The following is a 55,206-nucleotide window of genomic DNA, read 5'->3' on the forward strand; positions in this document are numbered from 1 at the left end:
GATCGCGTTTTGCACCGACGCCATGACACGCATAACGTCATGTGTTTTTTGCATGATTTAACCCCCTGTCCGACAGACAAATCGGGGGCGTCTTCATAAAATCGTCACCCCAGCCGACCTGTGCAGGGGTGCCACCGCGGTACCCCCGTTTCGCCAGCCGACTGAGTCCCAGCGGTTTTTTCAAAGGCAGCGCGCAGATCGGTTCAGCGCGGGCCTGTGCGTCGTGACCCGGTTCGCTTCCTTTGAAAAGACTGTTTTTCAACTTCAAAGAAGCCTTCCCGATGAACGCACCCACCATGCCCGTCCTGGACATTCAGGCGCCCGCATACGTCAAGAACGCCAAGCTGATCGCCTGGGTGGCCGAAATGGCCGCGCTGTGCAAGCCCGCCCGCATCCACTGGTGCGACGGTTCGCAGCAGGAGTACGAGCAGTTGTGTCAGCAACTGGTGGATGCCGGCACGTTCAAGAAGCTGAACCCCGCCAAGCGCCCGGGCAGCTACTTGGCGTGGTCCGACCCGTCGGACGTCGCGCGCGTGGAAGACCGCACCTACATCTGCTCGGAGAAAAAGGAAGACGCCGGCCCGACCAACAACTGGATGGCCCCGGCCGAGATGCGCGCCACGCTGCAGCCGCTGTTTGACGGTTGCATGGCCGGCCGCACCATGTACGTGGTGCCCTTCTCCATGGGGCCTCTGGGCTCGCACATCGCCCACATTGGCATCGAACTGACCGACAGCGCCTACGTGGCCGTGAACCAGAAGCTGATGACCCGCATGGGCAAGGCCGTCTATGACGTGCTCGGCACCGACGGCGAGTTCGTGCCCTGCATGCACACCGTGGGCGCCCCGCTGGCCGCAGGCCAGAAGGACACCACGTCCTGGCCCTGCAACCCCCAGGTCAAGTACATCGTCCACTACCCCGAGACCCGCGAGATCTGGTCGTACGGCTCGGGCTACGGCGGCAACGCACTGCTGGGCAAGAAGTGCCTGGCGCTGCGCATTGCCTCGACCATGGGCCGCGACCAGGGCTGGCTGGCCGAGCACATGCTGATCCTGGGCGTGACCAACCCCGAGGGCAAGAAGTACCACGTGGCCGCCGCTTTCCCCAGCGCCTGCGGCAAGACCAACTTCTCCATGCTGGTGCCGCCGGAAGCCGGCTTCGCCGGCTGGAAGGTCACGACCATCGGTGACGACATTGCCTGGATCAAGCCCCATGCCGACGGCAAGATGTACGCCATCAACCCCGAAGCCGGTTACTTCGGCGTGGCCCCCGGCACCAACATGCACACCAACCCGAACTGCATGCGTTCGCTGGACAAGGACGTGATCTTCACCAACGTCGCCCTCACCGACGATGGCGATGTGTGGTGGGAAGGCATGGAGAAGGACACCGGCAAGCTCCCGGACCACCTCATCGACTGGCAGGGCAAGGACTGGACACCGCAGATCGCCAAGGAAACCGGCGCCAAGGCCGCGCACCCCAATTCGCGCTTCACGGTGGCCGCCACCAACAACCCGGCCCTGGACCCCGAGTGGGACAACCCCGCCGGCGTGGCCATCGACGCCTTCATCTTCGGCGGCCGCCGCTCCACCACCGTGCCGCTGGTGACCGAGGCCCGCAGCTGGATGGAAGGCGTTTACATGGCCGCGACCATGGGCTCCGAGACCACCGCCGCCGCCTTTGGTGCGCAGGGCGTCGTGCGCCGCGACCCGTTCGCCATGCTGCCGTTCTGCGGCTACAACATGAGCGACTACTTCCAGCACTGGCTCGACATGGAACACAAGCTGGAGGAGTCCGGCCACCAGCTGCCCAAGATCTTCTGCGTCAACTGGTTCCGCAAGGGCGAGGACGGCAAGTTCGTCTGGCCCGGCTATGGCGACAACATGCGCGTGCTCAAGTGGATGCTGGACCGCATCGAGGGCACGGCGCAAGGCGAGCCGACCATGTTCGGCATTGCTCCGCTGTACGCCGAGATCAACTGGACCGGCCTGGACTTCAGCACCGAGCAGTTCAAGACGGTGACCAGCATCGACAAGGCTGCCTGGGTCGAAGAACTGAAGCTGCACACCGAGCATTTCGACAAGCTGGCCTACCACCTGCCTCAGGAACTGCTGGCTATCAAGGCCGCGCTGGAGAAGCGTCTGGCGGCCTGACCACCCTGCCTCGGCTCGGCGCGTGTAATTCAGCCGGGCCTACACACACAACCCCGCGACCACATCTGTGGCGCGGGGTTTTTTCATGAATGCGCCCCATAGGAAGCTGCCGCGCACATAGCACAAAGGGCACCCGAAGGTGCCCTGTTGTCGGTTGGCGCGGTGTCGCCGCGCGGCCGTTCAGCGGTAACGGCGCAGGTCGTCCACCGCGATCCCGTTCATCGCACGGCTCAGGTCGGCCATGATGCGGGCGTCGCGCAGTGCGGCATTCCAGGTGCGCTCGTCCTCTGCCGCACGCCGGTGCGCGTCCGACCAAGCCTTGACAGCGGCACGCAGGCCCAGCACCGCGCTGCGCGCAGGTGCCGCCAGCAACGCCATTCCTGCGAAAGCGATCACCCACATCACCATCCAGCCGGCCAGCATGTGGCCATCGTTCCAGGTGTCCATGACCTGGTTGGCCACGACAAGCAGCGCGGCGACCAGCGCCGCCAGCAGCAGCGACGTTGCGCCGCGGGTGCCGGCAAAGCGGGCAGCGGTTTGCTTCAGATGGCTTGCGGCCTCTTCAATGCGTGCAATGCCGTGGTGCTGGACAGGAACGTCGATGTGTACAAACTTCGTCATGATGCGACTCGTACGCCACTGTTGGCGAAATTGCCGGGCGGTGCAGCAATACTAGGGTTTACCCTGGTTTGTGTCTAATTTATATGTTGAATCACCCATATTCATCCGTGTGATGATTGCGGCATGCAGCCATTGAACTTTCGCACGCTGGATCTCAATCTGCTGCGCGTCTTTGACGAGGTCATGGCCGAGCGCAACCTGACCCGCGCCGCCGAGAAACTGGCCATCACACAGCCCGCCGTGAGCAACGCACTGCGCCGGTTGCGCGAGGTGCTGGGCGACGAGCTGGTCACGCGGCGCGGCCACGGCGTGGAGCCCACGCCGCGGGCACTGGCCCTGTGGCCCGCCGTACGGCACGCATTGGCACAGTTGCAGGAGACACTTTCCCCCGGGCGCTTTGACCCGGCGTCCGCTTGTATCTTTAAACCAGACCAGCGCGGTAGAGTCTGAACGCCGTTGAGGCGGCCAGACCGGCCCGTGCAGTTTGGTAGGCGCTGGGGTGATAGAGCCCGTGACTGAGTACAGAACGCATGGCCGCCGCGCTGGTCTTCGTGAAGCCCGAACGGTTACGCGCGCCTTGATTGAGCGCGCATGCACAAGCAAGGGATCTGAAGATCATGTCTGTTACCTCTGTGACGGTGGGCATCGACGTGGCCAAGGCGCACGTGGATGTCTGTGTGCTGGGTGCCAAGAGCAGCGCCCAGCGGTTTGACAACGATGCCGAAGGCCACTCGGCGCTGGCGGCTGCCCTGCAGCCCCTGGACGTGGGTCTGGTGGTGATGGAGGCCACCGGCGGCTACGAGGCCGCGTTAGCGTGTGCCCTGCAGGCCACAGGCCTGCCCGTGGCGGTCATCAACCCGCGCCAGGCGCGCGACTTCGCCAAATCCATGGGACGCCTGGCCAAGACCGACGCGGTGGATGCGCGCACGCTGGCCGAGCTGGCAGCGGTGCTGCTGCGCCGCGACGATCTGCAGCGCTTCTTGCGCCCCCTGGCCGATGAGCGCCAGCAGTGGCTCGCGGCCCTGGTCACGCGCAGGCGCCAGTTGCTGACCATGCTCCATTCGGAGCGCCAACGGCTGCAGATCACGCCCAAGAAGCTGCACGCCAGCATCGAGGCCATCGAGGCGGCGATCAAGGCGCAGCTCGATGAGATCGAAGAGCAGATGGTCACGCATGTGCGCGAGCACTTTGGGGAGCTCGACACGCTGCTGCAGTCGGCTGCGGGAGTCGGCCCGGTGGCCAGTGCCACGATGATTGCCGAGCTGCCAGAGCTGGGCCGGCTGAACCGGCGCGAGATCGCTGCATTGGTGGGCGTGGCGCCCATGGCCAATGACTCCGGCGGCAGCAAGGGCAGGCGGCGCGTACAAGGCGGGCGCTTCGAGATCCGCCGCGTGCTGTACATGGCAACGCTCACGGCCACCCGCTACAACCCGGCCATCAAGGCCTTCTACGAGCGTCTGAAGGCCGCTGGCAAGTTGCCCAAGGTCGCCCTGGTCGCTTGCATGCGCAAGTTGCTCACCACGCTCAACGCCATGGTGCGCACTGGAAAACCTTGGGACAAGTCGCTTCATTGCGCTTGACTTCGAAGACGGTTACTCAGACGACCTTCGTTCTGGCGATGGCCGACGCCACGGGTGCCACGCTGATCCCGCCACTCATCGAGATCGTGGAACGCGAGGCCCCCGGCGTCTCGCTGCGCGTGGTGCCGCTGACCACGCGCGACCCGCGCCGCCTGCTGGACGACGAGAGCGCCGACATGGCCGTGGGCTACTTCCCCGCCGTGCTGGCCGACCTCACGGCGCGGGCGCAGTCGGACAACGTGGTGGCGCACGAAAGCACCCGCCTCTACGATGGCCAGTACGTGTGCGTGATGCGCGCGGACCACCCGCTGGCCGCCGTGCCGATGACGCTGGACCTGTACTGCGCCGCGCGCCACCTGCTGGTGAGCTTCTCGGGCAAGCCCTTCGGCTTCATCGACGGGGCATTGGCCGCGTTGGGACGTGAACGCCGCATCGTGCTTACCGTGAACCAGTTCTTCACCGCGGGACGGGTGGTGGCCACCACGGACCTGCTCACCGTGCTGCCGCGCCACTTCGTCGGCGTGGCCAGCGTGCGCGACGAACTGGTGTGGCGCCCGCTGCCCATGACGCTGCCGCCCGTGCACGTGGACGCACTGTGGCACCGCCGGCGCAACCACGACCCCGCCCACCGCTGGCTGCGCGAGGCGATTGCGCGCGCCGCGCGCAACACGCCCGCCCCCATCCACCGCCAGGATTGACCCCACCCACTCACCCATGAAGCTGCAACTGCTGTCCGACCTGCACCTGGAAGCCCACCCGCATTTCACCCCCAGCCCCGCCGTTGGCGCCGATGTCCTGGTGTTGGCCGGCGACATCGGCTCTTACCAGGCCGGCTCGCTGCTGTCGGACGACGACTTCGGCCTGGCGCGCTTCTCCCCTCTGCCGCAGTACGCCGGATGGCCCACGCCAGTGGTCTTCGTCCCTGGCAACCATGAATACGACATGCAGGACTTCGACGCCGCGCATGCGCGCCTGCGGCGCAGCTGCGACCGGCTGGGGCTGATCTGGCTGGAGCGTGAGAGCATGGTGCTGCAGGGGGTCCGCTTCGTTGGAACGACGCTGTGGAGCGACTTCGACGCGCTGGCCGACCACGCGGCGATCACCGACCCGGGCCAGCGACTGCAGCGGCGCGAGAAGGCGTTCCGCGCGGCCAACTTCTATCTCTCCAAGACTGGCAGCACCCGCCAGGGTGTGCCCTTCCTGGCCGCCGAGGTGCGCGAACAGGCCCTGGTTTGCCAGGCCTGGCTACGCAACGCGCTCGCACAGCCCTTTGCGGGCACGACGGTGGCCGTCACGCACTTCGCGCCCAGCCTGCTCAGCGCCGACCCGCGCTACGGCCTGGTGCCGGGCACGGCGGGGTTTTGCAATGCGCTGGACGACTGCCTGCCCCACGCCCAGCTGTGGCTGCACGGCCATCTGCATGCGCCCAGCGACTACCTGGTGCGCGGGGCCCGCGCGGACGGCGCGCCCTGGAGCTGCCGCATAGTGGCCAACCCGCTGGGCTATGCCCGCAAGGGGGAGCAGGCAACCTTTCAGCCGCACTGCGTGCTCACCGTATGATGCGTGCGGGCCCTGCGCCCGCCACCGCGCACCGCATCAAAAATATGACTGAAGTCAAGACAACAGACGCCAGCGCGGATTAGTCTGATTTCTCGTTTCCGGAGCACTTCGAATGAACATCCTGCTTGCTGTCGACGGCAGCATCTACACCAAGAAAATGCTGGCCTACCTGGCCGCTCACGACGAGATGCTGGGCAGCTCGCACACCTACACGGCCATCACCGTGCAGCCCCAGTTGCCTCCCCGCGCGCGCGCCGCGCTCGGCAAGGAAGTCGTGGACAAGTACCACGCTGAGGAAGGCGAAAAGGTGCTGTCGCCCGTCGTGAAGTTCATGGCGCGTCATGGCGTGCAGCTCAAGACCATGACCAAGGTGGGCCCGGCGGGCGAGACCATCGCCAAGGTGGCCGAGTCCGGCAAGTACGACCTGATCGTCATGGGCACGCACGGCCACGGCTCGCTGGGCAAGCTGGTGATGGGCTCGGTCAGCACGCAGGTGCTGGCCAACTGCCAGGTGCCGGTACTGCTGGTGCGCTGATCAGGCCACCCGCATGGCGGGGCCGCTCGCCAGGCCACTCAGGCAGGTGTCCGCGGCCCAGTCGATGATGCACTCGTCCGCATAACCGCGGTCGCGCAGCATGCCGAGCATGGGATCGGCATTGCGCGCCAGCAGCGCACACAAGATCACATCGGGCGGCAACTCGCGCCGCAGCTGTCCCTGGGCCTGCGCCTCGACGATCCAGCCGAGGATGCAGGCATGCACCTCCTGCATCGATGCCCGGTAGGCGTCGCAGGCGCGCAGCGCCTGGGCCAGCGCGGAGTTGCGGCTGGGCAGCAGCGGCACCTCGTCGGCCAGTTGCAACTGCAGCGTCCAGCACAGCAGCGCGTGCAGGCGCTGCATGGCGCCAAGTTCGGCCGGCAGCGCCGCCAGAAAGCGCTGCAGGCGCTCCACCACATGCACCATGGCGGCCGAGCACAGGTCGTCCTTGCCGGCAAAGTGTTTGTACAGGCTGGCCTTGGCAATGCCCACGGCCGCGGCGACCTCGTCCACGGTCATGGTCTCGAAGCCTTTTTCGCCCAGCAGGCGGCTCGCGGCCTCCACGATGGCATCCTCGCGCGCCCGGAGCATCTGCTCCTTGAAGGACGGACGGGGCGGCTGCAACGTGTTCATGCGGGCGATGTTAGCGAGCCTTCACCCCGCGCAGGCCGATAACCCTAAAGACCCCCATCCGCGTGTGCCGTCAGGCCGACAGGTACTGCGCCGCCGCGCTGGTGAGCGCATCGGCCAGCGCATCCAGCACTTCCGACTCCAGGTTCCATGAGTGCCAGTACAGCTGGATGGGCAGCGTATGGCCCGGCGCCAGGTCCACCAGCCGGCCTTGCTGCAGCCAGGGGCGCGCGAGCAGCTCGGGCACCACGCTCACGCCCCAGCCCGCGGCCACGGCGCGCACCTGGCCCTCCGAGCTGGGCACGAACACGCGGCTGAGAGACACGCGTTTCAGGCCAAAGGTGCGCGTGACGAACTCGGCCTGCATATCGTCCTTGCGGTTGAACGAGACGAAAGGCACGTCGCGGAAGTTGTGCGCCGTGAGCCCTTGCGGCAGTTGTCGGCGCGCCAGCTCTGGCGCGGCCACGGCGACGTACTGCATCGCGCCCAGGGGCACCATGCGACAGCCGCGCAGCGCGCTCTTCAACGTCGTCACGCAGCCCATGACCTGGCCCGAGCGCAGCCACTCCTGCGTGAAGTCCTGGTCGTCGGCAATGATCTCCAGTGGCAACCGCTGGCGCACCAGATCGCCGAGCGCGTCCACCGCCCAGGTGGCGATGCTGTCGGCGTTGATGGCGATGGCGATGCGCTCTTCCTCGCGGCCGCCGCCGCGCCCGCTGGGCATGAGGTCCTGCAGATCGCGCTCCAGGTCGGCGCGCAGCAGGCGCAACTGCTTGGTGTGCTTGAGCAACAACTGCCCGGCCGAGGTGGGCTTGAGCGGCCGGCTGCGCACGATGAGCACCGAGCCCACCTGCGCCTCCAGCGCACGCAGGCGCTGCGACACGGCGGACTGGGTGATGTTCAGGCGGCGCGCGGCGCGCTCGAAACCGCCCTCTTCGACGATGGCGGCCAGGCATTCCAATGCGGCGGGGTCAAATGTGCTCACGGTCGGTATCCATTAGTCATTCTGATGAATTCCGAAGAAGTTTAATCACGCTTTTGTTTTTCATTGGGCCGCAGCACACTGCGCGCCATGAAAACCATCGTCCTGGGCGCCGGCATCATCGGCATTAGCACCGCCTGGCATCTGCGCGAGCGCGGGCATGAAGTCACTGTGGTCGACCGCCAGCCCGACGCGGCGCTGGAGACCAGTTTTGCCAACGCGGCGCAGATCTCGGTGAGCTACTGTGAGCCCTGGGCCAACCGCGAGGCGCCATGGAAGGCCCTCAAGTGGATGTTCGACAAGGAAGCGCCGCTGCTGTTTCGCCCCCAGCTCGACTGGGAGCAATGGCGCTGGTGCCTGAAGTTCCTGGCGCAGTGCAACGACACGGCCTTCGCACGCAACGTGCAGCAGATCGTGGCGCTGGGCGCTTACAGCCATGCCGCACTCAAAGAGCTGGTGCGCGTCACAGGCATCGAGTACCACCGGCTGGAACGCGGCATCGCGCACTTCTACACCGACCAGAAGTCCTTTGACGACGCGGCCCACGCCGTGGAACTGATGCGCCGCTTCGGCGTGCAGCGGCGCGTGGTCAGTCGCGACGAGCTGCTCGCCATCGAGCCGGCCTTCCGCGCTTACGGCGACCGCATCACCGGCGGCACCTACACCAGCACCGACGAGAGCGGCGACGCGCGCGTATTCACCCAGGCGCTGGCCCGCCGCTGCGCCGAGCGTGGCGTGCAGTTCCTCTACGGTCACGACGTGCTGCGCCTGAACCGCTCCGGCAACGCTATTGAATCAATAGCTATTCGCGCTCGCCAGGAAAGCGCTACAGGCCAAAAAGACCAAATACTGAAAGCCGATGCCGTGGTCGTTGCATGCGGCAGCTACAGCGCACCGCTGCTGCGGGGCGTGGGCGTGCACCTGCCCATCTACCCCGGCAAGGGCTACAGCGCCACGTTCCCGCTGCTCAAACCGGAGGGCGCGCCCATGGTTTCCACCATCGACGACGGCAAGAAGATCGCCATGAGCCGCCTGGGCAACGTGCTGCGCGTGGCCGGCACCATCGAGCTGGGCGGCTACGACCTGTCGCTGGACAGCCCTGTGGCGCGCGCGCGCTGCCACATGCTGTCGCGCCGCATTGAGACCATCCTGCCCGGCGTGTGCGACACGCGCACGCCCGAGGAAGGCGGAGATCCGCAGTACTGGACCGGCCTGCGCCCCGCCACGCCCACCAACATCCCGTTCATCGGCCGTACGCCGCTGCACGGCCTGTGGGTGAACGCCGGCCACGGCACGCTGGGCTGGACGCATGGCGCTGGCTCGGGCAAGGCGATGGCCGAGCTGCTGAGCGGCGAGCGGCCAGCCATGGACTTCGCCTTTCTGGGCGACGACACGCCCGCTGCCGCCTACGGGGCGCCGCGCCTGGCCTGAGCGGCTCGCACCTCAGCGTTTGCGCTGCACCAGCAGGTTGCGCTTGGCATCCTCGGGGTAGGCGAAGGTCACCGCGCCGGCCTGCACCTTGCCCATCACCAGCATGTTGGGGGTGATGGCTTCTTTCTCCTCGGCCGAGAAGGGCCGCTCGTAGGTCGCCACCACGCCGTAATACACGCGCTGCAGGTTCTCCAGCGAATGCTTGAGGGCCGTGCCGTTGACCTGCCCGTCGCGGATGCCCAGCAGTGCATACATCAGCAGGTAGGCCGCGTCGTACCCTTGCGCCGCCGCCATCGGCACGGCCGGGCGGCCTTTGAAGGCGCGCGCGTAGGTGCTCAGGAACGAGGCGCGGCGTTCGTTGCTGGGCTCGGCGATGAAGGTCTGCGCCGTCAGCGCTCCCTCGGCGGCGTCCTTGCCGCCCTGGATGAAGAACGGGAACGACAGCGTCCAGCCGCCGACCTGCGGCACCTTCCAGCCCAGCTCCTTGCGGCCTTGGGCAATGACGGCGTTCTCCGGCCCTACGGTGTAGCTGAAGATGACCTGTGCGCCCGCATCGCGCGCGGCCTGCAACTGGGGCGCCAGGCTCTTCACGCCCAGAGGGAAGTTGGTCGCGTACACGGGCGTGAGCTGGTGCGCGGCGAGCGCCGCTTCCACGTCCTTGCGCCCGGCTTGGCCGTAGCCCGTGTCGTCGGCAAAGAGGGCCACGCGCGTCCAGCCGCGGCGCAGGATGTCCTCCACCACGAAGGGCGCCTGGATGTTGTCGGGGGCCGAGGTGCGGAAGATGAAGCTCTGCGCCGCCGGATAGGTGCGTGTCACGGGGGTGCCCGTGGCGCACGGCACGATCAAGGGCAGCTTCGCCTGCTGGAACACGTCCAGCGATTTCATCGCCACGCCGGTGTTGCAAAAGCCCAGGGCAGCCACCACGCCTTCTCTGGCCAGTTCCTGCGAGCGTTGACGGCCGGTGTCGGGCGAGCCCTGGTCGTCCTTGACCACCAGCTCCACAGGCCGGCCCAGGTAGCCGCCCACGGCGTTGAACTGCTCCACCGCGAGCTGGATGCCCTGCAGCATGGGCGTGCCGAAGTCCGACGACGGCCCCGAAAAGGGGCCGATGACCCCCACCTTCACGGGCTGGGCGCCCGCCATGCCCGCCAACGCCCACAGCGCCAGCGCCCCTGCCCAGTGTCTGGGTCTCATGGCCATCATCGCGTCTCCGCAATGTTGTGAAAAACACTCCAGCCTAACCAAAAGCGCGGGCGCGCGATGTGGTTTATTGCGCAGCGGTGCGCGGTCGCGGTCAGGGGCGGGTAAGCGATTTGCGGTGAGGGACCGCGCACGCGTTCAGTGCAGCACTGGCGCCGGGCCGGCCAGGAAGTCCAGCAGCGCCGCCTCGAAACCCTCGGGGTCTTCAAGCTGCGGCCAGTGGCCCACGCCGGGCAGCAGCACGGCGCGCGCATCGGGCAGCACATGGGCCAGGGCGAGCAGTGCCTCGGGCGGAGTGCAGCGGTCGTGCTCACCCCCGACGAGCAGCGCGGGCACCTGCAGGCGCACAAGTTCCGGCGCACGCCGCGCGAAAGCCGTCAGGGCCTCCAACGCACGGCGGTAGGTGGCGGGCGGCACGCGGCCCATGGCGTGCCGTGCAAGCTGCAGCCCCTCGGGCAGCGCGCCGGGGCCGGCGTCGCGCGCCACGGTAGGGTCGGCCAGCCGGGCCATGTCCCGTCCATCGTCCAGGCCCGCAAGGCGCGGCGCCACCCACACGGCGGTGGCGGCCTCGTCCAGCGCCGGGCCGCCGGCACACAGCACCAGCCGCCGCACGCGCAGCGGTGCCCGAACGGCGATCTCCAGCGCCAGCATCGCCCCCAGGCCGTGGCCGACCAGCACCACCTGCTCGCACCGCAGGGCATCGAGCAACAGCAGCGCACGCTGGGCCAGGCCCTTGAAGTTGTAGGGCTCCACCGGCGCACTGCCGCCATAGCCCGGCATGTCCCATGCCACGGCGCGGTAGCCCGCGGCGGCCAGGGTTTCCAGCGTCGGGGCAAAGCCCAGGTGATCGCCATCGGCATCGTGCAGCAGCAACACGGTAGGGCCGGAGCCGAGCAGGGAAAAGCGTGGAAGAAGAGACATCGCAGGGTCCAGGGCCGCAGGGCATGCGCGCTGCAGGCGCGCAGGTGCAGACTGATAATAGCCCTCCCATTGCCCTACGCGGCGCGCCCAGGGCGCCGCCCCCCTTCGTGAACAGCCGCCTGCCCCACCCGCCCTCCAGCCAACCTCCCGTCTTCACGCCACGCGAGTTCCGCGACGCGCTGGGCATGTTCGCCACAGGCGTGACCATCGTCACGGCGCGCGGGGAAGGCGGCGCGCTGATCGGCATGACGGCAAACTCGTTCAACTCGGTGTCGCTGGAGCCGCCGCTGGTGCTGTGGAGCCTGGGGCACAAGACGTCGTCGCTGCCCGCTTTTTCCCGTGCCACGCACTACGCCATCAATGTGCTGACGGTGGAACAGCGCGCCCTGGCCGAGCAGTTCGCCACGCGCGGCATCGACCGCTTCGCCGGCGTGGCCTACCGCCTGGGACGGAGCGGCGTGCCGGTGCTGGACGGCGCGGCGGCCGTGTTCGAGTGCTTCAACCGCAGCCAGTACGTGGAGGGCGACCACACGATCTTCGTCGGCCAGGTGGAGCGCTGCAGCCACCGGGAAGGCGCCTCGCCCCTGCTGTACCACGGGGGGGTGTTCTATACGGAGCATCCGCTGGGAAGCCTTTCGGCCACCGTAGCCCGCCCGATGGAGAAATAGCCGCCCCGGCTTGCGCCGGAGCGCGGGCACGCCCGGCCGCTTCGGGGCTGGGCGGAGCGGGCCGGATATCTGCCCGTTACTTGGCTGTCGCCTCGGGCAGTTCGATCTTCACTTCCAGCACTTCCAGGTCGTCCTGGCGCTCGAAGTGGACCTTCAGGTCGTCGGCGTTGATCTTCACGTACTTGGAGATCACCGCCACCAGCTCGCGCTGCAGCGCGGGCAGATAGTCGGGCTGGCCGGCGCTGCGGCCGCTGCGCTCATGCGCCAGGATGATCTGCAGGCGCTCCTTGGCCACCGAGGCCGTCTTTTTCTTCTCGCCGAGCAGGAAGGACAGCAGGGACATCTCGCTTACCTCCCGCCGAAGATGCGCTTGAAGAAGCCGGGCTTGGCCGCCTCGATGAAACGCAGGGGCTTGTCCTCGCCCAGGAAGCGCGCAACCACGTCCTTGTAGGCCTCGGACACATCGGTGCCCGACAGGTGGATGGCGGGCAGGCCCTGGTTGGAGGCCTGCAGCACGCTCTCGGACTCGGGGATCACGCCGATGAGCTTGATGCGCAGGATGTCCTGGATGTCCTCCAGGCTCAGCATCTGGCCGTCTTCCACTCGGTGGGGGTTGTAGCGCGTGATCAGCAGGTGTTCCTTGACGGGCTCGCCGCCTTCGATGGCGCGCTTGGTCTTGCTGCTGAGCATGCCCAGGATGCGGTCGGAGTCGCGCACGCTGGAGACTTCGGGGTTGGTGACCAGCAGCGCCTCGTCGGCGAAGTGCATGGCCATCAGCGCACCGCTTTCGATGCCGGCGGGCGAGTCGCAGACGATGTAGTCAAAGCCCATGTCGGCGAGGTCCTTGAGCACCTTGCCCACGCCGTCCTGCGTGAGCGCGTCCTTGTCGCGCGTCTGGCTGGCGGCCAGCACGAACAGGTTCTCGCACTGCTTGTCCTTGATGAGGGCCTGGTTCAGGTTGGCCTCGCCCTGGATCACGTTGATCAGGTCATACACCACGCGGCGCTCGCAGCCCATGATGAGGTCCAGGTTGCGCAGGCCGACGTCAAAGTCGATGACGGCGGTCTTGTGGCCGGCGAGCGCCAGGCCCGATGCGAAGGCGGCACTGGTGGTGGTCTTGCCCACGCCCCCCTTGCCGGAGGTCACGACGACGATTTTGGCCATGTTCTGAGAGGTCCTTGCGTTGCGGTCTGTGGAGTAAGAAAAGGGGGGGACGGTCACAGCGGCTCGATGAGCAGCTTCTCACCGTCCAGCCGCACCTGGGCCGGCTTGCCGCGCACGTTGTCGGGCAGCTCGGTCTCGGTGGTGCGGTAGATGCCTGCCACGGAGACCAGTTGCGGCTCCATGCAGGTGCTGAAAATCCGGGCGCTGGTGTCGCCGCGCGCGCCGGCGATGGCCCGCCCGCGCAGCGGTGCGTACACGTGGATGTTGCCGTCGGCGATCACCTCGGCGCCAAAGCTGACCACGGCCATCACCACCAGGTCCGAGCCGCGGGCATACACCTGCTGGCCCGAGCGCAGCGGCTTGTCCACCACCACGGTCCCCGGCGCCGGCGCGGGCACGGGGACCTCGCGCACGACCTCCACCTCGCGGATGACCTCGTGGACCACCTCGCGGGGAGTGTTCTCACGCGGCGCCTGCATGCGGGGGGGCGGCGCGTCGGGGGCGGCAATCAGGCCCGCGTCGTGCGCGTCCTGCCTCTGCGCGCTGCTGCCGCCGCGCACGGCCACGGGCTGCGTGCGGTGGCTGCGCAGCGTCTTGACCAGCGCGGCGAAGTCGATGGGCTGCGGCTCGTCCTGCACGGCCGAGAGGTCGATCAGCACCGGGTCGTTGTCGAAAAATTCGGGGTCGTCGGCCCTGCGGGCGGCCAGCTCGGCGGCGATGCTGGCCACGTCGGTGGTCTTGAGCACCATGGCCACCACGGGCAGCTGGGCACTCTTGAGGTCTAGGTGGGTGCGGGCCTGGCCCGCCGTATCAACGGCCATGAAGCGGTTCGGATGGGAAAAAAGACGCCGCGCACGGGCGCCGCCTCGAAGCCGCAAAGTGTACCTGCGCTGCGCCGCTGCCACCGTATCAGGACGTGCGGCGAACCCAGGCGCACCCCAGGCCTGGGCCGCCGCGGATCTGGCTTCGCCAGTCCACCGGCTGCGCCCCCCTTCCCGCCGCGCAGCGCGGCGAGAGAAGGGGAAAGGCGCGCCAGCGCCGCGGGGGGATGCTCAGAACTTCGGAATGCGGATGCGGCTGATCATCAGCGAGCCCGACAGCGCGAACAGCAGCACCAGCGGGTGCAGCGTGAAGCCGCCGATCGTCACCGACCCCAGCCACAGCTGGCCGCGCACCGCGCCCACGCTGGCGGCCACGGCCATCAGGCCCACGAGCACGATGGAGGTGGGGATCGGCGTGCCCTCGAAGTACTTGACCTTGCCCGACGGGCCCTCGGCCAGCGTTTCGGCCGTGATGTTGAAGCGCGCCAGGCGCGACACGCCGCAGGCCACGAAAAAGGCCAGCACCACGCGGTCGTACAGCCCCTGCATCCCGCAGGCGTAGGCGATGATGGCGGGCGCCACGCCAAAGGAGATCACGTCGGCCAGCGAATCCAGCTCGCGCCCCATGGCCGAGCTTTTCTGCCGCCAGCGCGCGATGCGCCCGTCCAGCACGTCAAACACCAGCGCCGCCAGCACCAGCGCACAGGCGAAGTACACATGGCGCACGTCCGACGTTTCCAGATAGGTCATGGACGAGAACAGCGCCCCGACGCCGCACACCGCGTTGCCCAGCGTGAACCAGTCCGCGAGGTGGAACTCGCGGATCATCGAAAAGCGTTTGTGGGGAGAAGCCATGGCGGCATTATCGAACGGCCGCCGGGCCTTTCCTTGTCCGCCGATGGCTGATTCGGTCTACTGGAAACGCGGGGCGCGCTTCTCGATGAAGGCGGTGACCGCCTCGCGGTGGTCGGCCGTCTTGTGGGCGATGGCCTGGTAGCCGGCGGAGATCTCCAGCAGCGAGGCCAGCGAGGCGTGCTCGCCCTCGCGCAGCAGCCGCTTGGTCATGCGCATCACGGCACCGGGGTTGGCGGCGATCTTCTCGGCCAGCGCGCGCGCGGTGGGCAGGAGCTGGTCGGCCGGCACCACGCGGCTCACCAGGCCGCAGGCCAGGGCCTCCTGGGCGCTGATGGCCTCGCCGGTGAAAGCCATCTCGGACGCCTTGGCCATGCCCACGGCCCGCGGCAGCAGCCAGGCACCGCCGTCGCCGGGCACGATGCCCACGCGCACGAAGCTCTCGGCGAAGGTGGCGTTATCGGCCGCGATGCGGATGTCGCACATGCAGGTCAGGTCCAGCCCCGCGCCGATGGCCGGACCGTTGACGGCGCAGATCACCGGCACGTCGAGCTGGTACAGCGCGTTGGGGATCTGCTGGATGCCCTGGCGGTATTCCTCGCGGATCAGGTCGGGCGTGAGCGCATCGTCAAAGAAGCGCTGCATGTCCTTGACGTTGCCGCCCGAGCTGAAGATGGGGCCTGCGCCGGTGAGGATCAGCACCTTCACGCTGGCGTCCTTGCGCACGGTGTCGCACAGCTGCACGAACTCCTGCACGGCCGTGTTGCCGGTGAGCGCATTGCGCGTCTCGGGCTGGTTCATGGTGGCGGTCAGGATGCCGCCGTCGCGTTCAATGGTCAGGAAGGCCATGGTGTCTCTCCGTAGTCGAAAGTAGGAGCTGCCAGCGCACATCACCGCTTGATTTCAATATGAAAACACATTGAACGCCTTGGTTGGCATGCGCAAACAGCTATGATTTTCAAAGCGTCATTTCCACGTCGGTGATGCGGCGCACGAGGTCCAGCGTCAGCCCGCCGTGCGCCAGCAGCGCCTCGCCGGCCACGCCGTGCCAGTAAGACTCGCTGCCGGCCGTCTGGCGCCAGGCGTGCAGGCGGCGGGTGAACAGCTGCAGGTCGTATTCCGCGGTGAAGCCGATGGCGCCGTGGATGGCGTGGGCGAACTCGGCCACGGCCAATGCGGCCTCGCTGCAGCGCGCCTTGGCAGTGGCCACACGCAGCCGGTCGGGCAGCACACCGGCGCCGTTGCAGCCCAGCTGCGCAGCCATGCGCGCGGCGAACACGTGCTCGCTCATCACCGCCAGCTGGTGCTGGATGGCCTGGAACTTGCCGATGGGGCGGCCGAACTGCTGGCGCTCGTTGGCGTACTGCAGGGTGCGCCGGAACACGTCGCCCAACGCGCCGGCCATCTGCGGGGCCACCACGGCGGCCTGCAGGGTGCGGGCGTCCTGCGCGGCATCCACCGGCACCCCGGGCGCGGCCTCCACCTGGGCAGCAGTCCAGGCCAGGGCGGCATCCAGCGCCAGCGCCTGGGGCGCAGCCTGCGCATCGGCCGTGGCCAGCAGGTGCCAGGCGCTGCCGGCCTGCACCAGCACATGATCGGCCACCTGGCCGCCGCGCACGAGGGCAGAGCGCAGGCCGCCATCGGGCAGCCGCTCGCCACGCGCCAGCGTGATGCTGCCGGCGGGGCGCGCTACGCCAGCCTGGGCCAGCAGCGCGCGCGCCACCATGGTCTCGCCCAGCGGCAGCGGCAGCGCATGCGCGCCGCATTGCTCCAGCACGCCGAACACCTGGGTCAGCCCCAGCCCGGCGCCGCCGTCGTCCTCGGGCAGCAGCGCATCGGCGAGGCCCGTGGCCTCCAGCTGCGCCCACAGCAGCTGCGTCGCGGGCGCGGCGCGCCCGCCGGATTCAATGGCGCGCACCACCGGGGGGGTGCACTGGTCGGCCAGCACCTGGCGGGCCGCGTCGGCAAACAGATCGTTGTCTTGGCTCATGTCGTGGCTCCGTTTCAGCGCAGGCCCAGGCCCCGGGCGATCATCCCGCGCAGGATGTCGCGCGTGCCGCCGCGCAAAGAGAACGAGGGCGAGGCCTCGGTCACGTACTTGAGCGTCATCAGCAGCTCCACAGGCACGTCTTCCGCCTCGCGCGCAAACAGGTCGTCGGCGATGGCGGCGGGAATCATCTGCTCCAGCGTGGTGCCCAGCTCCTTGACCAGGGCGGCCTCCACGACGGGGCTGGCGCCCTGCACCAGCTTTTCCTGCACGGCCACCGACATGGCGCGCAGCGGTGCCAGCTGCGTGAGGACCTTGCCCGCCAGGCGCACCGCCGATTCGCTGCGGCCCTGGGGCGTGCGCACGTAGTCGAGCCACTGGTCGAACAGCACGATGGAGGAGAACAGGCGCTCGGGGCCGCTGCGCTCGAAGGCGAGTTCGGCCGTGACCTGCTCCCAGCCCTGGCCCTCGGCGCCGATGAGGGCATCCGGGCCCAACTGCACGTTGTCGAAGAACACCTCGCAGAAGTGGCTGTCACCCGAGAGGTCTTCGATGGGGCGCACGGTCACGCCGGGCAGCGACAGGTCGACGATCACCTGCGACAGGCCCTTGTGGCGGTCTTCCGCCGTGCCCGAGGTGCGTACCAGCGCGATCATGTACTGGCAGTGATGGGCGTTGGTGGTCCAGATCTTCTGGCCGTTGAGCACAAAGCCCTGGTCATTGGGCGTGGCGCGCGTCCTCACGCTGGCCAGGTCCGAGCCCGAGCCCGGCTCGCTCATGCCGATGCAAAAGAAGGCCTCGCCGCGGCACACCTTGGGGATGTAGAACTGCTTTTGCGCCTCGGTGCCGTACTTCAGGATCAGCGGCGCGCTCTGGCGGTCGGCAATCCAGTGCGAGCCCACGGGGGCGCCGCAGTTCAGGTATTCCTCGACCAGCACGTAGCGCGCGAACGCGCTGCGCCCGCCGCCGCCGTATTCGCGCGGCAGCGTGATGCCGATCCAACCGCGCTCGCCCAGCCGGCGGCTCAGCTGTGTGCTGTAGCCGCCCCACGAACGTGCCCGCACATGCGCGGGCAGGTCGCGCACCGCCTCTGCGAGGAAGGCGCGCACTTCGGCGCGCAGCGCCTCATCTTCCGGCGGAATGCGCGTGAGCGCGAGTGAATCCAGAACCGACATGGCCTATGCCCTTTTTCCTTGCTTAATCCAGCGATACGCCGGTGCTCTTGACCACTGACGCCCAGCGCGCCAGCTCCTTTTCGATATATGCGCCGTACTCGGCCGGCGTGGATCCCAGCGGCTCGGTGCCCTGGATGCGCAGCTTTTCCAGCACCGTGGGGTTCTTGAGCGCCTGCAGAAAGGCCTGGTTCAAGCGCTCGATGATGGGCGCGGGCGTGCCGGCCGGCACCATCACGCCCTGCCACGCGCCGGCCTCGAAGCCGTTCATGCCGCTTTCGGCCAGCGTGGGCGCTTCAGGGAAGTTGGGCAAGCGCTTGGCCGTGGAGACGGCCAGCAGGCGCAGCTTGCCGTCCTTGATGAAGGGGGCGATGGAGTTGATCGTGTCCGTCATGAAATGGATCTGCCCGGCCACCAGGTCGACGTCGGCCGGAGCGCTGCCCTTGTAGGGCACATGCGTGGCCTCGATGCCGTAGTGCTGCGTGACCTGGAAGGCCGTGAGGTGCGTGACGTTGCCGTTGCCCGCCGAGCCGTACGACAGCTTGCCGGGGTTCTTCTTGGCATAGTCCACGAGCTCGGCCACAGTCTTCACAGGCAGCTGCGGGTTGACCACCAGGCCCAGGGGCACCACGGCGGTGAGCGCGACAGGCGCGAGGTCCTTGCGCGGGTCGTAGCTCATCTTCTTGTAGAGCGCGGGGCTGAGCGCGAGGGACGAGGTGTTGTAGAGCACCGTGTAGCCGTCGGGCGCGGCCTTGGCGACGAAGGCGTTGCCGATGTTGCCATTGGCGCCGGGCTTGTTGTCCACCACAACCGACTGACCGAGCTGCTCGCCCACGGCCTGCGCCAGCACGCGCGCCACCATGTCGGTGGGCCCGCCGGGCGGGAACGGCACGACGAGCGTGATGGGCTTGTCCGGCCAGGCGGCGTGCGCGGCGCGCCGGCCAGAAGGGCTGCGCCGGCCAGTACGGCCAGGCGGCGGGTGATGCGAGCAGTCATGGGTGTCTCCTTCTTTGTGGTGAAAATCGGCTCTAGCCCTTGCGCAGCAAGCGCAAGCAGCTATGTTTTATGTAGCTTCACGGCCGGCGAGCAGGCGCGTGGCCGTGTACTCCATCACCGGCTCGCCGCGCTGGTTGGTCACCGTGATGAGCGAGGTGACCACGGCGCGGTTGTTCTTGGAGGTGGGCCGGATGTCGGTCACTTCGACCACGGCGCCAATGCTGTCGCCCACGACGACGGGCGCGAGGATCTTCTGGTGCAGCTCCAGCATGGCCAGGCCCGTTCCCTGGATCATGCTTTGCAGGATGAAGCCTTCGATGAAGGTGTAGGTCAGCGCGCCCGGCACCGGGCGGCCCTGGATGGCGCCGCCCTCGTAGCCTTCCTCGATGAAGATGGCCTCCAGCATGCCGGTGGTGCTGATGAAGTTCACCAGGTCGGCCTCGGTGATGGTGCGGCGGAAGGTGCGCCAGCGCAGGCCCACCTTGAGGTCTTGCCAGTACAGGCCCTGGCCCATGCGGGGAATGTCTTGGTTCATGCGGTGCTCGGTTCGGAAGGTTGCAGGGCAGCAAGCTGGGCGTCGTCCAGGCCGGCGGCGCGCAGCAGCTCCTCGGTGTGCTGGCCCAGGCGCGGCGGCATGCCGATGGGCACCTGCGCACCGTCGAAGCGCACGGACGAGCGCGGAAAGCGCACCTCGCCCATGGCCGGGTCGTGCACGGTGGCAAAGAACCCCGTGGCCACCAGGTGCGGGTCCTGCGGCAGCTCGTCCATGCGCGCCACGGGCGCGGCGGGAATCTCCAGCTGCGCGCAGGTGCGCAGCCAGTGCTGCGTGTCGTGCCGGGCCACATGCTCGCTCAGGATCTCCAGCAGCTCGGCGATGTGGCGCGTGCGGCTGGCCTGGTTGGCAAAGCGCGGATCGTCGGCCAGCTGCGGCTGCCCCACGGCGCTGAAAAAGCGGCGCCAGTGCGCGTCGGTGTAAGGCATCATGCAGACATGCCCATCCAGCGTCCTGTAGGGCTTGCGCCAGGGCGCCATCACGCGCGGGTAGCCTGCGCCGCTGAGCTTCGGCGTGAAGTGCATGCCGTAGAAATGCTCGACCAGGTTGAAGCCCACCATGGTCTCGAACATGGGAATTTCCACAAAGCTACCCTGTCCCGTGCGCTCGCGCGCGAACAGCGCCGCCAGGATGGCGTGTGCCGCCACCAGCGCGCAGGTCTTGTCCGCGGCGATGGTGGGCAGGTAGCGCGATTCGCCCGTCTGGCGCTGCATGAGATCGGCCAGGCCGCTCATGCCCTGGATCACGTCGTCGTAGGCCGGCAGGCCGGCGTAGGGGCCGTCCTCGGCAAAGCCGTGCAGCCCGGCGAACACCAGGCGCGGGTAGCGCGCGCGCAGCTGCTCGGGCGCCAGCCCCAGCTTGCCGAGCTTTTGCGGGCGCATGCTGTGCATGAACACGTCGGCCGTGGCCAGCAGCGCGTGCAGGGCCTGCTGCGCGGCAGGCTGCTTCAGGTCCAGCACCACGCTTTTCTTGCTGCGGTTGCAGCCCATGAACACGGCCGCCATGCCGGGCTCCACGGCGGGACCGGTGTAGCGCGTGGAGTCGCCCGCGGGCGGCTCGATCTTGATGACCTCGGCGCCGTAGTCGGCCAACACCTGGCTCGCCAGCGGGCCGAACACCACGCTGGAGAGGTCGAGCACGCGCACGCCGGCCAGCGGTCCTTGGAAGCCGCTCATGCCACCACCCCCTGCGCGCGCAGCGCATCGATGGCCTCGGGCGCCAGGCCCAAGTGTTCGCGCAGCACGGTGTCGGTGTGCTGGCCGAGCTGCGGCGGGGTGTGGCGATAGGTGACCGGCGTGTCCGACAGGCGCATGGGACTGGCCACCAGCGGCACGGCGCCGGCGCGCGGATGCTCCATGCGGATCTGCAAGCCACGCGCGCGCACCTGCGGGTCTTCAAAGACCTCGCGCACGGTGTTGATGGGCCCGCACGGCACGGCGTGCTGCTCCAGCAGCGCGATCCAGTCGCGCGTCGTGCGCGTCGCCGTCACTTCGCGGATCAGCGGAATCAGCGCATCGCGGTGCGCGATGCGCGCGGCGTTGGTGGCAAAGCGCGAGTCGCTCGCCCACTCGGGGCGCCCGGCCACATGGCAGAAGCGCTCGAACTGGCCGTCGTTGCCCACGGCCAGGATCATGTGGCCGTCCTGCGTGGGGAAGTCCTGATACGGCACGGTGTTGGGGTGGGCGTTGCCCATGCGCTGCGGCACCTTGCCGCCGTACAGGTAGTTCATGCCCTGGTTGGCCAGGCACGCCACGCCCACGTCCAGCAGCGCCAGGTCGATGTGCTGGCCGCGGCCGGTGTGCTCGCGCGCCTGCAGCGCGGCCAGGATGGCGGTGCTGGCGTACAGGCCGGTGAGGATGTCGGTGAGCGCCACGCCCACCTTCATCGGGCCGCCGCCGTCCTCGCCGTCGGGGCGGCCGGTGACGCTCATCAGCCCGCCCATGCCCTGGATCAGGAAGTCGTAGCCGGCGCGGTGCGCATACGGCCCGCTCTGCCCGAAGCCGGTGACGGAGCAGTACACCAGGCGCGGGTTGAGCGCGCTCAAGGCGGCATAGTCCAGCCCGTATTGCGCCAAGCCCCCGGTCTTGAAGTTCTCCACCAGCACGTCGCATTGCTGCGCCAGGCGCCGCACCAGCTCCTGCCCTTCGGGGCGGGTGAAGTCGATGGTCACCGACTGCTTGTTGCGGTTGGTGCACATGTAGTAGGCCGACTCGCCCGTGGGCTGGCCGGCGGGGTCGGTCACGTAGGGCGGGCCCCAGGCGCGCGTGTCGTCGCCGCTGCCGGGGCGCTCCACCTTGATGACCTCGGCGCCCAGGTCACCCAGCGTCTGGGCGGCCCAGGGGCCGGCCAGCACGCGCGACAGGTCCAGCACCTTCACGTGCTGCAGCGCGCCGGGTTGCAGGGCGGCCGGCGAGGTCATTGCAGCGGCACCTTGGCCTGGGTGACGATGCGCTTCCACAGTGCGATCTCGTTCTTCTGGAACTCGTGCATCTGGGCGGGGCCGCCGGTCATGGGCGTGGCGCCCAGGCGCTCGTAAAAGGCGCGGGTCTCATCCATCTTGGAGATGGTGGTGAACAGCTCGGCCAGCTTGGCGGTCTCGGCCGGGGGTGTCTTGCTGCTGACCATCGCGCCGACCCAGGTGTAGGCCTCGAAGCCGGGCAGGCCGGCCTCGCTGGCGGTGGGCACGTCGGGCGAGGTCGCCACACGCTTGTCCGCCGCCACGGCCAGCACCTTGACGCGCCCGCCCTTGGCCAGCTCCTGCACGGCCGTGACTTCGGCAAAGGCGTAGTCCACGGTGCCCGCCGCGAGGGCGGTCATGGTCTCGCCCGCGCCCTTGAACGGCACATGCACGGTCTGCACGCCGGCGCTGTCGTTGAGCAGCTCGCCCATGAGCTGGTAGCCGGCCGAGCCGGCGCCAAAGTTCACCTTGCCCGGGTGGGCCTTGGCATAGCTGACCAGCCCCTTGAGGTCGGCAAACGGCGCCTGCGGGGCCGTGGCCAGCATGGCGGGCGAACGCATCATCATGGTCAGCGGCGCAAAGTCCTTCACCGGGTCGTAGGGCAGCTCCTTGAACAGCGCCGCGTTCACCGCCAGCGTGGAGTTGCTGCCGATAAAGACGGTGTAGCCGTCGGCCGGGGCCGAGAGCACCTGCTTGACCGCGATAAAGCCGTTGGCGCCGGGCTTGCTCTCCACCACCACGGACTGGCCCGTGAGGTCCTGCAGCTTGCGCGCAAAGTAGCGCGCCGAGGTGTCGGTGCCGCTGCCGGGCCCGAAGGGCACGACGAACTTGAGGGTCTTGGACGGGAAGGCCTGCGCCTGCACGGCGGGCGCGAGGGTGGTGCCCAGGGCCACGAGGCTGGCGCCCGCCAGGGCGCGCAGGGTGGTTCTGCGGTGGAATGCCATGTGCAATGTCTCCTTGGAGTTTCTGCTCCGCTACGGTGCCCCGCAAAGGGGTCGGAGTTGGCACTCTAGGCAGCACCTTGCATGCTGTCTAATATTAAGAATTTAGATTTCAATACTTTTTGCATATCGCATGAACCTCCGGCAACTCAGCCAGTTCGTCGCATTGGCGGAAACCGGCAACTTCCACCGCGCGGCCGAGCGCCTGCACATGGCGCAACCGCCCCTGTCGGTGTCCATCCGCAAGCTGGAGGAGGAACTCGGCAGCCCCCTGTTCGAGCGCACCACCACGGGCGTGGTGCTCACCCCGGCCGGCGAAGCCATGCTGGGCGACGCCCGCCGCGCGCTGTTCCACGCCCAGCAGTGCCGCCAGGCGGTGCAGGACGCGCGCGAGGGCGAAGGCGGGCTGCTGCGCCTGGGCATCATCGGCTCGGCCACCTATGCGCTGCTGCCGCAACTCATCCCCTCGCTGCGCCAGCGCTATCCGCAGATCGAGTTGGAGCTGAGCGAAGCCACGTCGTCCGAGATCCTGGAGGGGCTGGTGTCGCGGCGCTTCGATGCCGGCCTGCTGCGCTACCCGGTGCTGGACCCGAGCGGCTTCGAGCTGCTGCCGCTGGACCGCGACGACTTCGTGCTGGCCGTGGCCGAGAGCAGCCCGCTGGCGCAGCGCGACGCCATCGCGCTGGCCGAGGCCGCGCACGAGCCCTTCATCATGTACCCGCAGCACAAGGTGCCCAGCCTCTCGGCCCTGGCCATGATGCGCTGCCAGTTCTCTGGCTTTTCGCCGCGCGTGGCGCAGGAGGCGATGCAGGTGCAGACCATCATGAGCCTGGTGGCTTCGGGCCTGGGCGTGGGCCTGGTGGCCAGCGTGGCGCGGCAGGTGGTGCCGCGCGGCGTGAAATGCCTGGCGCTCACCGACAACCCGCCGGGCTTTCACGTGGGCATTGCGCTGGCGCGCCTGGCCAGCGGCACCAGCCGCGTGGTGGAGCGCTTCACCGAGCACGCGCTGCGCTTTGCCAGCGTGCCGCGCGTGGAAGGCGAGAACTGGGACAAACCGGGTTGAACCGCCCGTCCATCAAGCGCGAGCAGCTATCTTTTATGAAGCAACCGCCGTCGCACGGTGCCGCGCAAAGTCCACGTACCACGCCAGGCAGCCGGGGTTGGCCATGGCGTCCGGGTTGACCACCTTGTCCATCGACTGGCCCAGCAGCAGCTTCTTGACGGGCAGCTCCTGCTTCTTGCCGCTCAGCGTGCGCGGCACCTCGGCCACCTGCACGATTTCGTCGGGCAGGAAGCGCGGGCTCAGGCTGGCGCGGATGGCGTCGTTGATCCGCGCGCGCAGGCCGTCGTCCAGCACCAGGCCGCTGCGCAGCACCACGAACAGCGGCATGTAGCTGGCGCGGCCCAGGTATTCCAGGTCCACGACCAGGCTGTCGAGCACCTCGGGCAGGGCCTCGACGGCGCTGTAGATCTCGCTCGTGCCCATGCGCAACCCGTGGCGATTGATGGTGGCGTCGCTGCGGCCGTAGATCACGCAGCCGGGGCGGGCGCTGGAGCCGATCTCGATCCAGTCGCCGTGGCGCCAGACGGCCCCGGCCTCGGGCCCCAGATCCCCGCCGCCGGGCCTGCGGCCATGGCCGGGCGGGTACATGTCGAAGTAGCTGGCGCGGTAGCGCGCGCCATCGGCGTCGCCCCACAGGAACAAGGGCATGGACGGGATGGGCTGGGTGCACACCAGCTCGCCCACGGCGTCCAGTACCGGGCGGCCCTGCTCGTCCCAGGCCTCGACGGCTGCGCCCAGCATGCGGCACTGCATGCGCCCGGGCGTTTGCGGCAGCTCGCGATTGCCGCCGATGAAGGCGCCCGCGAAGTCGGTGCCGCCGGAGATGTTGCACCACCAGACCTGCGGCACGCCCGCGCTGGCCAGGAGTTGCGATCCCCACCGCTGCACTTCGGCAGGCAGCGGCGACCCCGTGGAGCCCAGCACGCGGATCGCCGACAGATCGCCGCAGGCCGCAGGGGTGATCCCGGCCTTCATGCAGTGGCCGTAGAACGCGGCGCCAGCGCCGAAGAAGGTCACGCGCTCCTCGGCCGCCATGCGCCACAGCACCGCCCAGTCGGGCCGCTCCTTGTTGCCGCCGGGGTTGCCGTCGTAGAGCACGCAGGTGGTGCCGCCCAGCAGGCCGCCGACCTGGGCGTTCCACATGATCCAGCCGGTGGAGCTGTACCAGTGGTAGCGCTCGCCCAGGGAGTTGGGCGCGTAGCTGCAGCCGATGTCGTTGTGCAGCACCGCCAGCTGCAGCATCACCAGCAACATACCGCCATGGCCGTGCACGATGGGCTTGGGCAGGCCGGTGGTGCCGCTGGAATAGACGATCCACAGCGGGTGGTCGAACGGCAGCCACGCCGGTTCAAAGGCCACAGTCTCTGCATCATTTCGGGCGATGACGCTTGCGTAGCAAGCGGTATCAGCTACTGTTTTTGAAGCATCCAGGTTGTTCACCAGCACCACGTGGCGCAGCGTAGGCAGTTGCGCGCGCAGCTCCGCCAGCACGTCGCAACGGTCGTGGTCGCGCCCCCCATAGGTGACGCCGTCCACGGCCAACAGCACCGTCGGTGCGATCTGGCGGAAGCGGTCCAGCACCGCGTGCGTGCCCATGTCGGGCGCGCACAGGCTCCACACCGCACCGATGCTGGCGCAGGCCAGGAAGGCGACGATAGTCTCGGGGATGTTGGGCAGGTAGGCTGCCACGCGATCGCCGGGCCGTACGCCTTGGGCCCTCATGTGCAGCGCCAGCGCCGCCACCTGCCGGCGCAGCGCGGGCCAGGACAGCTCGCGGCGCTCGCCGCGTTCGTTGCGGCCGATGAGGGCCGGCTGGCCCGCGGCCTGTGCGGCGTCCACATGGCGCAGCACCTGGCGCGCGTAGTTCACCTGCGCGCCGGGGAACCACTGCGCGCCGGGCATCACGTTCTTTGCGAGTACCGCGCGGTGCGGCGTGGGTGACTGCAGGTCGAAATAGTCCCAGACGCTCTGCCAGAAGGCGTCCAGATCGGTGGTGGACCAGCGCCATAGCGCGTCGTAATCGTCAAAGCGCAGGCCGTGCTGCGCCTGCAGCCCATCCTGGTAGCGGCGTATCTGGGGCGCGTAAGGCGGGTATGTTGGGGGGATGTTGTGGTGTGTCTCCATGCGCACAGCCTAGCGCGGTCGCTGCCTCCGTGCGCGCCACGCACGTGACAACTTGCCGGCCGCACCTTGCCGGCGGCACCTGGCCGGCGGCACCTGGCCGGCCGCACCTGGCCTCAGCGCCGCGGCTGCTCCGTCACGCTGGTGATGGCATAGCCCTTGTCGCGCAACTGCCGTCCGGGCTCGGGAATACCAAGGTCGCTCCAGTGCGCCTGGGTTTCGTCCCGTTCCACAGCGCGGTGCTCGCAGTTCCAATCGGTATTGATGGCCTCCTGCGGTATGGGCTTGCCCTCGGGCACGGCCAGATGGGAATAACGCCCCTCGGCTTCGGATCGGCGGTAGATGTCCACGCGCATGTCGGGTCCTTTGCTTGCTGGTTGCAGGGTTCTCCACTGTAGTGAGACCATCGCCCGCCCGGCGTAGGAAGCGGCCGCATGGCCGCCGTGCTTGACGCAAGGCAAGATCGCCCCTTTCCGCCCTGCCGACAATTGCCCGCTGTTGCCACTGCCGGCGGCCTGTTTCTGAATCATGACAACACAAGACGTTTCCTCTCAGCGCAGCGACGTGCTCATCGTGGGTGCGGGGCCTGCCGGGCTGTCGCTGGCGGCCTCGCTGGCCCAGGCTGGCATGCAGGTGACGGTGCTGGAGCAGCAACCCGCTTCCACGCTGGCCGCGCCCCCGGCCGACGGGCGCGAGATTGCACTCACCCACCCCAGCGTGGCGACGCTGCAGCGCATCGGCAGCTGGCAGCGCCTGGCCGCGCACGAGGTCGGCCTGCTGCGCGAGGCGCAGGTGCACGACGGCCCCGTGGGCCAGCGCGGGGCCATGCAGCTGCACGCAGGCGGCAGCGGCGTCCAGCATCTGGGCTGGATCGTGCCCAACCACGCGCTGCGCCGCACGGCCTACGAAGTGGCCGCGCACACGCCCGGCGTACGACTGGTCACCGAGGCGCGCGTCACGCGCGTGGCCGTCACGCCCGCGCATGCCGAGCTGGAATACACCGACACCCGCCACCTCGACGCAGCGCCCCTGCGTCTGCAGGCCCCGCTGCTGGTGGCGGCCGACAGCCGCTTTTCCGCCACGCGGCGCCAGTTGGGCATTGGCGCGGCCATGCACGACTTCGGCCGCACGGTCATCGTCTGCCGCCTGCGCCATGAGCTGCCCCACCACGAGGTCGCGCACGAGTGCTTCGGCTACGAGCAGACGCTGGCGATCCTGCCGCTGCCGGGCGACCTGGTCGATGGCGCGCCGATGTGCTCGGCCGTGGTCACCACCGGCGCGGCGCATGCGCAGGAGCTGCTGGCACTGCCCCCTGAGGCATTCGCCGCACGCGTACAAGCCCAGTTCAAGGACCGCCTGGGCGCCATGCGGCTGGTGGGCGAGCGCCACGCCTACCCGCTGGTCGCCGTGTATGCGCACCGCTTCGCCGCCGCGCGCTGCGCGCTGCTGGGTGACGCGGCCGTCGGCATGCACCCGGTGACGGCGCACGGGTTCAACCTGGGGCTGGCGGGTGTGGACAGCCTCACGCGCGCACTCACCCAGGCACGCGAGCGCGGCGCGGACATCGGCGCCGCCAGCGTGCTGGAGGGTTACGCGCGCGGCCATCACCGCCACGCCTGGCCGCTGTACCAGGGCACGAATGCCATCGTGCGCCTGTACACCGACGACCGGCCGCTGCCCCGCCTGCTGCGCCAGGTGGTGCTGGCGGGCGCCAACCGGCTGCCGCCCCTCAAGGGCGCCATCGTGAGCCAGCTCACAGGCCGGCGCCCCGCCTGGCCCAGCGCCGCACCTTAGCGCGCACACCGGAGGGGCAGGCACTCGCTGCCTGTCCCGGCCTGCGTCCTGCGGCACACCCACCCATAATGGCCGCATGGACAACCTGTTGGACCATCTCAGCGAGACCGTCACCCGCGCACGTACCGTCGAAGAGCTCACCCGGCCACTGCTGGAGCTGCTGGAAGACATCACCGGGTTCGAATCCACCTACCTCACGGTGGTGGACCTGGAGCGGGGTGTGCAACGTGTGCTGTACGCGCGCAACACGCGCCAGGTGCAGATCCCGGAGGGACTGCGTGCCCTGGCACGACACGTTGTGCAAACGCGCGCTGGACGAGGGCCGACCCTTCACCGCCGACGTGGGGCAATGCTGGGGCGATTCGCAGGCCGCCGCCGCGCTGGGCATCCAGACCTACGCCAGCACACCGGTGCGCATGGCCGACGGCCAGCTCTACGGCACGCTTTGCGCCGCCAGCGACGAGCGCCAGGAGCTCACTTCACAGGCGCGCAACGCGCTGACGCTGTTCGCGCGGCTCATTGGCCAGCAGGTCGAGCGCGAGCAGCTGCTGCAGCAATTGCTGCAGGCCAATGCCCGGCTGGCGGCCTATGCGGCGACCGATGCCCTCACCGGCCTACCCAACCGCCGCGCGCTGCGCGAAATGCTGCACCAGCAACTGGCGCAAGGCGCGCGCCAGGGCACGGCGGTGCTGATCGCCTTCATGGACCTGGACGGTTTCAAGGCGATCAACGACACCTATGGCCACGAGGTGGGCGACCTCTTCCTGGCCGACATGGCCGATCGGCTGCGCGGCGCCGCGCGCGCGCAGGACTTCGTCGCACGCTACGGGGGCGATGAGTTCGTGGCCGTAGGCCCAGGCCCCGCGCCCGGCCCGGCGCTGGAGGCGGCCCGCCAGGGGTTCGGCCAGCGCCTGGCACAGGCCAGGCGCGGGCGCTTTGGCGGGGCGGACGCCCCCATCGACTACGCCGGCGCCAGCGTGGGTGTGATCGCCGTGCGCCCCAACGGCATGACGGCCGACGAGGCGCTGCGCGAGGCCGACCGCGCCATGTACGCCGCCAAGAAGGCGCGCCGCGCCGTGCGCTGAACAAGTCCCCGCACGGGCATGCGCGGCAGGGGGCCGGGATAATTCGCCGCTCTGCCAGCCCCCTCCACCCCTTTGCCCATGCCCGCAGCCCTGCCCCGCGTGCTGTCCGTCATCCCGCCGATGACGCAGCTCAACACGCCCTACCCCTCCACCGCCTACCTCACGGGCTTCCTGCGCTCGCGCGGCGTGCCGGCGTGGCAGGAGGACCTGGCGATCGCGCTGGTGTTGCGGCTGCTCTCGCGCGACGGTCTCGGGCAGGTCGCCGAAAGGGCGCGGGCCCTGCCCGCAAACGCGCAGAGCCCGGCGGTGCAGTTCTTTCTTGCACAGCAGGAGCGGTACCTGGCCACCGTCGGCCCAGCCATGGCCTTTTTGCAGGGGCGCGACAGCACCCTCGCCCACCGCATCGTGGGCCGCCACTACCTGCCGGAGGGGCCGCGCTTCGCGGCGCTGGACGTGTACGAGGACGACGGCAGCGGCGACCCGCTGGGCTGGGCCTTCGGCGCCCTGGGCCTGACCGACAAGGCCAAGCATCTGGCCACGCTGTACCTCAACGACCTGGCGGACGTGCTGCAGGGCGCCGTGGACGCGCGTTTCGAGTTTGTGCGATACGCCGAACAGCTCGCCGGCAGCCAGCCCACGTTCGACCCGCTGGCCGACGCGCTGGCGCAGGCGCCGACCTTCGTGGACGAGGTGCTGCAGCAGCTCACCCATGAGGCCGTCGCGCGCCACCAACCCGGCGTGGTGCTGCTCTCGGTGCCCTTCCCGGGCTCGGTGTACGGCGCGTTTCGCATTGCCCAGGCCCTCAAGGCACAGCACCCGCACATCGTCACCGTGCTGGGCGGCGGCTTCGTCAACACCGAGCTGCGCGAGCTGGCCGACCCACGGGTGTTCGATTTTTTCGACTACGTGACGCTGGACGCCGGCGAGCGCCCGCTGCTCGCGCTGCTGGAGCACCTGCAAGGCCAGCGCGGGCGCCAGCGGCTGGTGCGCACCTTTGTGCGCAATGACGATGGTGCCGTGCAGTACGTCCACCTGGCGGAGCCCGACGTCGCCTTTGCCGAGATCGGCACGCCCACCTGGGACGGCCTGCCGCTTCAGCGCTATCTGTCGCTGCTGGACATGCTCAACCCCATGCACCGCCTGTGGAGCGACGGGCGCTGGAACAAGCTCACCGTGGCGCATGGCTGCTACTGGAAGAAGTGCAGCTTCTGCGACGTGAACCTGGACTACATCGGCCGCTACGAGGGCGCCAGCGCCCAGGTGCTGGCCGACCGCATCGAGGCCATCGTGGCCGAGACCGGGCAGACCGGTTTTCACTTCGTCGATGAAGCCGCGCCGCCCAAGGCCCTCAAGGCGCTCGCGCAGGAGCTGATCGCGCGCGGCACCGGCATCTCCTGGTGGGGCAACGTGCGCTTTGAAAAGACCTTCACGCCCGAGCTGGCCGAGCTGCTGGCCGACGCGGGCTGCATCGCCATCTCGGGCGGGCTGGAGGTCGCCTCCGATCGGCTGCTGGGCCTGATGAAGAAGGGTGTCAGCGTGGACCAGGTGGCGCGCGTGACCCGCGCATTCAGCGACGCCGGCATCCTGGTGCACGCCTACCTGATGTACGGCTTTCCCACGCAAACCGAGCAGGACACGGTGGACGCGCTGGAGTACGTGCGCCAGCTGTTCGAGAACGGCTGCATCCAGAGCGGCTTCTTCCACCGCTTTGCCTGCACCGTGCATTCGCCCGTGGGGCAGAGCCCCGAGGAATACGGCGTGACCCTGGCCCCGCTGCCGCCGGGCGGTTTTGCCAAGAACGATGTGGCGTTCATCGACCCCACGGGCGTGGACCACGACGCGCTGGGCGCCGGGCTGAAGAAGGCCATCTACAACTACATGCACGGCATCGGGCTGGAGCAGGACGTGCGCATGTGGTTCCCCTTCCACGTGCCCAAGACCACGGTGCGGCCAGGCCGCATCGCGCGCGCCCTGGCGGCGCGATAGCTATTGTTTTAATAGCCTCTCGCGCTTTCCCCGCAAAGCGTTGCGCTCACCGCGCGTACACTACGTGCCCGGTATTTCTGAGCAACGAGGTGTCCTATGTGGTGGCAGCAGCAACGTTTTTCGGCACAAGGGCGCTGGCAGGCCATTGCAGAGCAGACGGCCGTGGTCGAAGTGGATGTCCAAGGCGCGGTGCGCGAAGTGAACGCGCGGTTTTGTGACCTGCTGGGCTACCAGCGTGCGGAATTGATCGGCCAGCCCCCAACGATTTTCTATCCACCGGAATACGTTGCCAGCCCTGCCTTTCAGGCCAATTGGCGGCGCCTGTGCGGCGGCGAATTCGTGCAAGGCACGGCGCAGCGCCGCTGCAAAAACGGCACCGTGGTCTGGGTGCAGGGCATGTTCTACCCCGTGCGCGATGCCCGCGGCCGGGTGGAGCGCATCGTGGGGCTGGTTTACGACGTGACCGCCACGCAGGAGCAGACGCAGCGCGCCCATGCCATCCTGCAGGCCATCGAACGCTCCATGGCAGTGATCGAGTTCGACCTGCAAGGCCATGTGCTGCGCGCCAACGACCACTTTCTGCACACCATGGGCTACACCCGCCAGAACCTGGTGGGCCAGCACCACCGCATCTTGTGCCCGCCCGCATTCGCGCAAAGCAGCGACTACCCACGCTTTTGGGACGATTTGCGCGCGGGCGTGTATTCCAAGGGCAAGATCGAGCGCGTCGATGCGCGGGGGCGCACGGTGTGGCTGGAGGCGACGTACAACCCGGTGCTCGACCCTGACGGCGTGGTGAGCCACATCGTCAAGTTCGCCACCGACATCACCGCGCGTGTGCAGCAGGCGCAGGCGCGCGAGCAGGGCGTGAACACGGCGTTTGCCGTGGCGCAGGAGACGCAGCAGCTCTCCGAAGAAGGCACGCAAACCATCGTCGACGCCACGGCGCGCATCCAGTCGATCGCCCAGCTGTTCGAGGACACCGCGGCCCGCGTGCACGAACTCGGGCGCAAGACCGAGAGCATCGCCGCCAGCGTGCAGGGCATACGCCGCGTGGCCGACCAGACCAACCTGCTGGCCCTCAACGCGGCGGTGGAGGCCGCGCGCGCCGGCGTGGCCGGGCGCGGCTTTGCCGTGGTGGCCGAAGAGGTGCGCAAACTCGCCGGCGACAGCCGCACCGCCACCAACGACATCCACCAGACCATCCAGGCCGTGCTGCAGGAGATGCGGGCGATGATCGACCACATCCAGGGCGGCGTGGCGGCGGTGGAGCAGGGTGCCCAGCTGTCACGCCAGGCGCGCGACGCCATCGAGCGCATCCGCGAGGACGCACACAAGGTGGTTGACGTGGTGCAGGAGCTGCACGCGCTCGAGACCGGCAAGCCGGGGCGCTGAGGGCCTGGCAAACCTGGGCCCCGTGACGGCAGAAAACGGCCCCGCCACGCTCGGCAGGCCGGCGGCGATGGGCCCGTCTGGCACCCCTGGGTGATAGCGCACTCCGGCACACTCCTGATTTGATAGCTGTTTGCGCTTGCCACACAAGCGCCAGAGGCCCATCTAACCTCTAAAATCAGCGCTTTCACACAAGGAGAGCCCCATGGCCCTTTTGCAATGGAATGAGCGCCCGGCGCAGGTGCTGCAGGGTGGCGGCGTGATCGGACCGGATGAGCGGCTGCCCTGGGCGCAGACCGGGCTGATGGGCATCCAGCACGTCATCGCCATGTTCGGCGCCACGGTGCTGGCGCCCATCCTGATGGGGTTCGACCCCAACGTGGCGGTGCTGATGAGCGGCATCGGCACGCTGATTTTCTTCCTCATCACCGGCGGCAAGGTCCCGAGCTACCTGGGCTCGTCGTTCGCCTTCATCGGCGTGGTGATCGCGGCCACGGCCTATGCAGGCAAGGGGCCCAACGCCAACATCGGCGTGGCGCTGGGCGGCATCATCGCCTGCGGCCTGGTGTACACGCTGGTGGGCGTGGTGGTGCACCTGGTGGGCACGGGCTGGATCGAGCGCTTCATGCCCCCGGTGGTCACCGGCGCGGTGGTGGCCGTGATCGGGCTGAACCTGGCCGGCATCCCCATCAAGAACATGGCGGCCAACAACTTCGAGGCCTGGATGCAGGCCCTGACCTTCGTGTGCGTGGCGCTGGTGGCGGTATTCACCAGCGGCATGCTGCAGCGCCTGCTGATCCTGGTGGGACTGATCATCGCCAGCCTGCTGTACGCGCTGCTGACCAACGGCATGGGCCTGGGCAAGCCGATCGACGTATCGGGCATCGCCAACGCCGCCTGGTTTGGCCTGCCGCAGTTCCACGCGCCCGTGTTCAGCGCGCCCGCCATGCTGCTGATCGTGCCGGTGGTCATCATCCTGGTGGCCGAGAACCTGGGCCACATCAAGGCCGTGACGGCCATGACCGGCAAGAACCTGGACCAGTACATGGGCCGCGCCTTCATCGGCGACGGCGTGGCGACGATGGTGAGCGGCGCGGTCGGCGGCACGGGCGTGACGACGTACGCCGAGAACATCGGCGTGATGGCCGCCACGCGCATCTACTCCACGGCGGTGTTCCTGGTCGCGGCGCTGCTGGCGGTGCTGCTGGGCTTCTCGCCCAAGTTCGGCGCGCTGATCCAGGCGATCCCGCTGCCGGTCATGGGCGGCGTGTCCATCGTGGTGTTCGGCCTGATTGCGATTGCCGGCGCCAAGATCTGGGTGGACAACCGGGTGGACTTCTCGCAGAACAAGAACCTCATCGTGGCGGCGATCACGGTGATCCTGGGCACGGGCGAGTTCACGCTGAAGTTCGGCGACTTCGCGCTGGGCGGCATCGGCACCGCGACCTTCGGAGCGATCCTCCTCTACGCGGTGCTCAACCGCGGTAAGTAAAGAAGCGGGCGGGGTGCATCGGAGGATGCACCCAATGGGGGGCGGCGCGGCCCGCCGCTCCCCGGCAAGGTGCATCGCCCAGGCATGGCGCTTGCTTGGTATTCCCTGTTGTATACCAATCTGCTTTTCACCCCCATGACTGCTGGCACCACCTCTCTTCCCTCGACCATCGGCTGGACGCTTGCGCAATGGCAGCACGCGTACCGGGAGGGCGGGTTGTCCCCCGCGCTGCTGATCGGCACACTGGTCGCAGGGCTGGATGCGGCCGATCCGGCCTGGATCGCCATTGCGGCGCCCGAACAGCTCCGCGAGCAATTCGCCCGTCTCGATGCGCGCCTCGCCGGCCTGGGGGGCGACCGGGCGCGCCTGCCGCTGTTCGGTATTCCGTTCGCGGCGAAGGACAACCTGGATGCGGCGGGCTGGCCCACCACCGCGGCCTGTCCCGCGTTCGCCTACGTGGCGGAGCATGACGCCGAAGCCATTGCGCGCCTGAAGGCGGCGGGGGCCATCTTGGTCGGTAAAACCAACCTGGACCAATTCGCCACCGGGCTGGTCGGCACGCGCTCGCCCTATGGCGTCGTGCCCAATACGTTCAATCCGGCCTACATCAGCGGCGGCTCCAGTTCCGGCTCCGCCAGCGTGGTCGCGCGCGGGCTGGTGCCCTTTGCGCTGGGAACGGACACCGCGGGCTCCGGCCGCGTTCCCGCGGCCTTCAACAACATCGTGGGGCTCAAGCCCACCAAGGGCTGGGTCAGCACCACCGGCCTCGTGCCGGCGTGCAGGACACAGGACTGCATCACCGCGTTCGCCCTGACGGTGGAGGATGCGGCCCAGGCCGTGCAGGCCATGGCGGGATGCGACGAAGCCGACCCCTACAGCCTCGCACGGCCCGAGGGGGCCGTGGCGCACTTTCCCCAACGCCCCAGGCTGGCGATACCGGCGGAACCCGACTTCTGCGGCGACAAGGCCGCAGCCCGCCACTATGCGAACGTCCTCCAGCGGCTCAGGGCGCAGGGTGCCGAGCTGGTGGAGATCGACTTCGCGCCCTTCCTGGAACTGGCCCAGCTGCTGTACCAGGGGCCCTGGGTGGCCGAGCGCCACGTTGCCATCGCGCCGCTGCTGGAACAGCAGCCGCAGGCCGTTCATCCCACGGTGCGGGCCGTCATCGAACCGGGGGCCGGCTATTCGGCCAGCGATGCCTTCCGCGCCGAATACCGGCGCGCCGCGCTTGCGCGCACCATCCGTCGCACGCTGGCGCAAGTCGACGCGCTGGCCGTGCCTTCCACGCCTTCGATCTTCACGATCCAGCAACTGATGGACGAGCCCGTCAGCCGCAACGCGGCGCTGGGCATCTACACCAACTTCACCAATCTGGCGGACCTGTGCGCCCTGGCCCTGCCGGCGGGCCTGCGCGAGGACGGACTGCCGGCCGGCCTGACCCTGATCGCACCGGCATGGCATGACTGGGCGCTGGCCGACTTCGGCCTGCGCTGGCAGGCCGCGCAGGAGATTCCGCCGGGAGCGCCCGGCGTGGCAAGCGCCGCGCACACCCCGGCGCCGGCGCGCCATGCAGCAGGCGCGGATGAGATCGTGGTGGCCGTGGTGGGCGCGCACCTGCGCGGCATGCCGCTCAACCACCAGCTCACCCGCCGGGGCGGACGCTTCCTGGAGGAAACCTACACATCGGCCGACGACTACCGGCTGTACGCCCTGCCCGGCACGACGCCGCGCAAGCCCGGCCTGCGGCGCATGCCGGGACAGGGTGCGCCCATTGCGGTGGAGCTGTGGGCGCTCGCCCCGCACGCCTTCGGCGAGTTCACGGCCGAGGTGCCTCGGCCGCTGGGGATCGGCAACGTCGAGCTGGCCGACGGCCGCATGGTCAAGGGCTTCATCTGCGAGCCGGCGGAACTGGAGTGCGCCGAGGACATCACTGCATTCGGCGGCTGGCGGGCCTATAGTCAAAGCCTGGAGCAGCAAGAGCCCACAGGACGGTGATGAACCCCAGAGATGCCCACGCGGATGCGCTCGGCTTGCCCAGGACGGAAAGCCTCGCGGTCACGGCTTACCAGCAGATCCGGCGGGAGTTGGACGAGTTCCATTTCATGCCCGGCGACCGCTTCACCGAGAACGGCATGAGCGCCCGCCTGGGCATGAGCCGCACGCCCGTGCGCGAAGCCCTGTTCCGGCTTCAGCAGGAGGGCTATATCTCGGTTGTGCCCAAACTGGGCTGGCTGGTGAATGCCATCGATTTCTCGGTGTTCGAGCAGCTCTACGACGTGCGATCGGTGCTCGAATGCGCGGCGCTGGACGCGATAGCGCGGCAGGACGACCCCGAGGCGGCGCTCAGCGGGCTGCGGCGCATCTGGTGCGTGCCGCAGCCGGAGCGGCTAGCCGATCTGACGCAGGTATCGCAGCTCGACGAGGCCTTCCACATGGCCCTGGTGGCGCTCGGCGGCAACGCGGAGATGGCACGTATTCACCGGGAGATCACCGAGCGCATCCGGGTGGTGCGCCGGCTGGAGTTCACGCGCAACTACCGGATCACTGCCGCGTACGACGAGCACGTTCAGATCCTGGAACTGCTCCAAAAGCGCGACACCGAGGCGGCTAAGGCTTTCTTGCGCACGCACATCGCCATCAGCCGCGAAGAGGTCAAGAAAATCACCCTGCACACGCTCCAGGCTGCGCGCCAAGGCCGTGGGGATGGTTGGCCGCTGTCGTGATCAAGGCCTGCAACAGCAGGCCCTGCGGCGCGGCCAGCGCGTTCAGGATGCTGAAATGATCGGCCCCCGGCACGGCGATGACCGCCCCGGGGCAGAGCTGCCGGTACGCTGCGAAGGCCGTGCTCTGAGCCTGTAGGTGCGGCAGCTCTGCCGCGCCATGCGCAATGACGAACGGCTTGCCACACGCGGGCAGGGCGATCGGGCTCAAAGCCTGCGCCTCGCCGGCATCGAGCCCCAGGGCCTGGTTGAGATACGTGTGGCGGATGGGCTCCAGATCGTAAATGCCGCTGACGCCCAGGCCCGCGACGACATCCGGCGACGCCAACGCCATCGCCGCGAGATGTCCGCCGGCAGACCAGCCGCACAGCAGGATCTTTCCGCTTCCGCCCTCATGCCGCGCATGCGAAGCCACCGCCGCGATGCCCATACCCACCTGTTCGACGATGCCACGCAGGCTGCTCTGGGGCGCGAGGGTGTAGCCCAGCAACGCCACGTGCAAACCATGCTGGTTTGCACCTTCCGCGATGAAGCGAAAGGTATTCTTGTGCCGCATCTGCCAGTACCCGCCATGGATGAACAGCAGGGTGGGTTCCTCCTGGTTGCCAGGGAAGAAATCAAAAACCTGGCGTTCGGACGGGCCGTACCGGATGTCGAGCTGCGCATGCCCCAGCGCGGCCATCCGGCCGCTGCGCTCGTCGAAGGCGCGCAACTGCCGCGCGCTGTCGTGAACGGCGCGCGTGTTGTCGTAGGCCGCATCGCGTTCGTGCGCAGGCAGCGCGGCGAAGTCTCGGACCACCGTCATGCCGCCTTGGCGTGCGACACGTGGCTGCTGAGCATGTCCGTGAGTTCCTGCCGCACTGCATTGAACTCCGGCGCCGTGATGCGGCGGGGGCGCTCCAGCGGAATGGTGTAGTCGCGCTCGACGCGCCCCGGCCCCGCCGTCATGACTACCACGCGGTCGGCAAGCAGGACGGCCTCCTCGACGGCATGTGTGACGAAGATCACGGTCAGCTTGGTCTTCTCCCAGATGTTGAGCAGCTCCTGTTGCAGCACCTCGCGCGTCAGGGCATCGAGCGCGCCGAACGGCTCGTCCATCAACAACACGTCGCAATCGTTGGCCAGCACCCGGGCAATCGACACCCGCTGCTTCATGCCACCCGAGAGCTGGCTGGGGAAGTGGTCGGCAAAGCGCGTGAGACCGACCATGTCCAGATAGTGGTCGGAGATCTCCCGGAGCCGGGCCGCCGGCAGGCCGCGCTGCTTGGGGCCAAAAGCGATGTTCTGACGCACGGTCAGCCACGGGAACAGGCCGTAGTCCTGGAAGACCATGCCGCGTTCCGAGCCTGGCTCCTGGATGGGCGCATGGTAGAGGCGGGCCACGCCCGAGGTCGCCTGCTCGAAGCCGCCGATGATGCGCAGCAGTGTGGATTTGCCGCACCCGGAAGCGCCGATCAGGCAGATGAATTCGCCCTTCTGGATTTGCAGGTTGACGTTCTTGAGGGCGTGGATGGGGTTGCCGTTGAGGTGGAAAATCTTGTCCAGGTCCTGGATGCTGAGGATCGGCACAGAACGGTTTTTGGATATCGGATCAGACATTGTGCTGGGGGCTCCACCGCAGAAGACGGTTGTTGATGGCGACCAATATGCGATCGGTCACGAAGCCGGTGAAGCCGATGACCACCATGCCGGCGATGACCACGTCGGTGCGCGACAGCATGCGGGCGTCCATGATGGCCGCGCCCAGGCCCTGGGGTACGCCGGTCATTTCGCCGACCACGATCAGAAACCACGCGATGCCGTGGCCCAGCCGCAGCCCGTTGAAGATGGAAGGCATGGCGGCCGGCAGCACCACCTGCCGGAACATCTGCGGCCCCTGGCAGCCCAGCATGGCGGCGGCCTCGAACAGGCGCCCCTCGACCGAACGTACCCCGAAGGTCGTGTTGATCACGATCGGGAACACGCACCCGAGGAAGACCAGGAAGACCGCCGCGTTGGGCCCCACGCCGAAGAAGATCATCGACAGCGGCAGCCACGCCGTCACCGGAACGGGGCGGAGCATCTGCAGCGTCGGGTCGATGAAGCGCCGGGCGGTGGCGTTCTTGCCGATGACCAGCCCCAACGGAATGCCGACCAGTGCCGCCAGCGCGAAGGCGCCATACACCCGCGACATGGATTTGATCCAGTGCGTGAACAGGGTTTCGCTGAACGCGTCGTCATAGATCCCGCCGAACGCGAAATCCCACAGCATCAGGGCCGCCTCTTCGGGCCGCGGCACGAGCATGGTCCCCGTCAGGCGGACGGCCAGCTCCCAGGCCACGAGCAGGCCGATCGGCAGCAAGGCCGGCAGTGCCCAGGTGAAAAACAGCGGCTTGAACCGGCCAGGCTGGCGCGGCGAACCGGCATTCGCGTTCAGGCGCGCGGAGGGGGCTTCGAGAGTGGACATGCAGCTTTTCCTGGAAGGCGCTCAATAACGGCCGGAACGGCTCAGGGCGCCAAGCCCTTGGCGATGAAGGTGTCGTAGCTGGGGAGCTTGCGGATCTGCTTGCGCTCGAGCATCAGTGAGCCGTAGTACTTGGCGCGGCCCACATAGGCATCGTCGATCTTCCAGACCAGCTCGACGTTGTCGGCCGCGAGGTTGGCGATGGCGGGAGCGAGGCCCAGGACAGCTCCCGCCTTCTGGACCAGCGCGGGCCGGTTGGCATTCGCGAACTCCGTGGCGCTCTTATGCATCTGGAGAAACTTGCGCACCAGCTCAGGATCGTTCTTGAGAGTGTCGGCATGCGTCGCCATCACCATGTTGATGGAACCGGCCGGGGTGCTGTAGGGCAGCTCCAGCACTGCTCCTACGCCCTTGCTGACGCTGATGGATGGTCCCGGTTCGGCTCCCACATAGGCATCGACATCGCCACGCGCCAGCGCGCCGGCCATTTCGCTGAAGGACACGCGCACCGATTGCACGTCCTTGATGGTCATGCCCTCGGCCTTGAGCCGCTCCAGGAATACGGCTTCCTGCGTGGTGCCTGGCAAGATGCCCACGCGCTTGCCCTTGAGCGCCTTGAACGCCGCGATGCCGGCATCCTTCTTCACCACGATCGCCATGCCGCCGTTCGACTGGGGCGCGATGATGGTGACGGGTTCGCCCACGGCCGCGCCCAGGGTGCCTGCTGCAAGGCCGAAGGTGCCGAAATCAACCGACTTGGTTACGACCGCGTTCTTGCCGTCGGTCGGGGTCTCGAAGGGAACGATCTCGACCTTGTAGCCGGCCGGCGTGAACTGATCGTAGAAGTAGGGCGTGATGCCGTGGATCAGCTTCAGCGTCCCCACTTTGATGACCTTGTCCTGGGCCTGCGCCGGCGCCGACAGGCCCAGGGTGCATACGGCAAGGGCCGTCATCAGAGTGCGTCGAGAGAACATGCTGGTTTCCTTCAATATGGCGGAGGGTCAACGGAGCTTGAATACTTGCTTGTACACAAGGCTTGGCAGAACCTCCGCAAACTCCATGCCAGCCAAGGAGGTGGGCTGCGGGGGTATTGGTGCCGGCGGCGGGCCCTTGGTTGGTGCATCGCGCCGCCAACTGGTGCATCTAGGCGCAACCCAGGTTGCTGACGTGCGCGGCCACGACGCGCCATCCCTCTGGCATGCGGACCCACGTCTGGCTCTGCCTGCCGGTGGGGTCACCACCTACGCGCTGGAACTCGATATTGGTTGTGGCGAAGTCGCGGCCGAAGGTGGTGATGGCCGTGCGGACGATGCGGCGCGCCAGTCCGGCCGAAGGCCGGTTGGCGCGGAATTGCGCAATGGCCTGGTAGCCGTAAAGGTTCTCCGCCGCGCCGTAGCGCAGGGTGTGAGGGCTGTTCCAGAACAAGGCGTCGAGCTCGGCCACGTCGTTGCCCACCAGTGCCCGTTCATAGCGCGCGAACTGCTGGCTGACTTCTTCCATCACGTCGGGCAGGTTGATAACCATCGGTTTCTCCTTTCAAGTGGGTCTTGGGCTGGCAATGCCTGCACGTTCCAGTACATGCGCGGCGCGCAGGCACAGCGTCTCGTTCCAGGGCGCGGCGATGAGCTGCACGCCCATCGGCAGGCCATGGCCGGCCGCGGGCCACAGCGGTGCAACGGTCACGGGGCAGCCAGCAAACGAGATCGGCTGCGTCAGCAAGCCGATGGCCGCGCGGCAGGGATAGCGCTGGCCCCCCAATTCCAGCCATTCGGTTCCGATGGGGGTCGCCGTCATCGGCGTGGCGGGGGCGATCAGCAGGTCCCAGCGGCGGAACAGCGCATGCACCCTGTCCCGGTACTGGCGCCGAAAGCGCACGGCGCGCAGGTACCAGTGGGCGGGCTGCAGCGCCCCCGCGATGAAGCGGTCCACCGAAAGCGGTTCGAAGTCCTGCTGTCGCGTGCGCAAGTTGGGCAGATGCAGGCTGCCGCCCTCGCTGGCGGTCACGATGAATGCGGCGGCGCGGGCCAGGTCCGGGGCAGGCCACTGCACCACATCCTGCGCGCCGAGCGTCATCGCGGCCAGCGCGGAGGCCTCCTGAGCAGCAGGGGATGCAAGCGCGTGGAAATAGCCGCCCAGCACACCGATGCGCAACCCTTGCAGCCCCTCGCTCAGACGCGGCGCGGCAGGCTGGGCGAACCGAGCGTGGCAGGCCGGATCGAGCGCATCCGGGCCCTGCATCGCATCGTATGCATGCACCAGCCCGTCCACGCAATCGGCGAGCGGGCCGAGATGGTCGAGGCTGTGCACGAAGGGATAGGTGCCGCGCCGCGACAGACGTCCGAAGGTCGGCTTGAGGCCCCAGACCCCGCACAGCGACGACGGCACGCGGATGGAGCCGTTGGTGTCGGAGCCCAGCGCGAGCGGCACCTGTCCGGCCGCGACCGCCGCGCCGCTGCCTCCGGAAGACCCGCCAGCGATGCGGCTGGGGTCGTGCGGGTTGCGAGTCGCTCCGTAGTGGCTGTTCTCGGTGGTGAAGCCGTAGGCGTACTCGTCCATGTTCAGCGCGCCCACTAACACCGCGCCGGCCTGCTCGAGCCGCTGAACCAGCACGGCGTCCTCCGTGGCGGGGGGCCGGTCCTGGTTGATGCGCGAGCCAGCGAGTGTCGGGAGGCCCTGGATGTCAAAGAGATTCTTCACAGCGAACGGAACCCCGGCCAGCGAAGGCAGCGCATCGCCCCGTCGACGCTGACCGTCGAGCCGGTCCGCCTGCGCCAGCGCCCGCTTGGCCGTCGTTGCAGTGAAGGCGTTGACCGTGCCATCGAGCCGCTCGATCCTGTCCAGTGCCTGCTGCACCAGCTCGCGCGCGCTGGCGTGGCCGCTGCGGAAGGCCTGGACGATTTCGGACGTTTTTTCGGGTGTCATGGCGTCCCCTCCAGCGGGAAGGGTGCGGGGCAGAAGATCTCTGCCGGCTCGTCTTCGACATCCAGCGCGCCGCACTCTTCCAGCAGGCGGGCCATGGCCGCCGTGCGCTCCAGGTGCGCGGCAACGGCCGATGCGCGCACGGGGTCGAGCGGTACTTCCATTAGCCTGGCGGCCGTCAGCACGTAGGGCACCAGGGCCGATCCAGCGGCGGAATCGGTCATGCCCCGCCCTCCCCGGCCTGGTGAGCTCGCGCGATCACGGCCACCGGCCCGCCGCCCGGCGGGCCTTGGTGCTCAGCCCCGCCCGAGACATACACCATGCCGTTACCGACCACCGATGCGACCACAGCCCCTGCGGCCGCGCGCGCATGCCGCGTGGAATGGATGTCCGAATCCACCAGCATGGTGTGCCGCTGCCCGCGCACCACGCCATCCGGGCTGGCCTCAGCCTTGGCGAATACGTTGACGATGCCATCCGTTTGCGAAAGGCCCAGCGCCGTCATGGCCGAACGGACGGCCCCAGCGTCGATGACGTCGGCCATGACGGCATGCGCCACAACCAGATCGCTGCTGGCGCGCGCGCTCATGCCCATCACGATGACGACGTTGTGATCCAGCTCGATGCCGGCTGAGACCGAAGCGACCGACGAGTACAACTGCCATTGCCGCAGCACGACGGCATCGCCGACCTGCGCGGCATCCACTTCCCCGGTCGCCAGCGCCACACCCAGCGCGGAGGCGCCACGCGAATACGCCATCGACTCATAGGTGTCGGCCGTCACGGTCACAGCGCCACGCGCGCGGGCCTGCGCCATCTGCGCGGAGGTCAGCAACGGGCATTTGACCTGCACGAAATGCACGTCGCTGGCATCGTCGATGCCGCCGTCGCGCATGGCCTGTGCCACGGCCGCGGCCGTTGCCTCGATCTGCGGCATCCGGCCGATTTCCTCGGAAAGAAAGTCGCGCGTGAACGCGATGCCGATGGTCAGGCGCTTATCGCCGCTCGCCGCACGATGGGGCTGCGCGGCACGCCGTGTGAACACGGTCCAGTGCGGCGACAGCACGCCCTCCGTGCCACCCGACATCACGAAGGCTACGCGCCGCTGAACGTCCTGAGGCGCCATGCCCAGCCAGCCGCCCAGACACTGGGCGAGCGCGCTCGTGGCGTATTCGCGGGTGAAGTCGTTGACGCAGCCATTGCCCTCCGTCTTGCCCATCACGGCAACGATGTCGGCGGCCGCAAGGACGCCACGGGACAACAGGTCTTGCAGGCCCGTGGCGTCGCCCGGGCCCGAACAGGGGATACGAAAGGCATCAATGTGGTGCATAGGAGTCATCCAGGAAGCCAGCAGGCTGGCGATGCCTGCCAACGCTGCAATGGGCATGCCAGATCGTTGCCGAAACCCTGCTTTTTCGCGGATGCCCCGTTGCCGTTCTGGCATCGACATTGCTTGAGTCTCCGCATGCAACATGTGCGTTTTCTGACCTACGTGGATGCGGTGGCCTGCTGCGGCTCCTTCCGGGGTGCAGCCGAGCGCCTGCACGTAGATGCATCGGCCGTCAATCGGCGCATCCAGGACCTGGAGGAGGAGCTGGGCTGCGCGCTGTTCGAGCGCCTGCCGCGCGGCGTGCGCCTGACCCCCGAGGGCGAGTTGTTCCTCGGCTACGCGCGCCGACGCCTTTCCGACCTGAAAGTAGTGCGCGCACAGATCGAGGACCTGCGGGGCAAGCGCCGTGGCAGCGTGAAGCTGGCCGTCAGCCAAGCCCTGGCCAGCACCTTCCTGCCCGCAGCGATGCACCAGTTTCAGCAACGCTACCCTCTGGTCGATTTCGAGGTCCAGGTGCTCGACCACCAAAGGGCGATCATGGCCCTGGGCCAGTTCGAGGTGGATCTGGGTATCGTCTTCAACCCGCCTGCGCACCACGGCATGGATACGCTGGCCAGGATGCCCTGCGGCATGGCCGCCGTCGTTTCCGCGGGCCACACGCTTGCGCAGCGGGCCGGGGTGGAGCTGAAGGATTGTTTCGAGTACCCGGCCGTCCTGCCGGGCCACGACCTGGCAGGGCGCGCCATCCTGGAGCGGCTGATGACCGCAACGGGCCTCAAGCCCGGGGTCGTGCTGTCATCCAACTCGTTCGAGCTGATGTACGGCTATATCCGCCTGGGCAATGCCGTTGGCTTTCAGGTGGTGGTGGACGACTCGCCACCTGAGGGGCTGCGGTTCGTTCCTCTCAAGGAGCGGCGGCTCCACAGCGCCGCCGTGGCTCTGCTGGCCCTGCAACAGCGCGTGCTGCCCCCCGCCGCCGCCGAATTCGCCCAGCAGATGGCGCTACGGATGCAGGCAGGCGCGCCGGAGTAAGCAACGCTATCGCCGCAGCAGCGACCAGACCAGCTCGATGCCCGCGGTGAGCAGGTCGAACCGCTCGTCGCCGCGCCCCTCCAGCCGCTCGCGCTGGCGCGCGCGCTCCTCGCGCGTGCGGTTGCGCTCCAGCGCGACGAGCGCGTCGGCGAGCGCGTCGGGCGTGCGGCCCTCCTGCGGCGCCACGTCCTGGCGCGTCGCGCGGCCGTGGCGCGCCAGGGCCTTGTCCACGGCCTGCGGGTCCAGCAGCGACAGGGCCGAGCGGCAGTAGGGGCAGGCGTGGTCGTGGCGAATGTCCACTGCGGCACCGCAGCTCGTGCAGCCGATGGTGCCCACGCGCTCAGCCAGGGCCTCGATCTCCACTTTCGAGAGGTGGCGCACGAAGCCCTTTTCCACCATGAACGAGCCGAATGTGGAAAACCGCCCGTGGCGCGCGGCGCAGCGGTAGGTGATGTAGCGCCCGCCCTGCGCCACGTCGTAGCCCTTGACCAGCGCCTTGTTGCAGCGCGGGCACTGCAGGCGCTCGGACACCGGGCGATGGGCGTCGCCGCCGCGCTCATGCAGCAGCGCGAACAGCTCCAGCACGGCGGCGGGCGCCAGGCGGGTGTTTTCCTGCGGGTCGAACCACATGCCCTGGCAGGCAAAGCACAGGTCCAGCTCCAGCGTGCGCCCGTCGGAGGCGCTGAAGCGGCGGATGTCCGCAGGTTGGCGGCAGGAGGGGCAGCGCGGCGTGAAGGGCATGGTGGCGGCGATCGTAGCGCCGCGCCGCCTCAGGGTTAACCCCGGGCCGGCCCGGTAAGATCGGGGCGTCTTTCCGCCTGGAGTCCGTGTGTCTTCTTCGCCCTCCTCCCGCATCCAGAATCCCGCGCTGCGCCGCAAGGTCATGAGCGCCGCAGACGCCGCCGCGCTGATCCCGCCGGGCGCCACCGTCGGCATGAGCGGCTTCACCGGCGCCGGCTACCCCAAGCAGGTGCCGCAGGCGCTGGCCGCGCGCATGCAGGCCGAGCGGGCGGCGGGACGGCCGTTCCAGATCGACCTGTGGACGGGCGCCTCCACCGCGCCCGAACTGGACGGCGCGCTGGCCCAGGCGGACGGCCTGCGCCGGCGCCTGCCCTTCCAGTCCGACCCGCTGTGCCGCGAGCGCATCAACGCGGGCGCGATCGACTACCTGGACATCCACCTCTCGCACGTGGCGCAGCACGCGTGGTTCGGCTTCCTGGGCCGCATGCAGGTGGCCGTGGTGGAGGTGCTGGGCATCCTGCCCGACGGGCGGCTGATCCCCTCGTCCGCCGTGGGCAACAACAAGACCTGGCTGGAGATCGCCGACCAGGTGATCCTGGAGGTGAACGCGCTGCCGCCCGCCGAGATGGAGGGCATGCACGACATCTACTACGGCACGGCCATTCCCCCGCGCCGCCAGCCCATCCACCTGACGCAGGCCACCGAGCGCATCGGCGAGCCCTACCTGCGCGTGGACCCGTCCAAGGTGATCGCGGTGGTCCAGACGCACCAGCGCGACCGCGACACGGCCTTCGCCAAGCCCGACGCAGTCTCCAACCAGATCGCCGCGCACATCATCGACTTCCTGGCCCACGAGGTGAAGGTGGGCCGCCTGCCCAAGAACATGCTGCCGCTGCAGTCGGGCGTGGGCAACGTGGCCAACGCGGTGCTGGCCGGGCTGCTGGACGGCCCGTTCGACGAACTGCTGGGCTTCACCGAGGTGCTGCAGGACGGCATGCTGGAGCTGATCAAGCGCGGCAAGATGACCGCGGCGTCGGCCACCGCGATCTCGCTGAGCAGCGAGGCGCTGAAGGACTTCAACGAACACATCGCCTTCTACCGCGACCGCATCGTGCTGCGCCCGCAGGAGATCAGCAACCACCCCGAGCTGGTGCGGCGCCTGGGCGTGATCGCCATGAACGCCATGATCGAGGCCGACATCTACGGCAACATCAATTCCACGCACGTGATGGGCTCGGCCATGATGAACGGCATCGGTGGCTCGGGCGACTATGCGCGCAACGGCTACCTGTCGTTCTTCGTCACGCCCTCGGTGGCCAAGGGCGGCAAGGTGAGCTGCATCGTGCCCATGGTCTCGCACGTGGACCACACCGAGCACGACACGCAGATCATCGTCACCGAGCAGGGCCTGGCCGACCTGCGCGGCCTGTCGCCACGCCAGCGCGCGCAGGTCATCATCGACAAGTGCGCGCACCCGGACTTCCGCCCGCTGCTGCAGGACTATTTCGACCGCGCGCGCAGCAAGGGCGCGCAGCACACGCCCCACATCCTGGGCGAGGCCTTGTCCTGGCACGAGCGCTGCCTGGCCACGGGCAGCATGCTGCCCTGAGGGCCCAGCCGTCCCTGGCGCCCCGGGGCCTACAGAAAGAACGGAGAACTGGCGCGCCCCAGGCAAGGGCCTGGACCGGCCGCGCCGCCCCATCGCCGTGGGGCGCGCCCCCTGCCCGCATCGCGCAGCAAATACGAGAGCGGGACTGCGGCGCGCACTAGCTGCCTGCGCAGGCTTGGACGACCCCGAAGGGCTGCTGCCTTGGGCAGCTGCACCGAGGCGCAAAGCGCCTCAGCGGTGCCGCTTTCAGGCGATGAAGCGGCCCGTGCTGCCCAGCACGCCCAGGTCGATGAAGCGCGAGCCCACGTAGGGCGCCTGGCCGCTGTAGTCCACCACGAAGCCGCCCAGGTCCAGGTTGCGGATGCCCGCCAGCGCCGCGCGCAGCTTGGGCTGGGTTACGTCCTTGCCGGCGCGGTCCAGGCCTTCGATGAGCACGCGCGCGTTCACGTAAGCCTCCAGGCTGCCTTGCGAGAACTCGCTCTTGCCCTGCGCGCGCATGGCGGACTGGTAGTCGCGCACCAGCTGCAGCTTGGCGCGGTTGGGGTCGGGCACGATCATGGACAGCGCGAGGCCGCTGCCGTCCTCGCCCAGCTGGCCCAGGCTGGCGCTGGGCAGCGTCACGCTCAGGCCGGCCATGAGCACGCCGGGCGATTCCTTCTTGATGCCGCGCACCAGGCCCACGGACACCGTGCCCGCGGTCGCCAGCAGCACGGCCGAGGGGCGCGCCGCGGCCACGGCCTGCAGCACCTGCGGCAGGTTCTTGCCGTCGGTGGCCACGGCCACCTGCACGGCGGGCTTCATGTTCAGTGCCGCCAGGGCGCGCGTGGCGTCCTCCAGCATTTCGCGGCCGTAGCCGTTGTCCAGGTACACCACGCCGATGCCCTTCAGGCCCATGCCCGCCAGTCGCTGGATGAGGCGCTGCACCTCGTCGGTGTAGCTGGCGCGCACATGGAACACGTTGCGCGTGGTCTTGCGCAGCGACGACGCGCCCGTGATCGGCGCCACGTAGGGAATACCGGCCTCTTCCACCAGCGGCACGATGGCCGCGTTGTTGGGCGTGCCCACGCACGACAGCAGCGCCAGTGCGCTGCCCTGGCCGATGATCTGCTTGACGTTGGCCAGCGTGCGCTCGGGGTCATAGGCGTCGTCCACCATCTGCAGCTGCAGCGTGCGCCCATGCACACCGCCGCGCGCGTTGGCCTGCGCGAAAGCAGCGCCCGCGCCCAGCTGGATGTCGGTGCCAAAGCCCAGCAGCGGGCCGCTCATGGCGGCCGAGCAGCCGATCGAGAGGGCCTTGGCGGACACGCCTGGCGCGTCCTGCGCACGGGCCGGGAGCACGAAGGCCGGCGCGGCCGCGAGGGCGGCGGCTCGGCCGGCTTGGAGGACAAACTGGCGGCGTTGCATGGTCAAAGGAATGTGTGGGTTGGATGGGAAGGCTGCCCCGCGGCGCCCCGGCCCGCTGGTGGGCCGCGCAAAGCACTGCGCACGGGAAACGGATAAGCTCCAAACGAGCAAACCGGTCGATTCTGGGCGCGTGGAGGTTGCAACTTCCGCCACCGAGCCCACCAATCGTGCCAAAGCCCGGCGCCGCTGCCGGGCGCAGCCCTGATGTGAGACCCCTCAGACCATGTCCCTCTGGAAAAAACCCACCACCCTCGCGCTGATCACCGCCTCCAGCGCCAACACCGCCGTGAGCCACCTGGGCATCGAGTTCACCGAAGTCGGCGACGACTTCCTGCGCGCGCGCGTGCCCGTGGACGAGCGCACGCGCCAGCCCTTCGGCCTGCTGCACGGCGGCGTGAGCGTGGTGCTGGCCGAGACGCTGGGCTCGGTGGGCGCCTACCACGCCAGCCCCGAGGGCTGGCTGGCCGTGGGCCTGGACATCAACGCCAACCACCTGCGCGCCGCCAGGAGCGGATGGGTCACGGGCACGGCCCGGCCGGTGCACATCGGCAAGACCACACAGGTCTGGCAGATCGACATGGTGAACGACGCGGGCGAGCTGACCTGCGTGTCGCGCATCACCATGGCGATGCTGGCGCCGAAATAAAGGCATCCCCCTGAGGCGCTGCGCGGCGTCTGCTGGCGTGGCCTGCTCCGCGGACTTCGGAAGAGGCAGCGTGGCGAGGGATCGCGCGCCGGCACCGTTCCGGGCCGCAGTGGGACAATGGGTCCAATCGGGGTGTAGCGCCTGATGGATAAGCGCGAGCAGCTACTTTTTTAATAGCAACACCACCCCACTCGCGCCCAAAGACAGCGCCTGCGGCCTGCGCTGCGGCTTTCGGAAGGTTGGAGCGGGGTGATGGATTGCGCGCCGGCGCACCTGCCGCGTTGCGGAGACTTATGCGCCCCATCGTGCCGCAGCACTTGACCAGTCTGCGCTGGCAGCTACTTATTCAGTAGCATCGTTCTGGCGTGCCAGGCGCTCGCTCTTCCAGTAGACCTCGCTGCCGCCGTCCATGCGGTTGAGCGCGCGCGAGAGCACGAACAGCAGGTCGGACAGGCGGTTCAGGTACTGGCGCGGCGCGGCGCGCATGGTCTCGTGCTGCTGCAGCGCCACCACGGCGCGCTCGGCGCGGCGGGCCACCGTGCGGCACACATGGGCCTGGCAGGCGGCGCGCGTGCCCGCGGGCAGGATGAATTCCAGCAGCCGCGGCAGCTCGGCGTTGTAGCGCGCGAGCGCGTTGTCCAACTGCAGCAGCGCATCGTCCTTGAGCAGCTCGTAGCCGGGCATGGACAGCTCGCCGCCCAGGTTGAACAGCTGGTGCTGCACGTCGATCAGCAGCTCGCGCATGTCCGCGGGCAGCGGCTCGCACAGCAGCAGGCCGATGTGGGAGTTGAGCTCGTCCACGTCGCCCATGGCCTGCGGGCGGCCGCTGGCCTTGGACACGCGGGTGTCGTCGCCCAGGCCCGTAGACCCGTCGTCGCCGGTGCGCGTGGCGATTTGTGTCAGTCTGTTTCCCATGGCGCGTTTCCTCCTCATTCGGGGCCGGGGCGACGATTGTGCGTTACATCCGCCGGGCCATTGTGGAGACGGGCAACAGCGGGCAAAAGTGCTGGCTGCGGCATCCATGCTGCGGTGCAATGAAGGCCTGTTCAACTTCCACCGGAGCCGAATCGATGCCTCACACACCGCAACGACGCACCCTCCCCTCCTTCGATGCCCGCAGCGTGATGCTGTTTGCGGCGCTGACCGTGGGCGGTGCGGCGGCGCAGGCCCAGACGCCCAGCGCCCCCTCCGCACAACCGCAGTACCAGACGGGGCCGGGCCCAGCCACAACGCAGCCCAAAGCGACCTTTGGCGGCAGCAGCACGGCCACGCCCAGCGGCAGCAGCGCCAGCGCCAGCGCCTTTGAACGCGCCGATGCCAACCGCGACGGCCAGCTGAGCAGCGCCGAGGCGGGCCAGCTACCCGCCATCGCCAACCGCTTCCAGGCGCTGGACAAGGACAAGAACGGCAGCCTGTCCCGCACCGAGTTCGAGGCCGGCAGCCGGTCTTGACGCTTAAAGGGACGGGCATGGTCAAGCATTGATTACGCACCCTTCGAGCGCAACGCCGTACCCGTCCTGGGCGGCCCGTCTGGGCGACCCCGCCCTCTCGGGCCGCCACCACCCCCCGCCTGCACTGTCCTCCAGGGTGCGGGCGGGGTTTTTCCATGGATACACGCTAGATCGGCCTTTCGCCACAGGCCGACCATGGTGGACTCTCAACACGCGGCCCGCAGGCCGCAGCCCGGACTTCTAGAATGGCCGCCACCCACGCGCCTTGAAGGAAGCCCGCCATGAACGCCCCCGCGACCACCGCCCATCTGCAACCCCTGACCACGCCGCGCCCCGTGCCGCAGGCGATGCTGGACGCGCTGGCCGCACGCTTTGGCGCGCAGTACTCGGCGGCGCAGGCGGTGTGCGAGCAGCACGGGCGCGACGAGGGCTCGCTGCAGGCGCCCCCGCCTGCGGCCGTGGTCTTTGCCGAGAGCACGCAGGACGTGCAGGACGCCGTGCGCCTGGCCGCGCAGTATGGCGTGCCAGTGATCCCCTACGGCGCGGGCTCGTCGCTCGAAGGGCACTTGCTGGCCGTCCAGGGCGGCATCAGCATCGACATGGGCCGCATGAACCGGGTGCTGTCCGTTGACGCCGACGACCTCACCGTGACCGTGCAGCCCGGCATCACGCGCAAGCAGCTCAATGAGGCGATCAAGGACACGGGCCTGTTCTTCCCCATCGACCCCGGCGCCGACGCCAGCATCGGCGGCATGGCCGCCACGCGCGCCAGCGGCACCAACGCCGTGCGCTACGGCACCATGCGCGAGAACGTGCTGGCGCTGGAGGTGGTCACCGCCCGTGGCGAGGTGATCCGCACCGGCACGCGCGCCAAGAAGAGCAGCGCGGGCTACGACCTCACGCGCCTGATGGTGGGCAGCGAGGGCACGCTGGGCCTGTTCACCGAGGTCACCGTGCGCCTGTACCCGCTGCCCGAGGCGGTGAGCGCGGCGATCTGCTCGTTTCCCACCATCGAGGCCGCCGTGCGCACGGTGATCCAGACCATCCAGCTCGGTGTGCCGATCGCGCGCGTGGAGCTCATCGACGCCAACAGCGTGCGCATGGTCAACGCCCACAGCAAGCTCCGTCTGCGCGAGGAGCCGCTGCTGCTGATGGAATTCCATGGCTCGCCCGCTGGCGTGCAGGAGCAGGCCGAGGTGGTACAGGACATTGCACGCGAATGGGACGGCAACGCGTTTGAATGGGCCACCACGCCCGAGGAGCGCACGCGCCTGTGGACCGCGCGGCACAACGCCTACTTTGCCGCCGTACAGAGCCGCCCCGGCTGCAAGGCCATCAGCACCGACACCTGCGTGCCCATCAGCCGCCTGGCCGACTGCCTGCTCGACTCCGTGGCCGAGGCCGACGCGAGCGGCATCCCCTACTTCCTGGTGGGCCACGTGGGCGACGGCAACTTCCACTTCGGCTACCTGCTGGACCCGGCCGTCCCCGCCGAGCGCGAGACAGCCGAGCGGCTCAACCACCAGCTCGTGGCGCGCGCGCTGCGCCTGGGCGGCACCTGCACCGGCGAGCACGGCGTGGGCGTGCACAAGATGGGCTTTCTGGTGGACGAGGCCGGCGAGGGCGCGGTGGAGATGATGCGCGCCATCAAGCGCGCGCTGGACCCGCAGAACATCCTCAATCCGGGCAAGATCTTCGCGCTATAGCCTGCACCGCGGCGGCCGCGCGGGCACTCCTGATTCAATAGCTGCAAGCGCTTGCTGCATAAGCGCTAGGGCCTTTTTTACCCTTGTTTTCCGCACAACGGGCCCGAGCGCGCGGGCAATAAAAAGCCCAGCCGGTCCGCGGCTGGGCTGGGGGCAGGCGCTCCACCACCCGGCACCACGCGGACCACGCCGCGCGGCACCGGCGTGGCTTCAGGCGCCGAACAGCTTGTTGGCCGTCTCGGCCACCAGACGGCCCTGGAAGCGTGCGCCGTCCAGCTCGGTCGCGCTGGGCTGGCGCTGGCCCTGGCCGCCGGCGATGGTGGTCGCACCGTAGGGGGCGCCGCCCACCACTTCGTCCAGCGTCATCTGGCCCTGGAAGCTGTAGGGCAGCCCCACGATCACCATGCCGAAGTGCAGCAGGTTGGTGATGATGGAAAACAGCGTCGTCTCCTGCCCGCCGTGCTGCGTGGCGGTGGAGGTGAACGCCGCGCCCACCTTGCCGTTGAGGGCGCCGCGCGCCCACAGGCCGCCCGCCTGGTCGAGGAAGCTGCCCATCTGCGAGGGCATGCGGCCAAAGCGCGTGGGCGCGCCGACGATGATCGCGTCGTAGTTTTCCAGCTCGGCCACGGTGGCGACGGGTGCGGACTGGTCCAGCTTGAAGTGCGCGGACCGGGCGATCTCCTGCGGCACCGTTTCGGGCACGCGCTTCACGTCCACCGTGGCACCGGCAGAGCGCGCGCCTTCGGCGACGGCCTGCGCCATGGTTTCGAGATGGCCGTAAGTCGAGTAGTAGAGAACGAGTACCTTGGACATGACTTTCCCTTTTCAAGAACGCTTGTGCAGCCACAAGCAGCATGGCAGGCAGCGCGCGCAGCACCCCGCCGCCTTCATGGGCCAGCACACGGTGGCACCCCGCTCCAGCGGGCTCCACCGGCGCTGGTTCGATCTCACTTAACCACCCAGGTCCTGCGCCGCGCGGTGCGCGCGCACCCGGGCAGCCAGGCAGCGCACGTAGTCATCGCGGATGCCCAGTAGGTCGAGTTGGCACGCCAGCTGATCCAGGTAGTCGCGGTTGCTGCCCACGCTGCCCTGCGCGCTGGCGATGATGGCCGCGGTGTCGTCCAGCGACAGCCCGCCGCGGTGCAGCGGGTGCGCGGTGTTGGCGGACAGCACCAGCGCGCGCACACCGCCCTGCGGCGTGTGCAGCGGTTGAAAGCCCGGGCAGTAGCTGCCGTGGATCATTTCGCGCCGCCACAGCATGCGCGACTCCCGCTCCAGCAGCGCCTGCGGAATGCGGAATGCCAACCCCTCGCAGTCACCCACGCCGCGCTGCAGCGTGAGCACCAGCCCCGGGCTGTCGGGTGTACCGCGGCCGATCGTGGTGGCCAGCGCGAAGCGGCGCGCATGGTCCGCGAGCCGGGCGCGGCGCACCTCGTCAAAGTGGATGGCGGGGTTCCACATCAGCGAGCCGTAGGCAAACACCCAGAGGTCGCACCTCTCGCTCTGCGCCAGCACGGCCTGGCGTGAGCGCTCGACCACGTCATCGGGCAGCCGCCAGTCGGCGGACAGGCCCTGCTGGCGCGCCTGCGCATCCCAGGCGGCGAGCACCTCGTCGGTCAGGCGCAGCCCGCTGGCCTGGGGCGGCGTGAGCCGTCCTTGCAGTTCGGGCAGGTGCCTGAAGGCGTGGGGTTCCATGGGTGGGGTCGATGCAGAACCGGGGAAGGAGCGGGTCCGTACGCTGGAGAACGGCGCGGCGGCGCGCCGCTCTTCACTGCGGTTCACTGTATTTCGTATCCACCGCTTGATCAATGGGCCAGAGCGCATCACACCGTCCTGCATAACGGCCGAATGCAGGCTGCGACGAACGCTTGCCGCCCCGCGCCCAGCGGCAGGGGAACCGCCAAGCCGGTATGCGCGGCGCAGGGCTTGCCCTGGAGGGCGCGCCATCGCTCCTGTTTCAATAGCTGTTAGCGCTTGCTACGTAAGCGCTGGAAGCCCCCGGCACCTATCACGCAGCCTGCGCCTGGCGCCGTGCCACGCCACCGCCCACCAGTGCCGCCGAGACCACACTCAGCACCAGCGCCAGGGCCGAACCGTAGAAGATGTCGGCGGTCTGCCCGCGGTCCAGCAGCACGCCAAACAACGGCGCCGCGACGGAAAAGCCCAGGTCCAGCCCCGAATACACCGTGCCGTACACGCGGCCCGTGGCGCCGGGGGGCGCGGCGCGCTTGATGAGCATGTCGCGCGACGGACCGGCAATGCCCACGCCCATGCCCGCCAGCGCGGCCACGGCCAGCGCCACCGTGCCGGGCAGTGCGCCCAGCCCCACCAGCACCAGCAGCGCGGCGGAGGCCATCAGGCAGATGCTGATGGTCTTTTCCAGCCGCACCACGCGGCCCACGAGGAAGCCCCCGATCACCATGCCCACGGCGCTGCACAGCATGTAGCCCGTGACCACCATAGAGGTCAGCGACAGCGGCATGTCGTACATCCGCTGCAGCGCCGGGGCGGCAAAGCTCTGGATGGCGCTGAGCGAGCAGGTGCTCCAGAAGAAGAACGAGAAGCACAGCCACACGGCCGGCAGCTTGAGGAAGGCCATGGGGTGTTCCTGCGCGTGCGCGCTGCCCGTGGCGCCCTTGGCCGGCGCATGCGCCCAGGCGCCCTGGCGATCGTCCAGCGCGTCGCGGTTCCACACCATGACGGCCAGCACCACCAGCGCCAGCGCACCGCCGCTCAGGCAGGCCATGCGCCAGGATCCCGTGGCCGTGGCGATGCCCGCCATGAACAGCGGCGCGGTGGCCCAGCCCAGGTTGCCCGAGATGCCGTGCACCGAGAAGCCGTGGCCCAGCCGCGCGGGCGACACACGCTTGTTGAGGATGGTGAAGTCCACCGGGTGGAACGGCGCATTGCCCAGGCCCGCCAGCACCGACGCCACCACCAGGCCGAGGTAGCCGCTGGCGCTGCCCGCGGTGAGGCCCGCCAGCGCAAAGCTGGCCAGCGCGGCGAACAGCACCGGGCGTGCGCCCACGCGGTCCACCAGGAAGCCC

Annotated in this window: 50 protein-coding genes and 4 pseudogenes (1 of these 54 running past the window's edge); 21 read left to right on the top strand and 33 right to left on the bottom strand. The window is 68.7% G+C overall.

Annotation, left to right across the window (positions count from 1 at the left end; translation table 11 throughout):
• The first annotated feature begins 281 nt into the window (after window positions 1–281).
• A complete protein-coding gene (locus I3K84_RS12670) occupies window positions 282–2,153 on the top strand; it encodes a phosphoenolpyruvate carboxykinase (GTP) (protein WP_196994665.1) in 1,872 nt (623 codons plus the stop codon).
• A gap of 180 nt (window positions 2,154–2,333) precedes the next feature.
• On the opposite strand, the gene I3K84_RS12675 is transcribed toward I3K84_RS12670, so the two are convergent.
• On the bottom strand, window positions 2,334–2,774 hold the full coding sequence (locus tag I3K84_RS12675; RefSeq protein WP_196994666.1) for a hypothetical protein: 441 nt from the start codon (window positions 2,772–2,774) through the stop codon (window positions 2,334–2,336).
• A gap of 123 nt (window positions 2,775–2,897) precedes the next feature.
• Here I3K84_RS12675 and I3K84_RS12680 point away from each other — a divergent pair.
• From I3K84_RS12680 to I3K84_RS12700, 5 genes and pseudogenes are all read left to right on the top strand, one after another.
• Window positions 2,898–3,188: pseudogene (locus I3K84_RS12680) on the top strand (LysR family transcriptional regulator); the annotation flags it as partial.
• A gap of 203 nt (window positions 3,189–3,391) precedes the next feature.
• Window positions 3,392–4,354, top strand: a complete 963-nt coding sequence (locus I3K84_RS12685) for an IS110 family transposase (protein ID WP_011804582.1) — start codon at window positions 3,392–3,394, stop codon at window positions 4,352–4,354.
• Between the two features lie 17 nt (window positions 4,355–4,371).
• Window positions 4,372–5,052 (top strand): annotated as a pseudogene (locus I3K84_RS12690) (LysR substrate-binding domain-containing protein); the annotation flags it as partial.
• Between the two features lie 16 nt (window positions 5,053–5,068).
• Window positions 5,069–5,914, top strand: a complete 846-nt coding sequence (locus I3K84_RS12695) for a metallophosphoesterase (protein WP_196994667.1) — start codon at window positions 5,069–5,071, stop codon at window positions 5,912–5,914.
• Between the two features lie 112 nt (window positions 5,915–6,026).
• Window positions 6,027–6,449 carry a universal stress protein gene (locus I3K84_RS12700; protein WP_047350123.1) on the top strand — a complete coding sequence of 141 codons (423 nt, stop codon included), beginning with the start codon at window positions 6,027–6,029 and terminating at the stop codon, window positions 6,447–6,449.
• On the opposite strand, the gene I3K84_RS12705 is transcribed toward I3K84_RS12700, so the two are convergent.
• Window positions 6,450–7,082, bottom strand: coding sequence for a TetR/AcrR family transcriptional regulator (locus I3K84_RS12705; protein ID WP_011803543.1), 633 nt, complete (start codon window positions 7,080–7,082; stop codon window positions 6,450–6,452).
• A 70-nt stretch (window positions 7,083–7,152) separates the two neighbouring features.
• Window positions 7,153–8,064: a LysR family transcriptional regulator ArgP gene (locus tag I3K84_RS12710; protein WP_011803542.1), complete on the bottom strand. Its 912-nt coding sequence runs from the start codon at window positions 8,062–8,064 to the stop codon at window positions 7,153–7,155.
• 87 nt (window positions 8,065–8,151) lie between these two features.
• Between I3K84_RS12710 and I3K84_RS12715 the strand changes: the two genes are divergently transcribed.
• Window positions 8,152–9,492, top strand: coding sequence for a D-amino acid dehydrogenase (locus I3K84_RS12715; RefSeq protein ID WP_196994668.1), 1,341 nt, complete (start codon window positions 8,152–8,154; stop codon window positions 9,490–9,492).
• 12 nt (window positions 9,493–9,504) lie between these two features.
• Here I3K84_RS12715 and I3K84_RS12720 read toward each other — a convergent pair whose 3' ends face one another.
• Complete coding sequence (locus I3K84_RS12720) at window positions 9,505–10,695, bottom strand: ABC transporter substrate-binding protein (RefSeq protein ID WP_011803540.1); 1,191 nt, start codon at window positions 10,693–10,695, stop codon at window positions 9,505–9,507.
• 135 nt (window positions 10,696–10,830) lie between these two features.
• Window positions 10,831–11,613, bottom strand: a complete 783-nt coding sequence (locus I3K84_RS12725; protein WP_196994669.1) for an alpha/beta fold hydrolase — start codon at window positions 11,611–11,613, stop codon at window positions 10,831–10,833.
• Window positions 11,614–11,720: 107 nt separating this feature from the next.
• On the opposite strand from I3K84_RS12725, the gene I3K84_RS12730 reads away from it, so the two are divergent.
• Window positions 11,721–12,281, top strand: coding sequence for a flavin reductase family protein (locus I3K84_RS12730; protein ID WP_012655197.1), 561 nt, complete (start codon window positions 11,721–11,723; stop codon window positions 12,279–12,281).
• Between the two features lie 76 nt (window positions 12,282–12,357).
• On the opposite strand, the gene minE is transcribed toward I3K84_RS12730, so the two are convergent.
• From minE to I3K84_RS12790, 12 genes and pseudogenes are all read right to left on the bottom strand, one after another.
• Window positions 12,358–12,624 (bottom strand): cell division topological specificity factor MinE, encoded by a 267-nt coding sequence (gene minE / locus I3K84_RS12735; RefSeq protein ID WP_011803537.1) that lies wholly within the window; start codon window positions 12,622–12,624, stop codon window positions 12,358–12,360.
• 5 nt (window positions 12,625–12,629) lie between these two features.
• Window positions 12,630–13,445 (bottom strand): septum site-determining protein MinD, encoded by an 816-nt coding sequence (gene minD, locus I3K84_RS12740; protein ID WP_011803536.1) that lies wholly within the window; start codon window positions 13,443–13,445, stop codon window positions 12,630–12,632.
• 53 nt (window positions 13,446–13,498) lie between these two features.
• Window positions 13,499–14,266 (bottom strand): septum site-determining protein MinC, encoded by a 768-nt coding sequence (minC, locus tag I3K84_RS12745; protein WP_011803535.1) that lies wholly within the window; start codon window positions 14,264–14,266, stop codon window positions 13,499–13,501.
• Window positions 14,267–14,497: 231 nt separating this feature from the next.
• Window positions 14,498–15,121 carry a CDP-diacylglycerol--serine O-phosphatidyltransferase gene (gene pssA / locus I3K84_RS12750; RefSeq protein ID WP_011803534.1) on the bottom strand — a complete coding sequence of 208 codons (624 nt, stop codon included), beginning with the start codon at window positions 15,119–15,121 and terminating at the stop codon, window positions 14,498–14,500.
• Window positions 15,122–15,178: 57 nt separating this feature from the next.
• Entirely contained in the window at window positions 15,179–15,967 is a 789-nt protein-coding gene (locus I3K84_RS12755; protein WP_196994670.1) for a crotonase/enoyl-CoA hydratase family protein, read from the bottom strand.
• Window positions 15,968–16,076: 109 nt separating this feature from the next.
• Window positions 16,077–17,108, bottom strand: coding sequence for an acyl-CoA dehydrogenase family protein (locus tag I3K84_RS12760; RefSeq protein WP_196994671.1), 1,032 nt, complete (start codon window positions 17,106–17,108; stop codon window positions 16,077–16,079).
• A 14-nt stretch (window positions 17,109–17,122) separates the two neighbouring features.
• Window positions 17,123–18,280 (bottom strand): acyl-CoA dehydrogenase family protein, encoded by a 1,158-nt coding sequence (locus I3K84_RS12765; protein ID WP_196994672.1) that lies wholly within the window; start codon window positions 18,278–18,280, stop codon window positions 17,123–17,125.
• 22 nt (window positions 18,281–18,302) lie between these two features.
• A pseudogene (locus I3K84_RS12770) lies at window positions 18,303–19,273 on the bottom strand (Bug family tripartite tricarboxylate transporter substrate binding protein).
• A 67-nt stretch (window positions 19,274–19,340) separates the two neighbouring features.
• The gene (locus I3K84_RS12775; RefSeq protein ID WP_196994673.1) at window positions 19,341–19,808 is read right to left on the bottom strand and encodes a MaoC family dehydratase; all 468 of its coding nucleotides are present in this window, start codon (window positions 19,806–19,808) and stop codon (window positions 19,341–19,343) included.
• Window positions 19,805–21,001 carry a CaiB/BaiF CoA-transferase family protein gene (locus I3K84_RS12780; RefSeq protein WP_196994674.1) on the bottom strand — a complete coding sequence of 399 codons (1,197 nt, stop codon included), beginning with the start codon at window positions 20,999–21,001 and terminating at the stop codon, window positions 19,805–19,807. The genes I3K84_RS12775 and I3K84_RS12780 overlap by 4 nt, the downstream gene beginning before the upstream one ends.
• A complete protein-coding gene (locus I3K84_RS12785) occupies window positions 20,998–22,245 on the bottom strand; it encodes a CaiB/BaiF CoA-transferase family protein (RefSeq protein WP_196994675.1) in 1,248 nt (415 codons plus the stop codon). The genes I3K84_RS12780 and I3K84_RS12785 overlap by 4 nt, the downstream gene beginning before the upstream one ends.
• A complete protein-coding gene (locus tag I3K84_RS12790; protein ID WP_196994676.1) occupies window positions 22,242–23,228 on the bottom strand; it encodes a tripartite tricarboxylate transporter substrate binding protein in 987 nt (328 codons plus the stop codon). The genes I3K84_RS12785 and I3K84_RS12790 overlap by 4 nt, the downstream gene beginning before the upstream one ends.
• A gap of 130 nt (window positions 23,229–23,358) precedes the next feature.
• On the opposite strand from I3K84_RS12790, the gene I3K84_RS12795 reads away from it, so the two are divergent.
• A complete protein-coding gene (locus tag I3K84_RS12795; RefSeq protein ID WP_011803525.1) occupies window positions 23,359–24,288 on the top strand; it encodes a LysR family transcriptional regulator in 930 nt (309 codons plus the stop codon).
• 33 nt (window positions 24,289–24,321) lie between these two features.
• Here the strand turns inward: I3K84_RS12795 and I3K84_RS12800 are convergent, their stop codons facing one another.
• Complete coding sequence (locus tag I3K84_RS12800; RefSeq protein ID WP_196994677.1) at window positions 24,322–26,412, bottom strand: acetoacetate--CoA ligase; 2,091 nt, start codon at window positions 26,410–26,412, stop codon at window positions 24,322–24,324.
• 113 nt (window positions 26,413–26,525) lie between these two features.
• Window positions 26,526–26,765 (bottom strand): DUF6139 family protein, encoded by a 240-nt coding sequence (locus I3K84_RS12805; RefSeq protein WP_172205044.1) that lies wholly within the window; start codon window positions 26,763–26,765, stop codon window positions 26,526–26,528.
• 172 nt (window positions 26,766–26,937) lie between these two features.
• On the opposite strand from I3K84_RS12805, the gene ubiM reads away from it, so the two are divergent.
• From ubiM to I3K84_RS12840, 7 genes and pseudogenes are all read left to right on the top strand, one after another.
• Entirely contained in the window at window positions 26,938–28,203 is a 1,266-nt protein-coding gene (gene ubiM / locus I3K84_RS12810) for a 5-demethoxyubiquinol-8 5-hydroxylase UbiM (RefSeq protein WP_196994678.1), read from the top strand.
• A gap of 76 nt (window positions 28,204–28,279) precedes the next feature.
• Window positions 28,280–29,288 (top strand): annotated as a pseudogene (locus I3K84_RS12815) (sensor domain-containing diguanylate cyclase).
• A gap of 78 nt (window positions 29,289–29,366) precedes the next feature.
• Complete coding sequence (locus I3K84_RS12820; protein WP_196994679.1) at window positions 29,367–31,274, top strand: radical SAM protein; 1,908 nt, start codon at window positions 29,367–29,369, stop codon at window positions 31,272–31,274.
• A 96-nt stretch (window positions 31,275–31,370) separates the two neighbouring features.
• Window positions 31,371–32,669: a PAS domain S-box protein gene (locus I3K84_RS12825; RefSeq protein WP_196994680.1), complete on the top strand. Its 1,299-nt coding sequence runs from the start codon at window positions 31,371–31,373 to the stop codon at window positions 32,667–32,669.
• Window positions 32,670–32,871: 202 nt separating this feature from the next.
• On the top strand, window positions 32,872–34,158 hold the full coding sequence (locus I3K84_RS12830) for a solute carrier family 23 protein (protein ID WP_196994681.1): 1,287 nt from the start codon (window positions 32,872–32,874) through the stop codon (window positions 34,156–34,158).
• Between the two features lie 135 nt (window positions 34,159–34,293).
• The gene (gene atzF / locus I3K84_RS12835) at window positions 34,294–36,153 is read left to right on the top strand and encodes an allophanate hydrolase (protein WP_196994682.1); all 1,860 of its coding nucleotides are present in this window, start codon (window positions 34,294–34,296) and stop codon (window positions 36,151–36,153) included.
• The gene (locus I3K84_RS12840) at window positions 36,153–36,881 is read left to right on the top strand and encodes a GntR family transcriptional regulator (protein WP_196994683.1); all 729 of its coding nucleotides are present in this window, start codon (window positions 36,153–36,155) and stop codon (window positions 36,879–36,881) included. Before atzF ends, I3K84_RS12840 begins: the two co-directional genes overlap by 1 nt.
• Here I3K84_RS12840 and I3K84_RS12845 read toward each other — a convergent pair.
• From I3K84_RS12845 to I3K84_RS12880, 8 genes are all read right to left on the bottom strand, one after another.
• Window positions 36,820–37,683 (bottom strand): alpha/beta hydrolase, encoded by an 864-nt coding sequence (locus tag I3K84_RS12845; RefSeq protein WP_196994684.1) that lies wholly within the window; start codon window positions 37,681–37,683, stop codon window positions 36,820–36,822. The genes I3K84_RS12840 and I3K84_RS12845 overlap by 62 nt on opposite strands.
• Window positions 37,680–38,477, bottom strand: coding sequence for an ABC transporter ATP-binding protein (locus I3K84_RS12850; protein ID WP_196994685.1), 798 nt, complete (start codon window positions 38,475–38,477; stop codon window positions 37,680–37,682). Before I3K84_RS12850 ends, I3K84_RS12845 begins: the two co-directional genes overlap by 4 nt.
• Entirely contained in the window at window positions 38,470–39,324 is an 855-nt protein-coding gene (locus tag I3K84_RS12855; protein ID WP_196994686.1) for an ABC transporter permease, read from the bottom strand. The genes I3K84_RS12850 and I3K84_RS12855 overlap by 8 nt, the downstream gene beginning before the upstream one ends.
• 41 nt (window positions 39,325–39,365) lie before the next feature.
• Window positions 39,366–40,295, bottom strand: a complete 930-nt coding sequence (locus I3K84_RS12860) for an ABC transporter substrate-binding protein (protein WP_196994687.1) — start codon at window positions 40,293–40,295, stop codon at window positions 39,366–39,368.
• Between the two features lie 169 nt (window positions 40,296–40,464).
• On the bottom strand, window positions 40,465–40,845 hold the full coding sequence (gene hpxZ, locus I3K84_RS12865; protein ID WP_196994688.1) for an oxalurate catabolism protein HpxZ: 381 nt from the start codon (window positions 40,843–40,845) through the stop codon (window positions 40,465–40,467).
• A 12-nt stretch (window positions 40,846–40,857) separates the two neighbouring features.
• Window positions 40,858–42,243 carry an AtzE family amidohydrolase gene (locus I3K84_RS12870; protein WP_196994689.1) on the bottom strand — a complete coding sequence of 462 codons (1,386 nt, stop codon included), beginning with the start codon at window positions 42,241–42,243 and terminating at the stop codon, window positions 40,858–40,860.
• Complete coding sequence (locus tag I3K84_RS12875; protein ID WP_196994690.1) at window positions 42,240–42,464, bottom strand: DUF4089 domain-containing protein; 225 nt, start codon at window positions 42,462–42,464, stop codon at window positions 42,240–42,242. The genes I3K84_RS12870 and I3K84_RS12875 overlap by 4 nt, the downstream gene beginning before the upstream one ends.
• Window positions 42,461–43,570 (bottom strand): ring-opening amidohydrolase, encoded by a 1,110-nt coding sequence (locus I3K84_RS12880; RefSeq protein WP_196994691.1) that lies wholly within the window; start codon window positions 43,568–43,570, stop codon window positions 42,461–42,463. Before I3K84_RS12880 ends, I3K84_RS12875 begins: the two co-directional genes overlap by 4 nt.
• Window positions 43,571–43,705: 135 nt before the next feature.
• Between I3K84_RS12880 and I3K84_RS12885 the strand changes: the two genes are divergently transcribed.
• Window positions 43,706–44,602 carry a LysR family transcriptional regulator gene (locus I3K84_RS12885; RefSeq protein ID WP_196994692.1) on the top strand — a complete coding sequence of 299 codons (897 nt, stop codon included), beginning with the start codon at window positions 43,706–43,708 and terminating at the stop codon, window positions 44,600–44,602.
• Window positions 44,603–44,608: 6 nt separating this feature from the next.
• On the opposite strand, the gene I3K84_RS12890 is transcribed toward I3K84_RS12885, so the two are convergent.
• On the bottom strand, window positions 44,609–45,343 hold the full coding sequence (locus I3K84_RS12890; protein WP_196994693.1) for a zf-TFIIB domain-containing protein: 735 nt from the start codon (window positions 45,341–45,343) through the stop codon (window positions 44,609–44,611).
• A gap of 88 nt (window positions 45,344–45,431) precedes the next feature.
• On the opposite strand from I3K84_RS12890, the gene I3K84_RS12895 reads away from it, so the two are divergent.
• Window positions 45,432–46,952 carry an acetyl-CoA hydrolase/transferase family protein gene (locus I3K84_RS12895; RefSeq protein ID WP_255519395.1) on the top strand — a complete coding sequence of 507 codons (1,521 nt, stop codon included), beginning with the start codon at window positions 45,432–45,434 and terminating at the stop codon, window positions 46,950–46,952.
• 246 nt (window positions 46,953–47,198) lie between these two features.
• Here the strand turns inward: I3K84_RS12895 and I3K84_RS12900 are convergent, their stop codons facing one another.
• Window positions 47,199–48,356 carry an ABC transporter substrate-binding protein gene (locus I3K84_RS12900; RefSeq protein WP_047350913.1) on the bottom strand — a complete coding sequence of 386 codons (1,158 nt, stop codon included), beginning with the start codon at window positions 48,354–48,356 and terminating at the stop codon, window positions 47,199–47,201.
• Window positions 48,357–48,579: 223 nt separating this feature from the next.
• Here I3K84_RS12900 and I3K84_RS12905 point away from each other — a divergent pair, with 223 nt between their 5' ends.
• Window positions 48,580–49,002, top strand: a complete 423-nt coding sequence (locus I3K84_RS12905; RefSeq protein WP_011803515.1) for a hotdog fold thioesterase — start codon at window positions 48,580–48,582, stop codon at window positions 49,000–49,002.
• Between the two features lie 342 nt (window positions 49,003–49,344).
• Here I3K84_RS12905 and I3K84_RS12910 read toward each other — a convergent pair whose 3' ends face one another.
• Complete coding sequence (locus tag I3K84_RS12910) at window positions 49,345–49,917, bottom strand: cob(I)yrinic acid a,c-diamide adenosyltransferase (RefSeq protein WP_196994694.1); 573 nt, start codon at window positions 49,915–49,917, stop codon at window positions 49,345–49,347.
• A 155-nt stretch (window positions 49,918–50,072) separates the two neighbouring features.
• On the opposite strand from I3K84_RS12910, the gene I3K84_RS12915 reads away from it, so the two are divergent.
• The gene (locus I3K84_RS12915) at window positions 50,073–50,453 is read left to right on the top strand and encodes a calcium-binding protein (RefSeq protein WP_012655178.1); all 381 of its coding nucleotides are present in this window, start codon (window positions 50,073–50,075) and stop codon (window positions 50,451–50,453) included.
• 281 nt (window positions 50,454–50,734) lie between these two features.
• Entirely contained in the window at window positions 50,735–52,159 is a 1,425-nt protein-coding gene (locus I3K84_RS12920) for an FAD-binding oxidoreductase (RefSeq protein WP_123675402.1), read from the top strand.
• Between the two features lie 210 nt (window positions 52,160–52,369).
• On the opposite strand, the gene wrbA is transcribed toward I3K84_RS12920, so the two are convergent.
• The 3 genes from wrbA to I3K84_RS12935 all read right to left on the bottom strand — a co-directional run.
• Window positions 52,370–52,972: an NAD(P)H:quinone oxidoreductase gene (gene wrbA / locus I3K84_RS12925; RefSeq protein ID WP_019373987.1), complete on the bottom strand. Its 603-nt coding sequence runs from the start codon at window positions 52,970–52,972 to the stop codon at window positions 52,370–52,372.
• Between the two features lie 138 nt (window positions 52,973–53,110).
• Window positions 53,111–53,854: a gamma-glutamylcyclotransferase gene (locus I3K84_RS12930; protein ID WP_196994695.1), complete on the bottom strand. Its 744-nt coding sequence runs from the start codon at window positions 53,852–53,854 to the stop codon at window positions 53,111–53,113.
• Between the two features lie 313 nt (window positions 53,855–54,167).
• Window positions 54,168–55,206, bottom strand: partial view of an MFS transporter gene (locus I3K84_RS12935; RefSeq protein ID WP_019373989.1) — the 3' portion only. Its footprint extends 209 nt past the window's final position; the window shows 1,039 of its 1,248 coding nt (coding positions 210–1,248); the start codon falls outside the window, past its right edge — the gene reads right to left on this strand; the stop codon is at window positions 54,168–54,170.

The sequence above is a fragment of the Diaphorobacter sp. JS3051 genome, from assembly GCF_015832135.1.
In the GTDB taxonomy this organism is placed as follows: Bacteria; Pseudomonadota; Gammaproteobacteria; order Burkholderiales; family Burkholderiaceae_C; genus Diaphorobacter; species Diaphorobacter nitroreducens.

Bases quoted from the DNA above. Each gene is read 5' to 3' on its own strand.
- I3K84_RS12670 (WP_196994665.1), top strand. From the start codon at position 282: ATGAACGCACCCACCATGCCCGTCCTGGACATTCAGGCGCCCGCATAC.
- I3K84_RS12675 (WP_196994666.1), bottom strand. From the start codon at position 2,774: ATGACGAAGTTTGTACACATCGACGTTCCTGTCCAGCACCACGGCATT.
- I3K84_RS12685 (WP_011804582.1), top strand. From the start codon at position 3,392: ATGTCTGTTACCTCTGTGACGGTGGGCATCGACGTGGCCAAGGCGCAC.
- I3K84_RS12695 (WP_196994667.1), top strand. From the start codon at position 5,069: ATGAAGCTGCAACTGCTGTCCGACCTGCACCTGGAAGCCCACCCGCAT.
- I3K84_RS12700 (WP_047350123.1), top strand. From the start codon at position 6,027: ATGAACATCCTGCTTGCTGTCGACGGCAGCATCTACACCAAGAAAATG.
- I3K84_RS12705 (WP_011803543.1), bottom strand. From the start codon at position 7,082: ATGAACACGTTGCAGCCGCCCCGTCCGTCCTTCAAGGAGCAGATGCTC.
- I3K84_RS12715 (WP_196994668.1), top strand. From the start codon at position 8,152: ATGAAAACCATCGTCCTGGGCGCCGGCATCATCGGCATTAGCACCGCC.
- I3K84_RS12720 (WP_011803540.1), bottom strand. From the start codon at position 10,695: ATGATGGCCATGAGACCCAGACACTGGGCAGGGGCGCTGGCGCTGTGG.
- I3K84_RS12725 (WP_196994669.1), bottom strand. From the start codon at position 11,613: ATGTCTCTTCTTCCACGCTTTTCCCTGCTCGGCTCCGGCCCTACCGTG.
- minE (WP_011803537.1), bottom strand. From the start codon at position 12,624: ATGTCCCTGCTGTCCTTCCTGCTCGGCGAGAAGAAAAAGACGGCCTCG.
- minD (WP_011803536.1), bottom strand. From the start codon at position 13,445: ATGGCCAAAATCGTCGTCGTGACCTCCGGCAAGGGGGGCGTGGGCAAG.
- minC (WP_011803535.1), bottom strand. From the start codon at position 14,266: ATGGCCGTTGATACGGCGGGCCAGGCCCGCACCCACCTAGACCTCAAG.
- pssA (WP_011803534.1), bottom strand. From the start codon at position 15,121: ATGGCTTCTCCCCACAAACGCTTTTCGATGATCCGCGAGTTCCACCTC.
- I3K84_RS12755 (WP_196994670.1), bottom strand. From the start codon at position 15,967: ATGGCCTTCCTGACCATTGAACGCGACGGCGGCATCCTGACCGCCACC.
- I3K84_RS12760 (WP_196994671.1), bottom strand. From the start codon at position 17,108: ATGAGCCAAGACAACGATCTGTTTGCCGACGCGGCCCGCCAGGTGCTG.
- I3K84_RS12765 (WP_196994672.1), bottom strand. From the start codon at position 18,280: ATGTCGGTTCTGGATTCACTCGCGCTCACGCGCATTCCGCCGGAAGAT.
- I3K84_RS12775 (WP_196994673.1), bottom strand. From the start codon at position 19,808: ATGAACCAAGACATTCCCCGCATGGGCCAGGGCCTGTACTGGCAAGAC.
- I3K84_RS12780 (WP_196994674.1), bottom strand. From the start codon at position 21,001: ATGAGCGGCTTCCAAGGACCGCTGGCCGGCGTGCGCGTGCTCGACCTC.
- I3K84_RS12785 (WP_196994675.1), bottom strand. From the start codon at position 22,245: ATGACCTCGCCGGCCGCCCTGCAACCCGGCGCGCTGCAGCACGTGAAG.
- I3K84_RS12790 (WP_196994676.1), bottom strand. From the start codon at position 23,228: ATGGCATTCCACCGCAGAACCACCCTGCGCGCCCTGGCGGGCGCCAGC.
- I3K84_RS12795 (WP_011803525.1), top strand. From the start codon at position 23,359: ATGAACCTCCGGCAACTCAGCCAGTTCGTCGCATTGGCGGAAACCGGC.
- I3K84_RS12800 (WP_196994677.1), bottom strand. From the start codon at position 26,412: ATGGAGACACACCACAACATCCCCCCAACATACCCGCCTTACGCGCCC.
- I3K84_RS12805 (WP_172205044.1), bottom strand. From the start codon at position 26,765: ATGCGCGTGGACATCTACCGCCGATCCGAAGCCGAGGGGCGTTATTCC.
- ubiM (WP_196994678.1), top strand. From the start codon at position 26,938: ATGACAACACAAGACGTTTCCTCTCAGCGCAGCGACGTGCTCATCGTG.
- I3K84_RS12820 (WP_196994679.1), top strand. From the start codon at position 29,367: ATGCCCGCAGCCCTGCCCCGCGTGCTGTCCGTCATCCCGCCGATGACG.
- I3K84_RS12825 (WP_196994680.1), top strand. From the start codon at position 31,371: ATGTGGTGGCAGCAGCAACGTTTTTCGGCACAAGGGCGCTGGCAGGCC.
- I3K84_RS12830 (WP_196994681.1), top strand. From the start codon at position 32,872: ATGGCCCTTTTGCAATGGAATGAGCGCCCGGCGCAGGTGCTGCAGGGT.
- atzF (WP_196994682.1), top strand. From the start codon at position 34,294: ATGACTGCTGGCACCACCTCTCTTCCCTCGACCATCGGCTGGACGCTT.
- I3K84_RS12840 (WP_196994683.1), top strand. From the start codon at position 36,153: ATGAACCCCAGAGATGCCCACGCGGATGCGCTCGGCTTGCCCAGGACG.
- I3K84_RS12845 (WP_196994684.1), bottom strand. From the start codon at position 37,683: ATGACGGTGGTCCGAGACTTCGCCGCGCTGCCTGCGCACGAACGCGAT.
- I3K84_RS12850 (WP_196994685.1), bottom strand. From the start codon at position 38,477: ATGTCTGATCCGATATCCAAAAACCGTTCTGTGCCGATCCTCAGCATC.
- I3K84_RS12855 (WP_196994686.1), bottom strand. From the start codon at position 39,324: ATGTCCACTCTCGAAGCCCCCTCCGCGCGCCTGAACGCGAATGCCGGT.
- I3K84_RS12860 (WP_196994687.1), bottom strand. From the start codon at position 40,295: ATGTTCTCTCGACGCACTCTGATGACGGCCCTTGCCGTATGCACCCTG.
- hpxZ (WP_196994688.1), bottom strand. From the start codon at position 40,845: ATGGTTATCAACCTGCCCGACGTGATGGAAGAAGTCAGCCAGCAGTTC.
- I3K84_RS12870 (WP_196994689.1), bottom strand. From the start codon at position 42,243: ATGACACCCGAAAAAACGTCCGAAATCGTCCAGGCCTTCCGCAGCGGC.
- I3K84_RS12875 (WP_196994690.1), bottom strand. From the start codon at position 42,464: ATGACCGATTCCGCCGCTGGATCGGCCCTGGTGCCCTACGTGCTGACG.
- I3K84_RS12880 (WP_196994691.1), bottom strand. From the start codon at position 43,570: ATGCACCACATTGATGCCTTTCGTATCCCCTGTTCGGGCCCGGGCGAC.
- I3K84_RS12885 (WP_196994692.1), top strand. From the start codon at position 43,706: ATGCAACATGTGCGTTTTCTGACCTACGTGGATGCGGTGGCCTGCTGC.
- I3K84_RS12890 (WP_196994693.1), bottom strand. From the start codon at position 45,343: ATGCCCTTCACGCCGCGCTGCCCCTCCTGCCGCCAACCTGCGGACATC.
- I3K84_RS12900 (WP_047350913.1), bottom strand. From the start codon at position 48,356: ATGCAACGCCGCCAGTTTGTCCTCCAAGCCGGCCGAGCCGCCGCCCTC.
- I3K84_RS12905 (WP_011803515.1), top strand. From the start codon at position 48,580: ATGTCCCTCTGGAAAAAACCCACCACCCTCGCGCTGATCACCGCCTCC.
- I3K84_RS12910 (WP_196994694.1), bottom strand. From the start codon at position 49,917: ATGGGAAACAGACTGACACAAATCGCCACGCGCACCGGCGACGACGGG.
- I3K84_RS12915 (WP_012655178.1), top strand. From the start codon at position 50,073: ATGCCTCACACACCGCAACGACGCACCCTCCCCTCCTTCGATGCCCGC.
- I3K84_RS12920 (WP_123675402.1), top strand. From the start codon at position 50,735: ATGAACGCCCCCGCGACCACCGCCCATCTGCAACCCCTGACCACGCCG.
- wrbA (WP_019373987.1), bottom strand. From the start codon at position 52,972: ATGTCCAAGGTACTCGTTCTCTACTACTCGACTTACGGCCATCTCGAA.
- I3K84_RS12930 (WP_196994695.1), bottom strand. From the start codon at position 53,854: ATGGAACCCCACGCCTTCAGGCACCTGCCCGAACTGCAAGGACGGCTC.